A 57671-nucleotide genomic window follows, 5' to 3' on the forward strand; every position below is an offset into this window, starting at 1 on the left:
TGTCAATTTTAGTGGCGCAAGGGAAATCCTTTAAATAGATTTTAGTCCTATAATGCTAAACTTATGCCCGTCGTAAACATTTCGTACACCTTTAATAAGATTGTGTAATAGCAAGGTATGAACACGCGTAAACTCTGTATGATACGAAGACTTTTATAAATAAAGGATCATCTCATGCAAAAATCGTCAACGCTTCATAAATCTATCATTACCTTATTCAGTGTGGCCGCTATCAGCACGACTGCTATCGCAGTAGGACAAAACGCAGCGACACAAGTGAGCGTTAATGAATCGGTAGCCGCTGTACAAAGCAAAATCACGCTTGAGCAAGCCATCAATATTGCACAAAAAACAGTCAAAGGCGATGTAATTGGTGCTGAATTTGACCAGTATAACCGCTCAGCAAGTGGGGACTATGAGATAAAACTGGTTGCCAACGGCACTGAGTATGAAGTCAGTGTTGACGCCACTACAGGTCAAACCTCAAACAATAAGCAAGAAAAGATGGATAACGAAGATGTGGCTGGATATAACGCCATGAAAAAATCTGCTATCAGCTTAAGCCAAGCCATCAAAAAAGCGAACCAAGGCATTAATGGTACAGTTGTCGAAGCAGGATTTGACATCGATGATGGCAAATCTGTGTATCAAGTTGAGATTGTCAAAGGCGATCAAGTACACGAAGTAGCGATTGATAGTATGACGGGTAAAGTCGTTCGTAGCCAAGTCGAGATGGTCGACGATGATTAATCTTTGAGGTAAGTAACGAAGTAGCCGTCTTATCGTTCCTGCTTTAAGACGACTTAATAGCGCTAAACGATATTATCGTATCGTTTAGCTTTTTTTGACTCACAGTTACTTACTCATGGTTACTTAGATGTTATTAATAACTGAACTTACTGACACTCTTAACGCTGAGAAAATCGAATTATACGCCCGTCTTCTAGCACTAGCGTGCCTGTGGTGATGACAATAGTCACATCTTGTGCGTTACGAATGGCACGCATGACATTAATATCCTCGATACTGCTTTCTATGACCACCTTTCCTGACTGTTCAGGGGTGATAGGCGGCGTAAATGGCGTTTTTGGAATCACAAAGCGCTTGCCGATTTTTAATTTGGCGTCTTGCATGAGTAACTCTCCCTCAAAGCTTTCAATCGGCGATGTCCCGTGATTGGAGAGTACAAATTGCAGCTTGACTTGATTGAGACTGTCACTGTCGCTCGGCTTTACAGGGAGTAGGGCGACAGGGTAGCGTTCAGCGAGTGTTAATGTATTGGTATCTTTGATTACTGGGCTTTTCTTACCCGTTGGATTATTCGGGTGCAGTCGCTCGTATTCACGTTGCTGCGTGATGGCGTTTTTGATGGTCGTACGCGGCATAGCGCCTGACTCGTAGGCTTCGCTCAGCTTCATACGCAGCATATAGCGACTAAGCAGCTGCCGTTCTTCTTCGGGTAAGGCCTCAAACGTTTCGCCCAGTTTTTGTTGCCAACGGTCTGAATCTGTAGGGATGGTGGTTTCCTCTGGCGACTTTTTGAGCACATCGCAGGCAGTGAGCGCAGGCACTGTGGCAAACACCAATAATGCAGCAAAGATAGGAGCGTGGTCACGTCGAATAAAAGATAATAAAGTCATGATAGCCCTCCTGTGTGATGTGAATAACGTTTTGGTCTTATTTATATCCTACATCATTGTGAACATATATATTGGTTTTAGTGATTACTATAGCCTGTTTATCGGTGTTCTATACATAAGGCTTGTGGTAGGTTCTGTTACCTTTTGCAAAAAATACAAAGTAGCTCGCATAAAAAAAGACCAAATCCTTAACAGACTTGGTCTTTGTGGTCATGCTTTATAATGGCAAGTGTTATTCTGCTTCTTTATTGCCTTGTAGCTCGCAGAGCGGCTGTGAGGTGTGCTTATTGTGCGTGACCACAATGGCTTCGTCAATGATACGCTGACTGACGCCCTTTTTGCGTAATGTCTCAATAAACACTTCGTCGTGCGCTAGCGTATAGTCGGCGTGGTCGCGGTCTAGACCTTGACGGATATACAAACGAATCAAACCCTGAATGCGCTTAAAGCCAAGATCCTTAGACGTGGCTTCCAACAGCTCAATCATCTCTTCAGACAGACGAATACTAATAGAGCGCATTACCTTTTGAGGATGATCAGAAAACTTATTTTTTACGCGTATTGGTATCATAATAAACCATTATGTGTAATGAATGGGAACAAATGCTGCGAGAGCGTCGTATTATCGTGTTAATAATCAACATTTTAGACGCTCATTATAAACGAAATGTCAGGCCTGATGTGTAAGCAGCACCACAAATCATACAAAAAATGTCAACATTTCTCGTTTAATTTAATGACTGTTCATAAAGTACCAAAAAACAGACATAAAAAAACCTCCATCATTTTTCGATGGAGGTTTTTCATATATGGCTCCTCAACCTGGGCTCGAACCAGGGACACACGGATTAACAGTCCGATGCTCTACCAACTGAGCTATTGAGGAATAGCTGTTTATAACGTTAAGATAAATGCCATTTGGCGTTTGCTATCTCGTTATGTGGGGCGTATTGTAGCCAAGGGATTATAAAGTGTCAAGAAAAAATTTAAAAAATAAGGCATTTTTTATGATTTTATTTTTTGTCTTCTCAAAATGTCTTAAAAGTAATCATCATTAAGCGGCGCGCAGCAGCTTTTTGATAATGCTGCTCAAGCGCTTGGGTATAAAAAGACCAAGAGCAAAAGAAACCAAAAGTAGCCTGTAAAACAAATCTATTAGGCATAAAAAAACCCTCATCAAAGCGATGAGGGTCTTGGCATGTGCCATAATTGAATCTGGTGGAATTCAGGGGTTTGCCTAAATAGGCAAGAATTTGGCTCCTCAACCTGGGCTCGAACCAGGGACACACGGATTAACAGTCCGATGCTCTACCAACTGAGCTATTGAGGAATGACTGGGCTGCGATGCTTGTCGCCGCTAAGTGGGGCGTATAATAGCAAAGATAAAAAATACGTCAAGCATTTTTTATCACTTTTTTGCCAAAAATATTATTTTTTAGCAAAAAAGCCGTTGTTGCTCGCGTTCATGGCGCTAAATGGATAAAAAACGGGCAAAAATAATCACGTAAACGAACAAAAGGCGCTCATGTTCAGCGCCTTTTGTACTTACAAGTTTTACGTATCTCAACCGTAAAGCTTATTCTTCTTCAACGTCCAGTTCAGAGACGGCTTGTTCAATACGTTTTAGCGCTTCTTTTAGCGTGGCTTCATCCGTGGCGTATGAGATACGCATAAAGCCGCCCAAGCCAAAGGCATCGCCCGGTACGACCGCAACGCCGACCTTATCGAGTAGCCACTCGGCGAATGCGGTGCATGACTTTAGCCCTGCTGCACGGATTAGCGGCTTGATTTTTGGATAGACATAAAACGCGCCATCAGGACGCAAGCAGGTGATGCCTTTGATGCTGTTTAAGCCCTTGACCACAAGGTCACAGCGCTGCTCAAAAGCTTTAAGCATCGGCTCAAGGACGCTTTGATCACCTGAGATTGCCACCTCTGCCGCCACTTGGCTGATAGAGGTCGGGCATGAGGTGGACTGCGATTGTACTTTTTTCATTGCACCAATCAGCTTGGCAGGGCCACCCGCGTAGCCAATGCGCCAGCCTGTCATGGCATAGGCTTTTGACACGCCATTTAGGATGATGGCGCGCTCTTTTAGCTCAGGCGCAGCGTTTAGAATGTTATAAAACTTCTCGCCCGTCCAGCGGATATGCTCGTACATATCGTCTGAAGCAACATAGACGTGTGTGTTTTTCTTCAACACCTCAGCGATGGCTTTTAGCTCATCTAGGGTATAGATCATGCCCGTTGGGTTTGATGGGCTGTTCAACACCAGCAGTTTGGTCTTATCCGTAATGGCGTCTTCTAGCTGTTCGGCAGTGATTTTAAAGTTTTGCTCAGGCGGACATTCGACGATGACAGGCACGCCATCGGCAAGCTTGACCATATCAGGATAGCTGACCCAGTACGGGGCAGGGATAATCACTTCATCATCTTTATCAATCAAAGCTTGGGCAAGGTTAAAGAACGACTGCTTGCCACCGACCGAGACTAGGATTTCGTTGGGCTGATAGCTGATGTCATTGTCGTGCGCAAACTTATCAATAATCGCCTTTTTTAGCTCAGGCGTGCCATCGACAGCAGTGTATTTGGTAAAGCCGCTATTAATCGCCTCAATCGCTGCTTGTTTGATGTGCTCTGGGGTATCAAAATCAGGCTCACCCGCGCCCAGACCGATGATGTCTTTGCCCGCATCTTTAAGCTCTTTGGCTTTATTGGTGATGGCGAGCGTCGGTGAGGGTTTGATGTTATTCACGCGATTAGACAGTTGTAATTCGCTCATTATAAATCCTTGTTATAAGTGAATGAATGTGTGATAAATGGCTTTGACCTATCAGCCATAACTTGTGCTGTTTTATAAAAAGGGCGCATTCATAGTAACTTAGTTTGTTGCAGCATTAATAAAAACCCTGCTAACGGTTACAAAAAATGCCATGAGCGCCTGTGTGCTTGCGAAGTTACAACAGTCGTTTGTTTACAATAACTTATACTATCCAAAGGTTAATCAAGCCTTGTGCAAAGATAAGCAGAAAAATAATAAGAACAGATGCTAAGCATAACTCAAAGGTAAGTATTTAATAAAAATAACCGACCATTTATGGTTTGTCATCCTATCGATTGCTATAAAAATATAATAAGCCAACGCTATTCATAACCTATAAACATAACCTATAAAAAGGAAGTCCATTATGAGCGATGTCACCAAGAACACTGACGATAATCAACCCAACAAAAACCAGTCCAACAAAGACACATCTGATAAAAAACACGTATTAAAAGACAGCAGCCATATTCTGATTACAGGCGCGACTTCAGGCATCGGCAAGCAGTTAGCGACCGACTATCTCAAAGCGGGACACAACGTCTATGCGGTGGGACGTGATGAGGACGCGCTCGCCGAACTCGAAACCCTCGGCGCGACCAGCATCAACGTGGACCTGATGGATAGAGACAAGGTCAAAGCCGCTTTTGCGCCCATTGAGACCATTGACGTTGCCATCTGCGGCGCGGGGATGTGCGAGTATCTGGACATGCCTGATTTTGACAGTGAAGTCTTGATGAAAGTCATGTCCGTCAACATCGGCACACTGGCGCACGCTATTGATGCCGTGCTGCCTAAGCTGATTGCGTCCAAAGGTCGCCTTGTCGGTATCGGTTCAGCATCAGCGTACGTGCCCTTTGCCCGCGCCGAAGCCTACGGCAGCTCAAAGGCGGCGATTCATTACCTTATGAAAACCTTACAAATCAGCCTAGCCCCGCATGATGTGGCGGTCAGTTTAGTCGCCCCAGGTTTTGTCGAGACACCAATGACCAAACAAAACGACTTTCCTATGCCATTTTTGCAGACGCCTGAGCAAGCGAGCCGCGCCATTCGTGAGGGTATCGAGCACGGCGATGAGGTGATTGAATTCCCCAAAAAACTCACCTTGCCATTAAAAACTTTAGGCGCATTGCCTGACTTGGTCTGGCAACAAGTCAGCGAGAAAATAAATAGAAAAAAGAACGATAAATAAGCGGTTATAAAAACAAAAAAAGACACTAAAAGGGACTGCAAAATATGTCAAGGCCACGACCGAAAATAAAACCCATAAAAACGCTAAAAAAACTACTCAATAAAAACGCGCCTATTCAAAACGCGTTGATTCAAAACGCGTTGATTCAAAGCGCGGATAACACGGCAAAAAGCCCTGTTAGGCCGCGTCTTGCCATTATTGGTTCAGGCGTTTCGGGATTGACCTGCGCGCATTATCTGCAAGCCAACTATGACGTGACGGTTTTTGAAGCCAACGATTATATCGGCGGGCATGTAAATACCATTGATATCGCGCTACAAACGGGCAAAAAGGGCAAGGTTGAGACCAGCGCCATAGATACAGGTTTTATTGTGTTTAATGAGCGCACGTATCCTAATTTTTTGCGTTTACTGCACGACTTGGACGTGCCGTTTCAGGCGACGGATATGAGCTTTTCTGTGAAAAACAGCGCGCGCAACTTTGAATACAACGGACATACCATCAACACCTTGGTGTCGCAGCGCAAAAATATTTTGAGTCCGCAGTTTTGGCGTTTTATTAATAATATCGTGATGTTTAATAAGCATATCCGCGATTTGCGCGCAGAGTATGACGCAGCGCGGGCAGCGGGGCAGGACACAAGCGCGCTGTCTGCGCAGACGCTGGGCGATTACTTGGCGGGGCAGCGTTACGGCGCGCTATTTACTGATAACTATCTGTTGCCGATGGTGTCTGCCATTTGGTCAACCTCGATTAAAGACGTACAAGATTTTCCGCTGATATTTTTTGCGCAGTTTTTTGACAATCATGGGCTGCTCGACGTGGTCAATCGTCCGCAGTGGTTCACCATTAAAGGTGGCTCAAAGCAGTATGTGAATAAGTTGGTGACGCGCTTTATCAAAGCTGGCGGCACGATACGGGTCAATAGCCCTGTGCAACGCGTGCAGCGTAATCACGATGGCGTGCGTATCGAGTTTAAAGCGCTAAGTAACACAGATGGAAAAGTCGCGCGCGCGCAGATTGAGGACTTTAACGAGGTGATATTTGCCTGTCATGCAGATACCGCGCTGCGTCTATTGGCGGATGCCAAAGGTGATGAAAAAGAAGTGCTGGGACATTTCTACTTTACGCCCAATACGGCAGTGCTACATACCGATACCCGCGTGCTGCCCAACAAGCCTTTGGCATGGGCAAGCTGGAACTATCTGACCGACACGCCCGCCAAAGCGCCGAAGCGTAAAAACCCAGCCACGGACGAGCAAACCGTGCCCAGCAAGCCTGTCTTAACCTACCACATGAATATCTTGCAGCGCTTGACTAAGGCGCACAATTACTTGGTGACGCTCAACGAAGACATCGACGAGCAGCATGTGATTAAGCGCATTGACTACAGTCACCCTGTATATACGAACCAGATGGTCGCCGCGCAAGGGCAGTGGTCGCGCATATCAGGGCAGCAGCACACGCACTTTTGCGGCGCGTATTGGTTTAATGGCTTTCATGAAGATGGCGTGCGCAGTGCGCTGCGTGTCTGTCAGGCGTTGGGCGCGGATATTGATATCAAAGACAATGTCGATGCGCAGCACATTCCTGATGCGAAGCAAACGAGCACATCGTTTCGCTATCGAGATTTGCCCATTAAAGCCGATAAGAAGTCGCGCTCATTAATGCGCCGCCAGCTGCTGAGTGCCACCACCAATCAGGCATTAATCAAACAGATGGCGCAGATGACATCTGAGGCCGCAAGCTGCGCGCAAAAACGCAAAAAACCAAAGCGCGCTTGGTTAAAGCAGCAGCGCTCCACATCCTAACCATTACCTACATCCTAACGATTAACAATAAGAGAGATTTATGCCCCACGCATCACGCCCCGCTCATGCTCAAGCCGCTGGTGCATACCCGCATCAGCTGTTTGCGGGCAGTACGTGGCATCAGCGGTTTTTACCGCGCGCGCATCAGTTTCATTATGCGTATCGCTATTGGGGTGTGAGTGTCCGTGCGCTGGCGGCGGGCGAGTCGTTGCCCGAAGTTAAAAGCAAATGGGGCATTCCGCTGTTCTCAGCCACGCGCCGCGCCGTACAGCAATTTTGTCCCAGTGACTATATTTGTTTATCGGAGGAGGACGACCAATCCAGTAGCGAGACGAAGTCAAATGACAAGCAAACAGACTTTAAAGACAGTTATCAAGCAGGTTCTCGATCAGAACATCAAGCACTGTTGCTAAGACTGTGCAGCGCATTTGCCACCTACGCAGGCAGCGTGCCTGATGGCGACATTATGGCGCTGGTGGTGTACCGCAATCTGGGTATGTATTTTAGCCCTGTGAATTTTTATATTGGCTTTGATGCAGAGGGTGCGCCCAGTCATCTGCTGGCAGAAGTGTCCAATACCCCATGGAAAAAGCGCCATTACTACGGCTTTGTATTAACAGGGCAAGAAAGTGAGTTTTGTCATGGTAAAGATTTTCATGTCTCGCCCTTTAACCCGATTGATCAGCAGTATTGCTGGCAGGTCACGGTTCAGCAGCGCGAGCAAAACGAGATGGCGGGCTTATATACGCGCATTGTGATTGCCATTCATGACCAGCGCGGCGAGGTCATGCGCGCAGGCGTCAAGCTACAAGGACAAGCCATGACTGCTGATAATATCCAGCACAGCCTACGCAAAAACCCGCTGATGAATATGACTTCGCTACTGCGTATTTATTGGCACGCGCTCAAGCTCTACGCCATCAAGCGCGTGCCCTATGTGCAATACAACCAAACGCTAAAGGACAGCGCGCAACACTCAAAACCACAAACGGAAAAATAAAACCAAAAACACCTGATAATTAATAGACAACAAGGGATAAGGAAACCATCTATGCCAACCCGACCGACCGACCGTACGCCCAGCTCGACTTTTGAAAAAGCCACTGCCTGCATCAGTCAGACGGTCAGTAATACGGCGGTACTCAAGCCCATCAGTCAGGGGGTTAATTACGCCGCCAAGCAAGCGGTATTTCATGCGCTTAAAAACATTCGTTTTGGCAGCATTACCATTATCGAAAACTTTAAAAGGGGTAATGCAGATGAACGCAGCATTAAAGCAAAGCAAACCCATTATTTCGGGTTAGCGGCGACAGACCATAAAGGTAATGATAAGACCAAAGCAAACCAAAACAGTGACGCACCCAGTAGCTCTGAGGCGGGACACCATCGCCTTGATGTGACCTTGACCATTCACGATGATGACGTATACCGCCAGTTATTGCTCGGCGGCTCGATTGCCTTGGCAGACAGCTATATCGATGGCAAGTGGGATACCGATGATTTGACAGGGCTTATCCGTTTGGCGGCGCGCAATTTGGCAGTGATTAATTCGTTAGAGGCGCGTTTTGCAGGCATTACCAAAACTCTTGAAAAGGCAAAACATCAACTGCGCAATAATGACAAAGCCAATGCCAAGTCCAATATTTTGGCGCATTATGACTTGGGTAATGCCATGTATCAGACCTTTCTTGACCCGACCATGATGTATTCCTCGGCAGTGTATCCGAGCTTGGATAGCACGCTCGCTGAGGCACAGCAGCACAAATTGGCACTGATATGTGAGCGTCTGCAACTGACCGCAGACGATGAGGTGCTGGAGATTGGCACAGGGTGGGGCGGCTTTGCCATTTATGCCGCGACCCATTATGGCTGCCACGTGACCACGACCACCATTTCAGACGCCCAATATCAAGAAGCGGTGCGCCGCGTCGAAGCGGCGGGTTTGAGCGATAAGATTACGCTACTTCAAGAAGACTACCGCGAGCTGACAGGCACCTATGACAAGCTCGTCAGCATGGAGATGATTGAAGCGGTCGGGCATGAGTATTTGCCGACGTTTTTTGCCAAGTGTAATACGCTCTTAAAGCCAACAGGGCTGATGGTCTTACAAGCCATTACCTTTAATGATCAAAACTACGAGCGCTATTTGCAGTCGGTAGATTTTATCCAAACGCATATTTTCCCAGGCGGCTGCCTATTGTCTAATCAAGCGCTGACCACGCAGTTCGCCGAGCAGACCGATATGGTCATCAAGCAGCTGCACGACTACGGCTATGACTATGCCTATACCTTGCGTGATTGGCGCGCGGCATTTATGACAAAGCGTGATGAGATTATCGCACTCGGCTATGACGAGGCATTTATTCGTTTGTGGGAGTTTTACTTTTGCTACTGCGAGGGCGGTTTTTTAGAGCGTACCATCGGCGTGGTACAAGTGACGGCGGTAAAGCCGAAAAATACAGATACATGGGGTTTTTCTAATTTGCCAAGCAATGATAAGGCAAAAGCGGTCTAATGGGTCTGTGGAGGTGCGGCTTTATGATGAAACTGCACCTTCTATATCAATCACTTACGACTACGATTAACCGCAAAATGTATTTATGACAACTGCGCGGCACGTTTATCAAGAGCACCTGAATAACGGGTCACCGCGATGGCAACCAAACAGAGAATCGCGCCGATCCAAGCGGTGTCTTGTAGCGACATATTTTCAACGATAGCGCCGCCAGTGACTGAGCCAAGTGCAATACCGATATTAAAGGCAGCGATGTTCAGACCAGAGGCGACATCTACGGCATTGGGCGTGTATTTTTCGGCTTGTTTGACCACATAAATCTGTAGACCGGGCACGTTACCAAAGGCAAAAGCGCCCCAAACTAAGATGGTCAGTACAGCCGCTATCTTTGATTGCATGGTGAACGTAAACAGTAGTAAGACAAGGCTTAACACGCTAAATATGATGCTAAGGGCACTGACGGGGCCGCGTTTGTCGGCGAGCTTACCGCCCCAAATGTTACCCACTGCCACAGACACGCCATACACGAGCATAATGATTGCGACGGCGGAAGGTGCAAAGTGGGTTTGCTGCTCCAAGATAGGCGCAAGGTAGGTAAACGCCGTAAACGTACCGCCATAACCCAAAATGGTCATAAGATACACCAGTAGCAGCTGAGGTTTTACAAGCACTTGAAGCTGTTCTTTAAAGGTCGCGGGTAGGGATTGTTTCAGATTACTCGGGACCAACAAGGCACTGCCAATTAGAGCAATCAATCCCAGTAAAGAGACAATTAAAAAGGTGGCGCGCCAGCCAAAATGTTGCCCGACCCATGTGCCGAGCGGCACACCAGTCACTAAGGCGACGGTCAGACCCGTAAACATAATGGCAATCGCACTGGCTTCTTTTTCTTTACTGACAAGACTGGTCGCAATCATAGAGCCGATAGAGAAAAACACCCCATGTGCCAGACCCGTTAACAGGCGTGCCAGTATTAACGTGTTATAGCTTGGTGCTTTCCAAGCCAGTAAATTGCCGATGACAAACAGACCCATGAGGCTCATCAGTAAGGTTTTTCTGTTCCAGCGTCCAGTTAAGGCGGTAAGTACGGGCGCACCAATAGCGACACCCAGCGCATATAAACTGACGAGTAATCCTGCTGACGGTAAACTGACGCCCAAATCAGCGGCAATGGTGGGTACCAAACCAACGATAACAAATTCGGTTGTCCCGATTGCAAATGCGCTTAACGTAAGCGCCCATAAAGCAAGTGGCATAATGACATCCTGAGCTAAAAATAATGCGCACAGTGTGACGGATTGCCGCAGTGTGAAAAACAGCACAAATAACAAAATACTTTTGTTGTTTTTGTAGAGGTAGGTGTGATGACAGTACAAGCGAAGACCGAAGATATAGCGATGTTTTTGACCGTGGTCGATACAGGCAGTTTTACCAGCGCCGCCAATGTGCTCAATGAACAAGTGGCAAAAATTTCGCGTTCGGTGGCACGGCTGGAGCACACACTGCAATGCACGTTGTTAAACAGAACCACACGGCGCTTGGAGCTGACAGAAGAAGGACAGGTGTTTTTAACCTATGCACGTGAAGGGCTTAATACGTTACATACGGGTGAAGAGGCGCTGCGGTTACTAAAACAGGCGCCCAGCGGACACCTTAGAGTCGATGCTGCCAGTCCCTTTGTGCTTCATCAGCTGACGCCTATTGTCGGTGACTTTGTGCAGCAGTATCCGCACATCACGCTCGACTTGACATCGCATGACAACATTATTGATTTGCTTGAGTATAAGACGGATATTGCGATTCGGATTGGTAATTTAAAAGACTCGAACCTGCATGCCCGTCTGCTTGGGGAGAGTAAGCTGTATATGGTGGCAAGCCCTGAATACCTACATCGTCATGGTGAGGTTACGCATATTGATGATTTAGCCAATCATCAGTTATTGGGATTTAACGAGGCGGCCAAACTAAACCGCTGGCCAGTAGATATCGCGCATAAGCTGGACTTTCACATGACGGCGAGCAGTGGTGAGACATTACGGCAGCTTTGCTTGGCACATCAAGGCATTGCTTTATTATCGCACTTTATGGTGTATCAAGATTTGGATGCCAAGCGCTTGGTGACGCTGTTGCCAGAAGCGGTGGTCAGACCCAACGACAGTGAAGCAATACAAGCGGTCTATTACAAAAACAGTGCCATATCATCGCGCATTTCTGCGTTTTTAGACTTTATTCAGCCGAGGTTAAGACTATAAGTTCTATGTACTTTTTATCCTAAAAGGAGAACATCATGGGTTACGTATTTATTTATCTTGCAGCGGTAGTGATATTTTTGGCGGTAGACGCCGTTTGGCTGACCACCATGAAAGGCGCGTTTTATGAATCGCGTATTGGTCATTTATTGGCGGACGAGCCAAACATGTTCGCTGCAGGCGCGTTTTATATGTTTTACGTTCTGGCGCTGTGTATTTTGATTTTGTACCCGCAGATTAAAGCGGGCAGCTCGGTCGGCTACATTTTCTTATTGGGCGGTTTGATTGGTCTGATGGCATACGGCACGTATGACTTTACTAATTTGGCGCTGTACAAGGGCTTTACCTTGGATACTGCGCTCGTTGATTTTGCGTGGGGCGGCATATTAACAGGCTCAGTCAGTGCCATTGTCGCGTGGATGGCGTATCGTTTTTATTGGTTGGCATAGTTTGCTTAAAATAGCTTACTTAAAAATAATGGCATGCCAATAAGGGCGTGTCCCTAATTCAAGCGTTTATGACTAAATGGGCTAAAAATGGCTAAATCTTTGGCAAACGGTGTCAAACAGCTGGCCAATATCTTGATATTACCTGCGCTATTTTCCTTGTTTGCCTTCGATTTATCTCATTTTTATCACCATTTTTAAAATAGGGACACGCCCAAGTCATTTAAAAATTATGATAAAAATAAGACAAATCCTCGACACAACATTGGGTATGCCTTATTAAAATAAAGCCATATATTCGCGATTGCTTTAGGGCGCTGCTACTTATGCTCAATAAGTGACAGTGTTCAAGCGTTTGAGATTGCGCTACACTAAAGTATGTAATAATGAATTATGTATATTCGTTATTTCTTATATTGATAATTATTGATAAGGAATATCATGGCACAGACAAACACGTCTTCTACTGCAAAAAAAGCCCCAGTCAACCATGAGCTATACATGTCTGTACTGATGACACCAGACATGGCGAACTTTACAGGCAATGTTCATGGCGGTGACTTATTAAAAATGCTCGACCAAGTGGCCTACGCGTGCGCGAGTCGTTATAGCGGCAGCTACGTGGTGACCCTATCAGTTGATCAAGTGATGTTCCGCGAGCCAATTCATGTGGGCGAGCTTGTGACCTTTGCGGCCAGTGTCAACTATGTGGGCAAGACTTCAATGGAAGTGGGCATTCGTGTTGAGGCCGAAAACGTGCAAGAGCGTACCATTCGCCATACCAACAGCTGCTACTTTACGATGGTCGCCGTGGACAGTGATGGCAAACCGACCTCTGTGCCGCCGTTAAAACTTGAAAACCCATTACAAAAATGCCGCTTTGATGCCGCACTTGAGCGTAAACGTTTGCACATGCAAGAAGCGCGTCGTCCAAGCTGTGACATTGATAGCATATCTACCACTACCAATCCATCATAACGATAATTACGGATTGGTTTAGATGCCGTATATTTGCTTTAAATACGGCCTTTTTGCTTCATTGTTGAGATTATTATGAGTCTAAAGCCTTCCGTCGCCAATGCACCAAAGCATATTCAAACCAGTGACACGGTGTCCAAGCGTAATACACCTCCTGAGCATGAGCCAGAAGAAAAATCTGGTCATTCAGGGTCACTCATTACCGTTTTGATTGCGGTTGGCGCAAACCTGCTAATCGCCATCGCTAAATCTGTCGCCGCATTTATGACAGGCTCGGCGTCGATGATTGCTGAAGCCGCGCATTCGTGGGCAGATACAGGCAATGGCACGCTACTTATCATCGCTGAAAAAAAGGCAATCAAGCCTGCCGATACCAGTCATCCGCTCGGATATGGTAAAGAGTCTTATGTATGGTCGATGATAGCGGCCTTCGGCGTGTTTACCGCTGGCGCGATTGTGTCGATTTATACAGGCATTAAAGAGTGGAACGCGCCAGAGGGTGAGACCAACTACACCATCGGTTTTATTATTCTTGCCGTCGCTTTCGTGCTTGAGGGGTTCTCACTGGTGCAGGCGTACCGTCAAAGCAAAAAACATGGCGAGGCAATGAATGTCAGTGCGCTTGGCTATGTGGTCGATACCTCAAACCCAACCTTACGCGGGGTATTTTTTGAGGACTTGGCAGCGGTCATTGGTCTTGTTATTGCTGCCGCCGCGATGGGTATGCATGCCTATACGGGGCAGGCCTGGTGGGATGCACTTGGCTCTATTATTGTCGGTATCTTGCTGGGTGTGGTGGCGATATTCTTAATCAGTCGCAACCGTGATTTTTTGGTCGGTCTTAAGGTCAATCAGCGCATCCACGATTATGTATTGAGTGAGCTGTACGCGCACCCTGACGTGGATAGCGTTTCTTACTTGCACCTTGAATGGGTTGGGCCAAAGAAAATCTATATGGTGGCAGCAGTGGATATTGCAGGCAATCAAAAAGAAGACAGCCTCACGCAAAAGTTTGAAAATATCGAAAACAAATTTCGCGCGCTGCCCTTATTCCAAGAGGCCATCTTAACCTTATCTGCACCGCACGCTGAGCCGCTGACTTATAACAAAACACCTGCTGATATCAGCGATTATAAATAATATAGCGCTCATATTGGTCTTGCTGAACTGCACTTTTAGTTGTTCAGCACTCAATCATTTAGCACATTATTGCTGCCCATAAAAAAAGGCTTTAGAAAATTCTAAAGCCTTTTGTCAAACACCATTCGTCATTAAGACGTGTACATGTCTTATTTTTTCTGTGGCGCGTTAGCACCGATAAACCATGCATCTTTATCGACGATACGACTGGCTTCGGTGAATAGGTCAGCGGTGTCTTCATCACCTGCTTCGCCCGCAGTGTCGATAGCTTCACGCAATACGTTGGCTACTTTTTTGTAGCGCTTAGTCAGCTCAACCACGTGGTCTTCAACATTGGTGATGTCGGTTGGGTAGTCGTCTAACACGGAATCTTTGGCAACGCGACTTGCCAAACCGTTTGGCTCGCCGCCTAGAATGACAATACGCTCAGCGATCATGTCTGATACGTCGCGGATACGCTCAGCAGTTTCGTCTAGCAGTTGGTGTACACCAATAAAGCCTACGCCTTGTAGGTTCCAGTGGCACTGTTTGCCATCAAGGGTAAGGTCAATCACGTTGGCTAGGTTTGCATTTAGTAGTTTTACCATTTCTTGTGCGGTGCTGTCGTCGATACCACTTGCGAAACGTTCTCTCATAATGTTCTCCAGATATTAAAATTGTTTTTAGTTATTAATACATAATGCCAGCACTTACTGTTATCGCGCTTTGTCGTATGTCTGAGATGACCATAGCTAATATTTATAACAAAACGCCCAAAGGCGCTACGGATGAATAACGGTGCCACCCTATCAATACTAACTATGATTAACTCGTGGGCCAATTGGCTCATAAGCGATAAAGCGTTTGCTGGCTGTCCTTAGCAATCAAGTACCGATGATAGCAGGTTCGACAGCGTAAGAAACCCCCAAGGGTTAGGTGTTGTTATGTGCTCGTGTAACCATACTGTTAACCGTGAAAAGCTTTGTAAAATTGACGCGATTCATTCAGGTAATTTGCGTCTGTGCGGTCAATTGCATTTATGATAAGACGAATAAATTGTAGATGGACGACAGCATAAAAGCATCGTATTTAAAATAAGAAATTAAAGTCCTATACAGTGTAAAAGGTGACTAAAAAACAGCGCCCAACGCTTTAAAATCAAGGCATTGCCCCCATATTGTCATAAACTCAAAAAAGAAGAAAACGACTATGCGCCAACCCGAACCCAGATCATCACGACAACGCAAACAGCTCTCAAGTCAGCTGCAAAGTGAAGCAGAAATCACAGGCGTTAATGCCTCAGGCACGCAGATATCGAGCCGCGCCTTTGAAATGGTCACCGACTTTGAGCCTGCTGGCGACCAGCCTAAAGCCATCGAAAAATTGGTCAAGGGTGTCAATGCCAATATGGATGAGCAGCTTTTGCTTGGCGTTACAGGCTCAGGCAAGACCTATACCATGGCAAAGGTCATTAGCGAATGCCAACGTCCAACCATCATTATGGCGCATAATAAGACGCTCGCCGCGCAGCTGTATGGCGAGTTTAAAGCGTTTTTTCCCAATAACGCGGTCGAATATTTTGTCAGTTATTACGATTATTATCAGCCCGAAGCCTATGTGGCAGCGAGCGATACCTTTATTGAAAAAGACAGCGCGATTAATGACCATATTGACCAGATGCGTCTTTCCGCCACACGTGCGTTACTTGAGCGCCGCGATGCCATCATTATCGCTTCAGTATCGTGCATTTATGGTTTGGGCGACCCTGAAAGCTATCTAAAAATGCTGCTCCATATCGTGGTCGGTGACCGCGTTGACCGCACCGCGATGATTAAGCGTCTGGTTGAGCTGCAATACACGCGCAACGAGTTGGACTTTGAGCGCGGCACGTATCGTCTGCGCGGTGAGGTGCTGGATATTTATCCTGCCGAATCGGAAGAACTGGCAGTACGTGTGCAGCTGTTCGATGACGAGGTTGAAAAAATCACATGGTTCGACCCGTTAACAGGCAAAACCATGCGTAGCGTGCCGCGTATTACCATTTATCCCAAGTCGCACTATGTGACCCCGCGCGAAAAGTTGGAAGCGGCGAGCAAAACCATCCGCGCAGAATTGGACGAGCGCTTGGAGTACTTTCGCGAGCATGACAAGCTGATTGAGGCGCAGCGTATCAAAGAGCGCACCCAGTACGATCTTGAGATGATTCAGCAGCTCGGCTACTGTAACGGCATCGAAAACTACTCGCAGCACTTATCAGGACGTCCCTCAGGCGAAGCGCCGCCGACCTTGTTTGATTATATTCCCGAAGACGCGTTGCTGTTTATTGACGAGTCACACGTGACCGTTCCGCAAGTGGGCGCGATGTATAAGGGTGACCGCTCGCGTAAAGAAAACTTGGTCAATTATGGTTTCCGCTTGCCCAGCGCGATGAACAACCGCCCGATGAAGTTTGAAGAGTGGGAGCGCATTAAGCCAAAGACGATTTATGTCAGCGCCACGCCCGCGCAATACGAGCTGGAGCACAGCGAACAAGTGGTCGAGCAGGTGGTGCGTCCGACAGGTTTGATTGACCCTGAGATTGAGATTCGTCCTGTATTGACGCAGGTCGATGACGTGCTCTCTGAAATCATCACCCGCCGCGAAAAAGACGAGCGCGTGTTGATTACTACATTGACCAAGCGCATGGCAGAGGATTTGACAGGCTATCTCAAAGAATACGACGTCAAGGTGGCCTATTTGCACTCGGACATCGACACTGTCGAGCGTATGCAAATCATCCACGAGCTGCGTACAGGCGTGCACGATGTACTGGTCGGTATCAACCTTTTGCGTGAGGGCTTGGATATGCCTGAGGTGTCTTTGGTCGCAATATTTGATGCCGATAAAGAGGGCTTTTTGCGCTCGGAGCGCTCGCTGATTCAGACCATCGGACGTGCGGCACGTCACTTACATGGTAAGGCAATACTGTACGCCGACAAGATGACGCCGAGTATGCAAAAGGCGATTGACGAGACCGACCGCCGCCGCGAAAAGCAAATCGCCTTTAACGAAGCGCATGGCATCACGCCAAAAGGCGCACGCCGTAGCATCACCGATAAGATTGATACGGGTGAATCGGTCGATGCCAATGACAATCAGGCAATCCCTGTGAAGAGCGACTTACCTGATGTGGATATCAGCATCTTACGCAGTCCTGATTTGCTCGCCAAAGAAATCAAGCGCCTAGAAAAAGAAATGCAGCAGTTCTCACGCGACTTGAAGTTTGAAGAAGCCGCCAAGACACGTGATAAGGTATTGCAGCTTAAGGCATATTTGGTGTAATCAGCAATAAAGACGATAAATTTAAACGAGCAGGTCGACTTTGAGTTGGCCTGCTTTTTTTATTTTTTTACCAACAGCACACTTAGCTTTACATATCGCCCATTCACAAATGCGTATTATTTTATAAAATAAAACAAAGCATCCATGAGCCGCTTGTTTTACGGAATACCATAAGAATAAACTTAGGATAATAATTATGTTTGATGTCAAATCCTTATTACAAAGAGGGGTAGAAAGAGAGTTAACCAACGTCGATGACTACATTTTCATGCCTGAGAATATTGAAATAGAGACTGAAGGCGGTGGACAGTTAAACTGTGTACTCAACAGCGATGGCCGCGTAGATATTTTTTATAGTAGAGGCGGGGTAACCGATGTGCGCTCAGCGCCGCGCAAGCATCCGTTAACAGCATTTGAGTATGAGCTACATCATGGTGTGTATGATGATGTGATTGAGGAGCTGATCAAGGAAGTGGATAAGACACTTGATAGCCGCTCTCGGTATTTTAATAGTAAAGTGCTGCCCATGGGCGCAGCGATAACGGCTGAACCTTTTGTGGTTAATAAATAGAAAGTCAGCACGTAGTACTTTGTTTTTTAATAAAAAGCGGACATACCAAAAAGGGTGCGTCCGCTTTTTTGTGCGGATTTGGCGGCGTTAATTGACCAAGCTGCCATAGCAGGTTTGAATGCTATTTACGACCACTTTGGTCACCAGCTGGTTGCGATATTGCGGGTCAACTGCCGCATTGGCCATATCGACGAGCGAGACTTGCTTGGGCGCCTGCTCACTGACGCAGCCACAAATGCGACTTTGTAAGGCTTCTTCTTGTTGCGTCGTCATACCGACGCTGGCAATTTGCCAAAGTTGCTGGTTTTGTAGGGTAGCGCGGCATTGATTGTCAACAGCGGTTTTAAAGATACTCATGCCGATATCGGCGGCAGTGCCCGTGGGCGTGGTGTTACCTGTAGATGTGGTATTCGTGGTTGCAGCACAGCCAGTGAGCGCAACAGCAGTGATCAAGGTCATTGGGTATAGGATTTTTTTTAGCATAATTGCCTCGTTATCGTTTAAAACAGTAGTCAAGTGGACAGCACGGTGGTGCGCTTAGGGCTATTAAGCCGCGTAAATGCGCAAAAACATAGTCATCCACCGTATTATAATGAGAATCAATTTCGCTTGACTGCCAGACCATTTCGGTCATACCATCAGCGGTGGTATATAAATATACCCTATTACCTTATGGAATATTGAATGGTTATGTAGCGTTGTAATGACAGCGCTAGGACAAGGATAAGTCTTTGCACGAATAGATAGGGTTTCCTTGTTCGTATCAAACAGTAAAGGAACGCCATGAGCAACATCACTCGTTTACCTCCGTTAAACTCACTGCGTGTATTCAATGCCGTGATGACCTACGGCAGCTTTCGTAAAGCCTCCAGCAAATTATTGGTCTCTCCGCAGGCTGTCAGTCAGCAGGTACAGCTGTTAGAAGACAGTCTGCAAGTATCCTTATTTACCCGCAAAGGTCGTGTGATTGAGCCGACCGAGCAAGCCAAAATCCTCTCATATTTTGTCCAATCTGGGTTTGATGAGTTTTCTGAAGGGGTGCGCCGTGTGGAACGCGCCAAAGAAAACAACCGCATTAATATCAATGTCACGCCCTATTTTGCCTCACATTTTCTTATGCCGCGCTTATACGCCTTTCGCAATCAAGTTAAAGAGGTCGATATCCGTCTGACCACGATGGTGCGTGTGCGCGATTTTAATACGGACGATATTGATGTGGCGATTCAGTGGGGGTTTGATGAAGGCTCGGACTGGGTCGTCGATGGCATCCGTGGTTGGAACAAGTATGAACCAAAGCTGCTACTACGTGACCCTAAAATCCTATGCTGCACGCCAAAGATTGCCGAGAGTATTCAGACGCCTGCGGACTTGTTAACACAAACACTGCTGTGCCCAGGCCTTAGCAAAAACTTATGGAAAAAAGTCATGCACTATCTGGGTACAGAGCTGCCCATGGACATCATCAGTGAGGTTGAATTTCATGATGCTGAGACGCTATACCACGCGACGATGGCAGGTATGGGCGTCGGGCTGGTGTCGCGCCCTGATGCGTTGATTGCCATCAAGGCGGGCAAGCTGGTTGCGCCGCTAGGCTTTGAGGCACTCACCGATATGGACGAAGGCGATATTCCAGGATTTTATTTATTAGCACCACAATCGCGTGCGCGCGTTGAATGTGTCGATGCCTTTTGCGAATGGATATTGTCAGAGCATTGGCAGCGTAATGATGAGCTCTTGCCCTCGCTGACCTAAGCTAAGCGATTTATCTCGTTTTTATCATTATTTTAAAATGAAGATACGCCTTAATATGTATGCGGTTAAATGCAAAAAAACCAGCCTTATCAATGGCTGGTTTTTGAATGACTCTATGTGTTTGTTTATACGTTTTTACCATGTTGTTTGGTTTGGATGTCTTTAGCAAGTTTGTAGCATTCGTTGATATGATCAACCGCGATTTTTTTGAAAATCATATAGCCCATAGTAGCGGCGACCATCTGACCACCGAGCGGCACAAATTTGGTAACCTGCTTGGCAACAATGCGTCCACCAAAACCCTGCACGGTCTTTTTCACGATACCGCGAGTCGCCATCAAGCCTGCAAAATCTACAGCGCGGTCTTTGACCTCTTTCCAATGAACATTGCGTGTTTCTAAATCCACAGCTGCCGCACGGTCTTCGAGCAGACCAAAGCGTGCGCTAATCTCAGGCAATAGCTGGGTCAATAGGCCAGCATCAACCGCCACATCAAAAAACGGTACAGGCACGACGGCCACGCCTGCCGATACCTTAGCGCGGCGCTTGACCATTTTGATGCACTCTTTGCGTACTTTATCCAAATCTAAGCTTGGGTCGATGGTTTCTGGTAATTTTTCTAATGCAGGCGTGGTATTCATAATTTATATTCCTATTAAAAATAATAATTAAACGTGTGATTCACCAACTGAACCGGGCAATCAAAAAGGCACGTCTATAATTTTTGCAAATGGCACGTCGCAAACCAAAAGGTACTTGGTGGTTCGTAATTGGTGTCTCGTAATAGTTATCGTCAATCACCAAAGCGACAATCGTGACATTTGTGCTTAACAGTTGTCATTTTATGGGTTCTAGATACAGATACAATCCCCGCTTTGTATCAAAATACGAAAAACAGCGTTTTCTGTGCACAGTTTTTGTAAAAAGGGGTAACGTCGCTATTTAGATATAGGGAAAATCTAAAAATATTGAGCATAAGCAGTTAAAAATGAGACCCGAACGTATTGTGACAAGGCGCAAAATTCCATTGTGAGCCGCTATAAAAGCCAGTAAAATACGCAGATGCTAAATTTAACCCCGCGATACCCGACCTCAAGCGCTACCGCGCTGCCCCCCGATTTACAGCCCCTTGCGGCTGAATCTCCTACCTTAGCGCGTTTATTTGCCGCACGCGGCATCACCCAGTTGGATGAGCTGGACACGCACATTGCCAATCTCTTGCCCGCTGATGGACTCTACGGCGTGGATACTGCTGCTCAGCTCTTAGACCAAGCGATTGACGCAGGCGAGCGTATCCTTATCGTTGGCGACTTTGACTGTGATGGTGCGACCAGTACCGCACTGATGATGCGCGCGCTTACGGCGATGGGTGCGAATGTGGACTTTGTCGTCCCTGACCGCTTTAAATATGGTTATGGCTTAACCCCAGAAATCGTTGATTTGGGTATTGAGACCTATCAGCCCCAGTGGATTGTGACGGTGGATAATGGTATATCGAGCCATGAAGGTGTGGCGCGTGCCAAAGCCGCTGGCGTATCGGTGATTATTACCGACCATCATTTGACCACCAAACCTGTGCCGCCAGCCAAAGCGGTGGTCAATCCCAACCAGCACGCGTGCGACTTTGCCAGTAAATCTTTGGTCGGCGTTGGCGTGGCGTTTTATGTGCTGGGACGCTTAGCCAAGCTGCGCCGTGAGGCCGACAAACCAAGCATACAAGTCAGTCAGTATCTGGACTTGGTGGCACTCGGTACGGTCGCCGATGTGGGTGTTTTGGATAAAAACAACCGCATCTTGGTGCACTATGGTCTTGCGGCGATTCGGCAAAAGCGCTGCTCGGTCGGCATTTTGGCACTGCTTGCGCAAGCAGGGCGCGATGCGGCGAGCATCACTGCGCAGGACTTTGGCTTTGTACTCGGCCCACGTATCAATGCCGCAGGACGTATGGACAATATGCGTATCGGTATCGAGTGCTTGCTCGCGGATGACTGGGCTGAGGCAGAGCGTTTGGCGCAGCAGTTAGAGCAATTAAACCGAGAGCGCCGTGCTGTTGAAGGCGAGATGCGTGCGCAAGCAGACGGGATTGTCCAAAATCTTGACGACGATGATCAATTAGTGGATACGGCTCGCGGCATCGTGTTGTATCAGCCGCACTGGCATCAAGGGGTGATTGGTATTGTCGCGGGGCGTTTAAAAGAGCGCTATTACCGCCCGTGCATCGTCTTTGCGCCTGCGGACACAGACAAGACCGAACCTGAGGACATGATTAAAGGCTCGGCGCGTTCTATCGCGGGCGTGCATATTCGTGATGCCATTGAGCAAGTAGCAGAGCGTTATCCGACGCTGATTAGCCACTTTGGCGGGCATGCGATGGCAGCAGGTCTGACCTTAAAAGCGGGTAATCTATCTGCGTTTCAAGATGCGTTTAATGAAGTGCTTTGTGACTTTGAGACGTCCTTATTTACCCCGCAAGTGATGACCGATGGGGAATTACAAGCGATGGATTTTAGCCTGCATTTCGCTGATGTCTTAAAACACGCTGCTATCTGGGGACATGGTTTTGTGCCGCCTATTTTTGATGGTGTGTTTGAGGTCGCGCAAGCGAAGATATTAAAAGACAAGCATCTCAAATTGTCTTTGCGTTATCCTGACGTGCAGTATCCGATTGAGGCAATTTACTTTAATTTTGATACCGATAAATGGGATTACCGCGCTACCAAAGTGCACGTGCTTTTTGAGCTGGATATTAATGAGTGGCAAGGCAAACAGAGCCTACAGCTGATGGTGCGTGATTTGGCGGTTGTGGCGATGGATTAATGTTGTAGTAACGATAAAAGTGCTTTAATACAAAAAGGTCTGAGCCGCAATGCGATTCAGACCTTTTTATGGGGCTTATTTTAATTGTTTTTTGGCTTTTCTATCAATCAGGCTGATATCAGGAAACTGCCAGTCATACAAAATAGCAAAGGTGCGGATGATAAAAATGGTTGTCATGGTGATGATTTCATTGACCCAAGCGGTCATGCCAATCGCACCGAGCGCAAAGTAAACGCCACCACCAATGAGCGCGGCAGTGATATAAATTTCTTGCTGCAACACCAGCGGAATCTCATTACAAATCATATCGCGGATGATACCACCGACGATAATGGTGATGACCCCAAGCAACAAGGACACAGGAATATTTGCGCCCATACTTTGTGAGACTTTGATACCAATTAAGGTAAAGACCGCAAGTCCCAACGTATCGAACCATTTGAGCAGCGCATCGACGTGTTTGGCTTGCGGGTTACAAAAAATCTGAAAGCCTAAGGATGAAATGGTAATGAGCAGCAAATAGTTCATATCCACCAGCCAAAACAGCGGATTGCGATTTAAAATCACATCACGCACCGTGCCGCCGCCGATAGCGGTCAGCATCGCCACCAGAATACAGCCGAACACATCAAAGTTTTTGTGCTTGGCAAGAATCGTCCCCGACACGCTACAAGCAAAAATCCCTAGCATATCGAGCCAAAACATAAACGACGTCGGCTCAAAAGTGGTGACGATATCAGGCGTCAGCACCACAGGCAGTCCCGTCAGTGGGTTAATTGGCACTTGATGGTCAGTCGCCACCAAGGAGGCTGCGGACCACGATATATTCATGGGTTTATCAAATAGCGCCAGCGAACAGGTATTAAAAAAAGCGTATACGTGCATCAAAAACGTCTGAATCATGAGCGGTCACGTTATCTGATTGCTTATTTGACTAAGCGAATGGAAGGAAGATGCCAATCAAAGCGGAGCGCAAGCATACGCACCGAAAAGATGACGCCAAGCATGATAAACTCATTGACACCTGCATCCACGCCAAAATGAGCGAGCAGCAAGTAGGTGACAGAGCCTGCGACGCTGGCGGTGATATAAATCTCTTGCTGGAGTACCAAGGGTATCTCATTACAAATAATATCACGCAACAAGCCGCCAATAATTGCCGTCCACACGCCCATCATTACCGCAATAACAGGCGAGACGTCTTGTGCCAATGCCACCTTAAACCCAATCACACTAAAGGCCGCCAGTCCAATGGCATCAAAAAAGTTTAATGCGTTATCTATTTTGTGATACAAATGAAAAAACATCTGCGTCAGCACCGAGGTGATGGTGATGACAATCACATAATTCAAATCAATCATCCAAAATAAAGGATGTCTGTCTAATGCCATATCACGTAGCGTCCCGCCACCGATAGCATTGACCATAGAGATTAAAATACAGCCTGAAATATCAAAGCCTTTATGCTGCGCCAGCAGTGTCCCTGCAACGGCGCACGCAATGATGCCAATCATATCCAAAAAATACAACAGCGTCGCAGGGGATACCAGCTCATCTGCCATGTAACGACTCCTTATGGCGGGGCAACAAGATAACTTTTCAGGCAAAAAATAATCGCGCAATCAGCTTGCGCGATGAATAATAAAGTATGGTCATAAGCTGATATCAAGTTATTGATAATGGATGATTTTATCAAAATAATAAGTCAGCGATAAGACAAGCGCGTCGTTGTTTTAGCCATCTTTAGCAAATAAAATCAAACCAATAATAATCAGCGCAATGCCAAACAAACCCAAGGCCGAGGGCAGAGGACTGCCAAGCAAAATCATGCCGCCAATCAGCGCAAAAATAATTTCGCTGGCTTGGGTGGCATCCACACCTGCCACTTCGCTGGAAGTTGTTGCGTGCTCACGGGCATATAAAAAAATACTGGTCGCGGCCACCCCTGAGAATAGCGCCACCAAAAAGGTATTCATGATCTGACTGAATTGTGGCAATTCAGGATGCACAATCAGACCGAGCACCAACCAAAACGGCAAACTGCCCAGCGTCATCAGCCAAACCTTGTTAAAGGCATCGGTCAAAAGCTGCGTCTCAATCACAGGAATACGCGCAATCCACGCCGACAACATGCCGCCATGTGTGTCTGTCGGTGCTGGTGGGCTTACCGTTTGCGCCTGTTCATTGTGAGGCGTTTCGTGCATATCTAAAGCCGCCTGCGCTAATAAGGCATGCTGCTCTTGCTCAGCGGCGTTTTTCTTGGCATTAAAAGACGCCTGCCATACCAGCTGATTGCCAATCGGATAGCTGAACGCCGCAATTAAGGCGGGCAGTGCGCCATACAGCAACAAGTCAGACAATGCCACGTCATCCGTGCCGCCATGTAAGCCCTCGCTGATGTTCGCCAGCAATACGCCAAAAAACACGAACAGCGCATAAAATATAAATTTTTTATCAAAGCGTTGCCCAAAGGCGAGCAGTACCAGTAAGCTACTAACGACGGTGAACATAAAGGTCGCTGCCACCACCCAGCCGCTCACGTGGTCGGCCGCGTAGCAAATACCCGTATAAAACACCCCAAAACCAATGCTGCCTGTCAGACACCAAAAGCGCCAATGCGCACAAAAAACATTAAACAGCTCGCTAATGCGTGCCGTGCCTGAGCGTATGCCAATCATCAACGTTAATAATAACAGCATAAATACATAGCGTAGGCTGGCTGACCAAAACCAATGTCCGCCCGCGCTACTCATCAGCTCATTGAGCACAAAGGTTGAGCTGAAAAACGCCCCTGAGAGCAGCCCTAATAAAATCAGCCTAATCATCTAACAACGTCCTTATTGTTCTTTTATTTTTATGAGCGCGTTTTTTAGGGCGTGTTGAACATTCGACCATGGCACTGACAGCGACTATTTTTTAGACGATTTGAGGTTAAAAATAATAAGTTTAGTCACTCTAAGCGTTTATTTTTAACGATGAAGCGGCAAAAAAGAGTCCTGTCCCCTGCTTTTATCGTTGGGGCTGATGCTAAAATTGCCCCATACTGCGTTGCAAATCTCGTTAAGGCATCTGCATTATCGTCACTTTGCGCCTTGTCTGGAACAATTTTAGCGATCAGCAGTGCCTATTTGCGAATGTTCAACACGCTCTATTTGCCTTTGGCATCTGCCCAAATGATTTTGTGCAGCTGCAATTGAAAGCGCACAGGCAGCGCATCGGTCAATATCCATTCTGCTAAGTCTTGCGCCAGCATGGGTACATCAGGGCTGCTATCGTCGTCTGCAACATTAAACATGGGCGAGAACCACACCGTGCCCACGCGTTCATCAAGCGCGTATCTGCGTAATTGCTCAACCGACCAGTCGTAATCGGCGCGATTCATAATCACGAATTTTAATTGGTCATGAGGGGTTAAATAGTCTAGGTTTGACCAAAGGTTTTTGTCCGCTTCACCTGAGCTTGGGGTTTTGATGTCCATCACTTTGCTGACCGCACTTGGTACATCCGCAACCGACAACGCGCCTGCGGTCTCAAGCGAAATCTCATAGTCTTTAGCGAGCAGCATCTTCATTAGAGCAATGGCATTGGGCTGCGCGAGTGGCTCGCCACCTGTTAGGCAAATGCGCTTGCACGGATAGCTGGCAACTGTAGTCATAATCTCATCAAGCGACTGCCGCTCACCGCCGACAAAGGCATATTCGGTATCGCAATACACGCAGCGCAGTGGGCAGCCTGTCAGACGAATAAAAATGGTCGGCAGCCCTGAGGTCAACGCCTCGCCTTGCAAGGAATAAAAAATCTCAGTCACACGTAGGCCTGCCGATGGGTCAGTCACAGCGATGCTGCTGTTGCGTAAAGGGTGGTCACTCATAATAGGTCTGTCTTAAAAGGTTGGCTGCGCTGTATTTATCAAGCGGGCAAAACGTGCCATAAATACAGGGTAATCAACAAAAAGGAACGTCTCAGACACGTCTTGATGCGTGCTAAAACTAAACTAGAAAATCGCAAAGATTGCGGCACAAAATTATAACGTATATCAGGCACATAGACTGTAAAAAAAGACGCTGAAGTCAGCCTCAGCGTCTTTTTTTTGCACTTAGTCTTGTCAGCAGTAACATAAGCACTTAGCGAATCGTTACTGCCATTAGCCCAATCGGCTTTTCATCAAAGCCTAGTCTAAGCGTAGCAGTTCGTTTACTGCAGTTTTGGCGCGGGTTTGTGCGTCCACTTTTTTCACAATGATGGCAGCGTATAGGCTGTGTGTGCCGTCTTCTGAAGGCAAGCTGCCTGGGACAACAACAGAGCCTGCTGGCACACGGCCACGATGAATCTCTCCTGTCTCACGGTCATAGATGCGCGTTGATTGACCGATGTATACGCCCATAGAGATGACCGAACCTTCTTCAACGATAACGCCTTCAACGATTTCAGAGCGCGCACCGATAAAGCAGTTGTCTTCGATGATGGTTGGGTTGGCTTGTAGTGGCTCTAGTACGCCGCCGATGCCCACGCCGCCTGATAGGTGGACGTTTTTACCAATTTGTGCGCATGAGCCAACAGTCGCCCACGTGTCTACCATCGCGCCTTGGTCAACGAATGCGCCGATGTTCACATAGGATGGCATCAGTACCGCGCCAGCGGCAACGAATGAACCTTTACGCGCAACCGCAGGTGGCACAACACGGACGCCTGCCGCTTTAAAGTCTGCTTCTGACCAGTCGGCAAATTTGGTGGGCACTTTGTCATAAAATTGTACGTGCTCGCCCGCTGGCATTGCGTAGTTGTCGTTTAGGCGGAATGACAATAGAACGGCTTTTTTCGCCCACTGATTGACGACCCATTCACCGTCTTTTTTCTCAGCGACGCGCAGGCTGCCATTGTCTAGCTGCTCAAGTACTGCGTTAATCGCATCGCGCACGTCTTGTGGCATGGTGCTTGGGCTGTAGTCGTTGCGGTTTTCAAAGGCTTCTTCGATGATTTGTTGTAGTGACATAACATATCCTAAATCAGAATAAAAACGGATGGCTGGGACGTGCCCTAGCGCATGGTTTAAAAATACGCAAAGATTGTAACATACCCATGAAATACATGGGTATCAAAGCATGGTTTATAACTATCACTCAGGCAGTTATTGTTATTTATTGAGCTATTTTTGGGATATTAAAGCCGTATAAGTAGCCGTCTCACTGATTACTTACGCTTGCGGCTACGCGCTTGCATCCAGCGCAAAATGTCGCGGTAAACATTCATAGACTGACGCTCGTTCAATGGCTCGTGACGCATATTGGGATACAGACGCGTATCGACATGGGTGAATCTTTGCTCACGTAAGCGTTTGACCACACGGCGCACACCAGCGCCCATATCGCCAACAGGGTCATTCTCACCACTGACAAACAGCATAGGAAAGTCTTTATCAATGGTCATTGCCCAGTTTTTATTGAGTCCTGCTTTCATCAGAGCAAATAGCGTCAAAAAACCATTGTTAGTAAAGTTAAAGCCCGTTAATGGGTCGTCTTCGTAAGCTTCGATATTGTCCGTATCTTCGCTGAGCCAGGCGTATTTAGACTCATTGGTTGACGCGCCCAGCTTTTGATTAAAGCGCTGGTTCATATAATCAGCAAAGGTTGCGTTTGATTTTTTGGGGGCAGCTTTCGCCAGCATCGCATTGACGGGTAGCATGACATTAACGAGTGGATTCAAATCCGCTGTGCCCATCAAAATCGCGCCTGAAAAGTCCTGCGCGTGGTGTTTTAGCACCGTACGCACGATAAATGACCCCATCGAATGCCCCATAATAAAATGCGGCGCGTCAGGATAACGGGTCTTTAAGGCGTCTGCCATGATAATCACGTCTTTGAGCAAGGCTTGTACAGGATGCGCCTCGTCGAAAAAGCCAAATTCTGCCTCACTTTTGACCGTCTGCCCATGCCCAAGCTGATCATAAGTCACGACAGCGATACCATTATCCGCCAAAAACTGCGCAAATTTATCATAACGACCGCTGTGCTCACACATGCCATGCACGATAAGTAAGGTCGCTTTGACCTCAGACTCAGGCGTAAAAAACGTATGGTGTAAATAATGGCTTTGGTTGGACGAGGTGATTTGCTCTTGATGATTCATGCGCGTAGCAGTCCTTGAATTATAGCTATAATAAGATAAACGACAAAAAAATTAATAACAAAAAATGATGCTCTATTATATAGGGGTGTTGATGGATTGTATAAACCCTTTGATTATGGCAGTCGTTATGATTTCTTGGTCAAAAAGTGAAAAATCAGAGCCATACGATGTATTAACTGTCTATCATCAACGGTGATAAAAAAACAGAAAGTTAGGAGAAAAAGTAAGTGTAGTAGCCTAAGTTATACAGTCAGGCATTTATTTATACCAAAAATTACTATAGTATAACTTTAGTGTAAAGGACTATCACGCTGAGTTTGCTGATACCCAATAGGCCACTTGTGGCTTGAAAGGTATTAACTGGCAGCACCGAACGACACGCTTTTGGTCTATATTATTGAATTATTTTCAAGGAAGAAATCATGCAAAAAATGTCAAAAACCTCATTGCTACTTTCAGCCCTACTTGGCGCAACCTTAACCCTAAGCGCCTGCTCCTCACCAAGCTCAGAAAACAGTGAAAGCACCACAGCAGACAGCAGTGCCACTGATGAAAACAAGCTAGATACCAAGTTTTTGACCATCGCGACAGGCGGTGCGTCTGGCCCCTATAATATCATCGGTACGTCACTTGCTGAGGTTTACAGCAAAACCTTTGGCGTTAACTCAAAAACGCAAACCACAGGTGCGTCTGTTGAAAACGTCAATCTATTGACGCAGGGTAAAGTTGACATGGCAATGGCGCTGAGCGACGTGGTCACCGATGCGATCGAGGGCAAAAACAACTTCGATAAGCCGATTGACAATATCCAACAGATCGCCGTCATGTATCCTAACGTGGTACAAATCGTGACCACCAAAGGCACTGGCATTAAAAATATCGAAGACCTACGCGGCAAACGTATCGCCGTTGGTGACCAAGGCTCAGGTACAGAAGTAAATGCGCGTACTTTGCTTGAAGGTTTTGGTATTACTTATAATGACGTCAAAGTTGATTATCTAGGTTTTGCTGAAGCGGCCGATGGTATGAAAGCGGGCAAAATCGAAGCGGCCTTCTTTAGTAGTGGTCTACCAAACTCATCACTAATGGAGCTGGAGCAGGGCGTCGACTTACAGCTTGTCAGCATTGACCAAAACAAGCTTAAAGAAATTATCGCCAGCAAGCCTTATTTCAACACTTTCGAAATCCCAGCAGGTACTTATGGCAACGACGCGGCAATTCCAACCGCTGCTATCATGAACGCACTATTGGTCAGCTCAGATCTGTCTGAAGAAGACGGTTATAAACTCACCAAGACTTTGTTTGAGAGCCTAGATACGCTAAAAACCGCGCACCAAGCGGCCAACGACATCAGTCTAGAGACAGCGCGTGATGGCATGGTTGCACCTATCCACCCTGGCGCGAAAAAGTACTATGATGAACAAGCTGGCAAATAAAAGGCTTTGGCTGTTTGCTTGCGCAATACTTATTGTTTTACTGTTGTGTTTGACCCTATGGAACGCTGCAACGCGTCAACCCGTTACTGAGGTTCGCGTTGCTGGTATTGATGGCGCGAGCGACAGCGTTTGTTATTTTAATGCGCCTAGTTTTGAGCTGCGCTGGATACATTCGGTGGAAAAACAATGGTGGGAGGAGCAGTACCAACGTCAAGAAGATGGGCTGCTACTGACCACCACTTATTTTGAAGCCTTCGGTGCTGGCACACCATCTACTGAGCCGCTCGCCTCTGTACAAAAGGCAGGCTATTTGGGTTACCAAATCAATGAAAAACTGCCTAAGCTCAACTGGGTAGTATCCAGACTGACCAAAGGTGAGATTGATTATGGTGGTCATCAGTTTCTTATCCATGAGTGGGTGCCAGACTATTCTGAAGTTGTGATTATGCCTAAGGCGTATCATTTTATTGATAGATTTACAAAGGACTTGTGTCATGAACTCCCAAGTGACGGATCACAATAAAGATTTACCTCTACATGCCAATACAGATTCTGACGCTAATGTGGACGCTGAACTTGAGGCGCAAGCCCATAATACCGCTATATTAGAAAAGTACGACCGAGAATCCATCACGCGGAATATTACCCAAGGCCCTGTAAAATATATAATTGCTGGGCTGTGTATTCTGTATTCCATTTTTCATTTATATATTACCTTTAACCCCATGCCTGCGCTGTTGCAGCGGGCGGTACACGTGGGTGTTGGTTTTGCCTTAATCTTCTTAATCTTTCCTGCCAGTAAAAAGAGTAGCCGCAAAAAAGTGGCTTGGTATGACTGGATTTGGTTTGTCCTATCCTTATCAGGTATGGGTTATTTGATTTATGAGTATCAAGATATTGTGACCTCGCGCGGCGGCATCGCCAATACCATGGATGTCATCTTTTCGATGCTTACGGTGGTTTGTGTACTTGAGGGCAGTCGCCGTATTACAGGATGGATTTTGCCAATATTGGCGGGGATATTTTTGGCGTACCCTTTTGTCAGTCACATGGACTTTATGCCTGATAGATTACTGACGCGCCCTTATGATATGGGCGATATTTTTGGGCAATTATTCCTAAAAACCGAAGGTCTGTACTCGGTCGCCATCGGTGCATCGGTGACGTTTATCTTCTTGTTCATTCTATTTGGGGCATTTTTGGCGCGCTCAGGAATGGGACAGCTGTTTAACGACTTAGCACTGGCGCTGGCAGGTCACAAAAAAGGCGGCCCTGCCAAAGTCGCGGTTATCTCCAGTGGCTTTATGGGCAGTATCAACGGCTCTGCGTTATCCAACGTCGTTAGTACGGGCGCGTTTACCATTCCCTTAATGAAAAAGGTCGGCTATCACAAAGACTTTGCGGGTGCGGTTGAAGCCAGTGCGTCTGTGGGCGGGCAGATTTTGCCGCCGATTATGGGTGCGAGTGCCTTTATCATGGCGGAGACGACGGGCTTGCCTTATAGCACGATTGCGCTTGCTGCGTTATTGCCAGCCATTTTGTATTATCTTGGCGTCATCGCGCAGGTGCACTTCCGCGCTGGCCGTCGCGACCTTAAGGGCATTGCTAAAGAAAGCTTGCCTGCGGTAAAAGAAGTCCTAAAAGCACGCGGTCACATGCTACTGCCGATTGTCTTTTTGATTTTCTTACTCATTCGCAATGTGCCTGTCGGTTATGCTGCTGCGTATACGATTGGTTTTACTATCGTAATTAGTATGCTGCGTAAAGAGACGCGCATGAGTTTTAAAGACATTTTGGGTGCATTTGAAGATGGCGCGCGCCAATCGCTTGCGGTGATGGCGGCGTGTGCGGTGGTCGGTGTGATTATCGGTGTGGTCAGTTTGACCAGCTTTGGTACGGTGATGACCTCATCTATCGTGACCTTGGGTGCAGGCTCGCTGCTGCTTACCTTAATACTCACCATGCTGGCCTCTATGGTACTGGGTATGGGGTTGCCGTCGATTCCTGCCTATATCATTACCGCAACCATGGCAGCACCCGCGCTGGCAGGTTTTGACATTCCGATTTTAGCGGCGCACATGTTTGTCTTTTACTTTGGTATTTTCGCCAATATCACGCCGCCTGTGTGTCTTGCAGCCTTTGCGGGGGCGGGTATCTCTGGTGGCGATCCGATGAAGACAGGGTTCTTGTCGCTTAAGCTGGCACTGGCGGGCTTTATTGTGCCATTTATGTTTATCTATAACCCCACGATGCTGATGATTGACCCGACAGGGCTTGCAGTCACCGCAAAAGACTTCCCGTTGCCACCGATTGTCGACATTATCACAGTTGTCGTAACCTCAATACTGGGCGTGATTGCCTTAAGCTCAGCGCTTGAGGGGTACTTTAAAGGGGAGATGAACGTCATTACGCGTATCGTCTTAGCTGTCGGTGCTTTATTGCTGATTTATCCCGAAATCACGACAGGTATCGTAGGGGCATTTATCGTCTTGGCTATTGCGGTTTGGAATGTGCGTAGCAGTAGAGTGCCTGTAGTGGCGCAGCACAGTTAAGTACATTGATAAGCATAAGAAAAGGGAGCAGTGTTAATGAGTGCTCCCTTTTTTATAAGACGATTACAAGTCGATAAACTTAACCGACTAGCAGCCTAATTTGCCTTCGGCTTCTAACGCTTTTTTACTTCGTATCGGTGCTGGACACTCTTCACCGTAATATTGGCGGTCAGCGAAATAGCTTGAGCGTACCATTGGCCCTGCCCAAACATTAAAGAAGCCAATCTTTTTACCGTAGTCCATATAGCGCTGAAATTCGTCAGGGTGGACATAGCGGTCTACAGGCGCGTGGTTTTTGCTTGGCTGTAGATACTGACCAATAGTAATCATATCCACATCGTGGGCTTTTAAGTCATCGAGTAGCGCGTAGACCTCTTCTTCAGTCTCGCCTAGGCCGACCATAAAGCCGCACTTAGTCGCGATGTCAGGACGGCGCGCTTTGTACAGTTTTAACAAGTCAAGTGAGTGCTGATAGTCCGAGCCTGGGCGGAATGCTTTATAAAGGCGGGGCACGGTTTCGATATTGTGGTTAAACACATCAGGCGCGGTTTCTGAGAGTAAATCAAGCGCGATGTCCATACGACCACGAAAGTCAGGCACGAGGATTTCAATCAAGCAGTTGGGGCTAAGCGCTTTTGACTCTTGGATGACTTCAACGAAATGACCTGCACCGCCGTCTTTTAAATCATCACGGTCAACGGAGGTGATGACAGCATATTTAAGCTGCAAGCCTAAAATGGTCTCCGCAGTATGACGCGGCTCGTCAGCGTCGAGCTTGTTTGGGCGACCGTGTGCCACATCACAAAATGGACAGCGGCGGGTACAAATATCACCCATGATCATAAAGGTTGCTGTACCGTCACCAAAGCACTGCGGCAAGTTAGGGCAGGCGGCCTCTTCACAGACGGTATAGAGCTTTTGCTGACGCAAGGTCTTTTTGATGCGCTCGACTTCGGCAGGCGATGACATTTTGACACGAATCCAGTCAGGTTTTTTCTTCGCCTCAACGGTCGGAATAATCTTAATTGGGATACGGGCAACTTTATCGTAGCCGCGCAGCTTTTCACCTTGAACGGCTTTTTTGGGTTTTGGCTGGCTGGCGGGGACGTGTGTTTGTACAGCTGTTGAGCTCATAAACGAATCCTAAACCCTTATAACAAAACGGGTTTTATTTATTTTGTAATGACAAGACATCGGGTGTTTAATCTGGCGATTATAACAAAATGAATCTTATTTTTCATCTTCTATCGAAAGGCGGTACGTGGTGTCGTCTTTGTTTATTTTGAATTGCATCAATAGCCATTAGAAGATAATAACGCAGGATGCGATTCATTCTTGATTATAGACAATAACAATAGCGATATTTCTCTACTAAATATTGGCTATGCCTCAAGCTTTGTCCTTTGGTCATTAACATTATTACCGTTTTGGGCTATATTGTGCGCAACCTTTTGCCGAGCCATAGGCTTTATTGTCTATCCCCGCTCGGTGTCGCCCATCGGAATAAGGAAGATTATTGTGTTAGAAGCTTATCGTAAGCATGTCGAAGAGCGTGCCGCACAAGGAACTGTGCCTCTACCATTAAATGAACATCAAGTCGCTGAACTGACTGAACTACTAAAAAATCCACCTGAAGGCGAAAGCGAGTTTCTATTAGAGCTGTTGACCCAGCGCGTACCTGCGGGCGTTGACCAAGCTGCGTATGTAAAAGCGGCATTTTTGGCTGCCATCGTTAAAGGTGAAGCCGAATCCCCCCTTATTAGCCGTGAACAAGCGGTTGAGATTCTAGGCACCATGCAAGGCGGCTATAACGTCCAGCCATTGGTCGCCGCGCTCGATGATGAAGCGCTAGCCCCACACGCTGCTGAAGCATTAAAAAAGACCTTGCTCATTTTTGATGCGTTCCACGACGTGGCAGAAAAAGCCGAAGCAGGCAACGATACCGCAAAATCAGTCATCGAATCTTGGGCCAACGCAGAATGGTTCTTAAGCCGCCCTGAAGTGCCTAAGAAAACCACTTATACCACGTTCAAAGTCACTGGCGAGACCAATACTGATGATTTGTCTCCAGCGCAGGACGCGTGGAGCCGCCCTGATATCCCGCTACATGCGTTAGCGATGCACAAAAACTCACGTGATGGCATCACTGCGGACGAAGAGGGCGTGCGCGGCCCAATGAAGCAAATCGAAGCCCTAAAAGAAAAAGGCTATCCGCTTGCGTATGTGGGTGACGTGGTTGGTACAGGCTCAAGCCGTAAGTCTGCGACCAACTCAGTGCTATGGCTGATGGGTGAAGACATTCCAAACGTACCAAACAAACGCGCTGGTGGCCTGGTGCTGGGTAACAACATCGCACCAATTTTCTTCAACACCATGGAAGATTCTGGCGCATTGCCTATCGAAAAAGTTGCGGTTGATAAGCTAGACATGGGTGATGTGTTCGACATCTATCCACATGATGGCAAAATCACTAAGCACGACTCTGATGAAGTGATTTCTGAATTTAAGCTAAGCTCGCCCACGCTATTGGACGAAGTCCGCGCTGGTGGCCGTATCCCGCTCATCGTCGGTCGTGGTCTGACCAACCGTGCGCGTGAATACATGGGTCTTGGTCATTCAGATGTGTTTGCAAAGCCAGAAGAGCCAGCAGATACAGGTAAAGGCTACACCTTAGCACAAAAAATGGTTGGCAAAGCCTGCGGTCTAGACGGCGTACGTCCTGGCATGTACTGCGAACCAAAAATGACCACCGTCGGCTCGCAGGATACCACAGGTCCGATGACCCGTGATGAGCTAAAAGATTTGGCCTGTTTGGGTTTCCAAGCAGATCTTGTGATGCAGTCATTCTGTCACACAGCGGCGTATCCAAAGCCTGTTGACGTTGAGACGCAGCACACCTTGCCTGACTTTATCATGAACCGTGGTGGCGTAAGCTTGCGCCCAGGCGACGGTATCATTCACTCATGGCTAAACCGTATGCTCCTGCCTGATACCGTTGGTACAGGTGGCGACTCGCATACTCGCTTCCCAATGGGTATCTCATTCCCAGCAGGTTCTGGTTTGGTCGCGTTCGCTGCGGCGACAGGTGTTATGCCACTGGATATGCCTGAGTCGGTACGTGTGCGTTTCGTTGGTGAGCGTCAGCCTGGTATCACCTTGCGTGACCTTGTACATGCGATTCCTTACCAAGCCATCAAAGAAGGCTACCTAACCGTTGATAAGAAAGGCAAAATCAACGAATTTAACGGTCGTATTCTTGAGATCGAAGGTCTAGAAGACCTAACGGCTGAGCAAGCGTTTGAGCTATCTGATGCCTCAGCTGAGCGTAGTGCTGCTGGTTGTACCATCACGCTATCTGAAGAATCGGTGACGGAGTATCTAAACTCAAACATCACCCTGCTTAAATGGATGATCTCTGAAGGCTATGGCGACGCGCGTACCATCAGCCGCCGTATCGAGCAAATGCAAGACTGGCTGGCAAACCCAAGCCTGATGCGTGCTGATGCAGACGCTGAATACGCCATCGACATGACCATCGACATGAGCGAGATCAAAGAGCCAATACTATGCTGCCCGAACGATCCAGACGATGCGAAAACTTTGGCTGACGTCGCAGGCGACACCATCGATGAAGTATTTATCGGCTCGTGCATGACCAACATCGGTCACTTCCGCGCGGCAGGTAAATTGCTACAAGACGTCCCAGCGGGTAGCCTGAAGACGCGTCTATGGATCGCACCACCAACTAAGATGGATGCACGCCAGTTGATGGAAGAGGGTTACTACAACGTGTACGCACAAGCTGGCGCTCGTACTGAGATGCCAGGCTGCTCACTCTGTATGGGTAACCAAGCACGTATCGCACCGAAGTCTACTGCGGTATCGACGTCTACTCGTAACTTCCCGAACCGTCTTGGTCAAGGCGCCAACGTTTATCTCGCGTCAGCTGAGCTTGCGGCCGTCGCTGCGGTACTGGGCAAACTGCCAACCAATGATGAATATCAGCAGTACGCAGGCATGCTAAACAGCATGGGCGATGAAGTGTATCAATACATGAACTTCGACCGTATGAAAGAATACACCAGCGAAGCGGACAAGATTAACGTCGCACAGTTGGCGTAAGCGCTATCTAAACTAACTACTGGTTAAAATAAGCAAACCCCGTATCGAAAGATGCGGGGTTTTTGCTGTATTTGTGAATGACCATAGCCAGTCGTTACGCACGCTGACTTCTCTCACCATTTTCTATATAATAGACAGACATGCAGGCGGAAACCGTGGCACTGCATTTTCTCTTTTTTATCTCTCGGGACGGGCCGATACTTTATTGGGCGCTTTTTAACAAGTGCTTTGGAGTCTTGGTTAATGATGTTATCTCCATTAAAACGTCGCATCGTGTATGTCATCACCTTTGAAATCATTGCCATTGCCTTATCTACCCTGATATTGATGAAGCTCAGTCATGGCGATGCTTCAGCGTCTTTATTGCTGGCCATCATTGTGTCATTGGCAGCGGTCATTTGGAACTTTTTATACAATATGGCTTTTGAGGCGTGGGAGCGTCGCAAACAGCAAATCCAGCGAACATTATGGACGCGCAGCATACATGCCATTGGCTTTGAAGGTGGCTTGGTGGTTATCTGCTTGCCGCTGTATATGATTTGGTATGATGTTGGCTTGGCACAAGCCTTTATGATGGAAGTGGCGCTATTGCTGTTCTTTTTGGTGTACACTTTCGTGTTTACGCTGATTTTTGACAAGATATTTCCGTTGTCTTATCAGCACAAACCACGTTCTACCTACTCATAGGGGCGTGTTAGAGATTACAAAAAGCCTGTATCATAACGATATGGGTTTTTTTATGTCCACGATTTACTGTGTTCAAAATTTTTTACATGATATGGACGTTGCCGCCTACTAAAAACTAAACGCTTGGGCTATGCTAAGTAGTCGTTTAGATAGTTAAGAAAATTTATATAATAAACACGTAGCGCAGTAAATAACGGACAGCGGAAGGTCACAGAACAAAATCATACGGCTTATTACTGCGTGGTAATGACTTTTTACTGATAAAGATAAAGGATGCGTTATGCCATACATTACCGTAAATGGTGCCAATCTCTACTTTGAGGACAGTGCACCTGACGATACGACCAAGCCCATATTGATGTTTGCGCATGGACTGCTTTGGAGCACGCGCATGTATGACAAACAAGTGGCGTATTTTCGTGACACCTTTCGCTGCATTGCCTTTGACTTTCGGGGTCAGGGCAAATCTGAGATTACCAAAGATGGCTACGACATGGAGACGCTGACCGAAGATACCATCGCTCTGATGGATGCATTACATATTAAGCAGTGTCATTTTGTGGGTCTGTCGATGGGCGGTTTTGTTGCGCAGCGTATTGCCATTTTTCATCCCAAACGCTTATCCTCTCTTATATTGCTTGAGACCACCGCCGATCCTGAAGACCCCACCCACATTGTCAATTATCAGCGCTTAATCAATGCCGTGCGCTGGCTTGGTGTAAAGCGGGTGAGCAGAAAAATTCTGCCTGTTTTATTTAGTGAGAGCTATTTAAAAGACCGCACACGTAAAGAAGAATGCCAATGGTGGCTTAAGCAAATCCAAGGCAATCATAAGGTGGGCGTGATTAAAGCGGCGCAAGGGGCGATCAAACGTAAAGGCATTTATGGGCAACTGGGCAAAGTGCAAACACCCACGCTGATTGTCGTGGGTGATGAGGACAATGCCATTCCGTATAAAAACTCTGAGCGTATGCATTTTGCCATTGCAGGCTCAAAGCTCGCTATCATCCATAAAGCGGGGCACACAGTGACGGTAGAAGCGCCTGATCAGGTGAACAAGCTGCTCCGCCATTTTTTAGAATATTGTGTCAAAGTGCCCACTTAAGCGCTTTTATTATTAGCAATAGCAGGCGGTGTGCGGAAGCATCACTTTTTCCACTTAATAGGCTTGCGGCGCACTATAATCATCGAGCGTACCAAAGACTTTGGCGCGCTCAATAATCTCGAACGCCCATGCGCGATGCGTGGCAGGCTCAAGCATGGTGTCATTAAACTTAAACACCGCTTTGGCTTCACTGTCCAAAATGGCTTTGGCTTCATCAAGCGTACTCATGGGTACGGCAAAGGCTTGATGTACAAAGGCAATCTGCGTTGGGTGAATGACTGTCTTGCCCACCAATCCCAAGCTAACATCCTGCGTCAACTCCTGCATAAACAGCGTTGGCTTGTCCAAATACTCAAATACAGGCGCGGTTAAATAAAAACCATGCGGCACAAAGCAGCCGAGCAGTCCGTATATCAATGTGCCAATCGGCGTCTGATACATAATACTGTCTTTTGGGCGGCGCAGACGCAAGGTCGCTAGCAAGTCATTACCGCCAATACGCAGCGCAAAAATAGGCTGGCTGAAGGCTTCTTTAAAAGCAATCGCTAGGTTTTGATTGTGCTCGGCATCAAATAGAGCAGCGGTTTCAAGCGTTGGCATAAGTAGCTGCTTTGATGGCAGATTTTGGCAAGCAATACGCCAATCAGACAGCCGTGACATATCGACTTTGGGCAAAACAAAGCCATCGACCAAGCCGATATGACGATGCTCAGCCAGTGTTTGTAGCATCGCAGGGTGGCGCGGACGCACAAAGACCAAGGGTCGGCTGCTAATGACACCATTGACCTCATGATATTCTGCCCATGTTGCTAATAGCTCTGAGAGCTGTGCCAGCGCATAGGGGACGTCTGCTTGTGACACAGCATCTTCTAAGCAAATAATAATGCTGTTGATGCTGGTCAGTTTTTTACGGGTAATTACTTGCCAAATATCCCCACGTGTCGCAGGCATGTATAGACTTGCCCCCAGCTGATAGGGGTGATGCGCCTCGGCACGAATGATGTCATGACGCTCGGTCACATGATGAAGATAGGACTGTGGATGACTAAAAGTCGAAAAAGAAAGCTCTGACATCATAGACGGTGGACTCGTAGGTCAATAAAACAAAAAAATACTATCGCTCGCTCTATGTTACTCAGTAGCACGAGCCTTGATAATCGTGATGGCTTGATACGGCAAAATATCTGTACCCGCGATATGCATGCTGATGTTTTTCTCAATACATAAATACCGCAGTAGCTTGGTATCAGGATGCTCGGCGCTCGCCAGCAGCACTTGCTCAGGGTCACGGCGCAAGATAGCACGCGTCGCCTCAGCGATGGTCGGCTTGATGCGATTCAGATTGTCAATCTGCTGCTCGGTCGCAATGGCGTTGACAATCGCGGCAGTGCTGTAGCGCGGCCGCTGATATGTGGGCAGTACGTGCAAGGCCTCACTTGATGCTGGCCGTAGCGCATCGACATGCTCAATGAAAGCAAGGCTATGGTCATGCGCCATCAGATTATCATACATTACCGCACGGTGTAGGCCAGTTTCGGGCGCGGTATATAAACTGCGCGATACCAGCCCTGATACCGTGCTGTTGAGCAGTCCTGAAGGTATCAGCCAATCATCATCGCTTGCGGACAGCCACGCCACACCTGCAGGGTCAGCTAAGGTTAATAACGGCACAACGCCCGCGCCTTGATGAAAAATTGCGGCAAAATGTGGGTGCGTGTCTGTATTATACGGCGCAAGACTGCGTGCCAGCTCGCCATAAATCGCGCCTTTGCCTGTCCAGCCATCGACGAATACGAGCTTGCTGCCTTGATGTTGCGCTAAGATTTGCGCCAACGCATTCGCGTCCAAACCACGGTCGCGGATGATGCTCATGCCGTAATGAATACTGGGCAAAGCATAATCTGCGCTAGCGTCACTGAGTGCCCGTTGCAGCAGCACGCCAACGGGCAAACCTGCACGCACCAAGCTGATTAAAATGAGCGGCGTCTGCGCGTTAGCCTCAGCGGCAAAAAGATGATGCAAGGTATGCGCCAGATGGGCAATATCGGTTGCCATGCGCTCGCCGCCAGCCGCCAGCGCTTCTTGGTACAACGCCTCATGCGCCGCGCTTGGGGCGTCTTCTAAAGTCAGCATGTCTGAATAATGGCGCTGCCCGCTTTGGATTAAGGCTTCTTTTTCATCGACAGGCACATCATTGACGGCGTCTTTATCAACGATATCCAGCAGCAGCGTCACGTCCATCTCAGGATAGCTGCCTGAGCCGTAGCCAGATAATGGCAGCGATGGGGTAGCGGATGGGGCAGTCGTCATGGCAAACACTCGTAAAGTCGGGGTAAAATTAATGCGTTACTATTTAGTGCGTCAATGTGCCAATGACGCGGTAATATGCTCATGTAGCTGCCCACGGCTGGGCGTGCCATACCAGTCAAGACATTGTAAAAAAGGCACATCCGCCAAGCTGTCACCAAAGCCAAAGCTCGGGCGGCGCGCATCGAAATGATGGTCTAATAAAAACGTGACTGCGTGCTTTTTATGCACCGCGTGCGGCAAAATAGCCAAGTTATTGGCATTTACATGGACATAAAAATCTTGGGCAAAGTTATCTATCTGCTGTGGCAAGGTTTGTGCCAATGTCTCTAACGCCGCATGGTCTTTGTCAGGATGCTTGATAGAAATATAAATCGCCAGTGTCTTATCATTAAAACTATCACGGTGTACACGTACACGCAGCGTGGGTTGTACTCTTTGCAAATGCGTTTGGATTGTACAGAGGGTATCCTGTAGCGCTGCTAGCATACTGTGCATGTGCGTAGCCCACGTGCTCAGTGGCGTATGCTCAGGCGTCATAATCACCGCGCCATGCGTCAGCACCTGCCAGCTATCAAAGGGCAATTTCACGCGCTGAATCTCGCTGATATCCCGCGCTGTCACTACCACCAGCTCGGTGCTGTGCAGTAGCCAATTAAAAAATGCTGCTTGCCTTGCGCTCATAAAGCTGAGCGGCTCGCCCTCGCGGTTGACCGAAGCGCACACCAAATCATCAGTGGTGGTGGTTGGAATGTCCCACGCCTTAATCTTACGCATGGTTTGAAACAAAGTATCATCTAAATCCATCAGCGCATAGGGCTTGATAATCGTCGCATCAGGGGTAAAAAATGACGTCATAGCGCCGTGATTCCTTATCATTATTTATCCGCAATTTGCGCAGCGGGACTCACCACCAGAACATTGTCTAAACCAGCCCACAGCGCATCGACACTATCGAGCGGCGTCTCGATACATAGGACAATCAAGTCCCATGCCTTAGGGTCGACGTTGTACACAAAGTTGGTCATGCCAAGACCATAATTGTCCTGAAACGAGAGCATACACTCAATCGCGCCGCCGAGTGCAATGGGCGAGCGCGTGAGGGCGGAGAACTTAACGTCATTTTCGGGCGCTTGCTTGCTCAGCCATTCTGCCAATAAAAACGGTAACCACACAAACTCATTACTGCCCAACACCAACACACGCTCAGGCAATTTGGCACTATTAAACGATGTATTTCCAATATACTCGGCAAATCGTGTCTGAAACGCTGCCAAATACGCCTGAAACCCAGCGCGGCTGTCATAGGTTGGCAAGCGTCCCCAAATACCCGTCGGCAATAGCGGCTGACTGCCTGCATCAGTGGTATCTACGCTCGGCATGGTGATGGCGGGCGGGTTGGGCGCATCTTGCCATTGCCATGCGCCTGACAATAGATGATGGCGATGAAAGGCAATGCCCGCAAGCTTATCCGCCAATACTTCATCCATTGTCGCCTGTCCCAGCGACCAATCGACCAACGTGGTTAAATGGACTTGCGCTAACTGCTCAAGCCCAGCTACGCGCAGTGCATTGACCACATTGATGCAGGTGTTGCCTGTTGAGGCTTCGTCATCGATCATAATCAAGGTCTTGCTGGCAAGGAGCTGCTTTTGCACCTCTGAGTCATTGCTTTGGTACAGCAAATGGCGGCTGGCGTGACTGTGGTCTTCACTAAAGGTGGTAAGCAAGGTCGCGTCCGCCTGCGCGTGGCGGGTTGAGTTTAATAACAAGGCATTGGGATAGCGGGTTTGTAGGGCGCTGTGTACGCCAGCAGACAAGCCCACAGCCGTCTCCGCCATACCGACGACCACAATTGGCTCGGGCAGATTGTCAGGAATCGCGTCTGCCAAATCGGTAAAGCTGCGGCGCATGGTACTGGGCGCAACAGGGATATGCCGCCCTAAAACCTTAGAGACGAATAAAAACGCGCGCTTTGGGTTGATACGCTGGGCAAAACCGAGCAAATCACTGAGCTGATATGGCGTGCTCGTTGTGCCTACAGGCTCGCAAATACGGTAGGACAGCTGTAATGTCCCACGTGGTAAGGTGACTTGGTGCTGGGTGGGGATGTTGTCTGTAGCGTGATGACTCATTAGTAGTGAGGGTCTCATAAAAAGTTATAAAAAATGTATTATGCTTTGATAAGGCGAACATAGAGCGTTGAATCGACCGTTTTGGTTTCAAACAGACCCACCGCCTTGACAATATCAATCAATTTATTGTAGCCATAATCGCTCGGACAAAATGCTGGATAGTAGTCTTTAACACGTTTGCCGACCACGCCAAAATTCACCCAGCGCTGGTCATCATAATGAGGCTGACTGGCTACCGCACGACGTAAGCTGTTTAGTAGCTTGGTGTCACACCTTAGTTGCTGCGCTCGCCATGGTGTAGAGGGCAGTGTACTGCTGGCTTGTTTTTGCTGCTGTGTTGGCGCTAGCACAGCTGCGCTATCTTTTAACCGCATACACAGTGTGTTATCCACCATTTGTACATCATATAAGCCAATGGCACGAATCAAATCCGATGACTTGGCATAGCCGTATTTTTCGAGCTTCACATTTTTGTGATGCTGTTTTATTTGACTGATGATATAAGATAAGTGTGACCAGTTACCCTTGGCTTGCGGGTTCTCTTTTAATAGCTTGTTCAGCAATCCGATGAGATGCGTTTGGGTTTGTAATTCTGAGCTGCTCCAACGCTTTTGGCTGACTTGTTCTATCGGCTTGGGCTTTGATAAGGTCGTTGGCACAGCGACTTTGCTTGCTGTTTGGTTGACCACCGTTTGAACAGTGGGCAGTATTTCGGTAGCAGGCGCCGCAGGGTTCATCAAAGTCTCAAGATAATAAAAGCTATCGCACGCTTGTACAAACGCAGGCACGGTGCTTTGCTTGCCAAAGCCCAAAACTGCTGCGCCCTGTTTGCGGATACGCAGTGCTAAGGCAGTAAAATCGCTGTCGCTCGATATCAAACAAAACGCATCGTAGCTGCCATCATGCAGCATATCCATAGCTTCAATCACCATGCCGATATCGGTCGTATTTTTACCTTTGACATAGGCAAAATGCTGCATCGGCTCGATAGCGTGCGTGAGTAGCGCCGCTTGCCATCCGCGAATGTGCTCATCACGCCAATCGCCGTATATTTTTTTACAGGCGATGTGTCCGAGCGTCGCAATCTTTTTCAAAACAGGGGCAATACACTGCGCTGAGGTATTATCAGCATCAATGAGTACCGCAATGTTTCGAAACGTAGATGACATCACTGTCCTTAAGTTTTGAGCGTTCAGTTTTAAGTATGGTTGCGTGGCGCAAAAGGTCAGTGCACAAAAGGCTTATATCTGCACACTCATCATAATTGGGCGCACTTGGCAGGGGGTGATAGCCGCTTGCGCCATCTCCAGCGTGGGCTTGTCCATCAGTCCCAGCCAATAGCCAAAGCCCACTTGCGTCAAGTCTAGGCCACTATGCGTGGTGTAGCCGATACCGCCAGAGGGGCGACTGTTAATCTCCAGCACATGATGGCGACCCGCGTCATCCGCCTTGGTTTGTACGCTCACAATACCATCACAGCCAAACTCATTAATCAATGGCTGAACGACCGCCATCACGGATTCATCATAGCCAACGTGCTGGATTTTGCCCGTCTTATGACGCGTGATTGCCGCCAGCACCTTGCCTGCCTCACAGACCATATCAATAGAGTACTCTTGCCCGTTTAAGTGCGGCATCAGCAGCATCGGAATGGGGCGCTCCTGTACCATGGCGCTGTTTTGATAGGCGTTAATAAATTGCTCGGTAGTGATTTTTTTATTGTCCGTATGATATAGATGCTCAAAGCTGTCCCAACGCTCAGGGGGCGCACGCGCATTGTCCAAACGCCAAAACCCTTGCGCAAAAATCCCCACGATTGGCTTGACACATAGCGGCTGGTGACCGTGCTTTTCTAATAAATTTTTCAGCTCGTTGATATTGTCAAAGCGCCAGCCGTCGGCCACAGGAATGCCCGCCGTCTGACAGCGCTGGGTAAAGGCAAATTTATCATCAATAGCTGCCAAGTCCTTTACAGACAATGCCCCTGTGAGCAGACGAATACCTGCTGCTTCAAAAGTAGCACGCTCGGCCTCGTACTCATCGCCATTGCGCCCTGTTAGCAGTACTTTGACATTGTGTGCACGGGCTTTATCCAGCACGAATTGCCACCGCGGCGTGTCGTCGGTCGGCTCATAATAGACGGTATCTGCGAACTCAAAAATCTCAGGACGTTCGCTACGGTGCGAGGCGATAATCTCAAAGTCTGCGGCCGTTTGCGTCTTTAGTCGTTGTAAGCTGTGCAGCATATCGCGCTGGCTAGACTGTCCTTCAGCGAGCCAAACGGCAGGTCGTGTTGTCATAGCAGCAGAATCATCCATAAAATGATCATCCATTGATTATAAAAAATTGAGCACAAGTGTTTTGTAGGCACGATAGTAGCAGCTTGCCCAAGTGCCCGCAATCATTAAGATAGAGAGAGAACTGCGAAGTACGCAGCGCGTACATTTTATCGTCAATACGCGCGCTCAGTGACCTTATTGTATGAATAAGTAGCAATAATTTTGCGGTATTTGTCTTGCACCCTGATGGCGATATCGTTATGTTTATAACACGCTTTTTTTACTCAATAACGATTATTTGATAACCACAGGAACCCACCATGAGCCAAACCTTGATTGCAGGGGCAAACGCACCGTTACCGACCGACAATATCAGCGTACGCATCATGAGCAATGCACCGATTGATTGCGCCGCTTACCGCCTTGCGGCAACAGGACAAGTGCGCGGGGATGGCGACATGATTTTTTATGGGCAAACGCGCAGCGATGATGGCAGCGTTTCGTTTCGTGGTCATGACAGCGATGGTTTTTTTGATATCAATTTGCCCGCGCAGCCTGCTGCAATTGAAAAAATTGCCTTAGCCTTTTCAAACGACAAGCCCTTATCACACATTGGCGATGTTGATATTCAAGTGTTTGTAGGCAATCAACAGCTGCTTACTGCCACGTTGCCTGCGGCAGGACGGGATGAAAAAGCCATCATTTTAGCCGAGTGCTACCGCCGTCAAGGGGCGTGGAAATTTCGCTTTATCGCCCAAGGGTTTAACGGCGGACTCAAGCCATTGTCCGAGCACTTTGGGGTTGAGATTGCCGATGACGCGCCCAGCCAAGCCGCTCAAAACCAAAACAGTGCGCCCACACCGCCGCCAATACCGAGCGCTGCGCCAAGTAGTGTGAATCTTAATAAAATTAGCCTAACCAAGTCGCAATCGAGCATTAACCTAAAAAAACGTGACAACTTTGGCAAAATCGCAGTCAACCTCAACTGGAATCAGCAGGGCGATACGGGTAATCAAAACAGCAGCCCTGCGCCCAAAAGAGGCCTGCTCTCTGACTTATTCAGTCAGCATCAGAGTAAAGGGCAAAATATTGATTTGGATGTCGGTGCAATGGTACATCTGGCTAATGGCGAAAAAACGTTGATTCAGGCACTTGGCGACCGTTTTGGGCAGTTAAACGCGCCGCCGTATGTGTGTTTGCGTGCCGATGACCGTACAGGACAAAACAAAACGGGCGAATGGCTGGACATTAACGGGGCAGAGTGGGCGAATATTAAAGAAGTGTTTATTTTTGCCTTTATTTATCAAGGTGTGCCCAACTGGGCAAAAACCGATGGCGTGGTGACCATTGACGTACCTGAGCAGCCACCGATTGAGACGCGCTTGACCGAAGGCGCGGGCAACATGCCCATGTGCGCCATTGCCCGCTTGGTTAACCAAAACGGCAGCATCAATGTCGAGCGTATCAATCGCTATTTTTCAGGGCACCAAGAGATGGATAAGGCGTTTGGCTGGGGCTTTCAGTGGAAGCGCGGCAGAAAATAACGCGTGATTGCTCTACATTACTCTTATTAAGCATAAGAAAAGCCCGCTGTCTTAGCGGGCTTTTTGGTGATGACCTAATTTAAAATAAGGCGATTAAGCGTGCGGTGTGACCGCAGGCATCAAATCATGGAACGTGCGCCCCTTTGCGGTTTCGCCGATGGCGTGCATTTTCCATTCGTTATTATGACGATAGACTTTTGCCATAATCATCGCCGTGTGACTGCCTTGCGCCGATAGGTTGTAGCGAGCCACCTCTTGATTGTTATTGGCATTGACCAAGCGGCAAAATGCATTGGCAACGCTGTCAAAGGTCTGACCCGTAAAGCTGTTGACGGTAAACACCAGCGACGTCACATTGGCAGGTACGCGTGACAAATCAACATTAATCACTTCGTCATCACCGTCACCATCGCCAGTACGGTTGTCGCCTGTGTGGGTGATGCTGCCGTCGTTGGAATTCAGCTGCCCAAACCAAATGGTGTCAACCACTTGTTTACTTGCATCAAACATGATGCATGAGGCGTCCAAATCAATAGATTTACCGCCACCGCCACCAAAAAGCTTGCCCAAAAAGCCGCCGCCTTGTTTGTCTGATGCGCCTGCCACGTCCCAACCCAGTCCGAGTTTGACTTTGGTTAGGTCGCCGCCTGCTTCTTTACTTAACGAAATTTTTTGTCCTTTTTGCAAACTGACTGCCATGATGTCTGTCCTTATAATACATAGTTATTGTTTAGAAATAGTGCGCTATAGTACTTGGTTTAAAAAGCCGCCATTACCGCCGCGTCCGCCTGAGCTGCTGCCCAAGATGCTTTGTAACCAGCCTTGATAGCTGTCGCGGTTGCGTGAGCAGATGATGACTTTACCTTTGCCTGAAAAATTCAGTACCATGCCTTCGCCGCTGGTGACAGAATTGATGATATTGCCCATAAAGCCTTTTTTCTTACTGGTCGAGACTGCCAAGCGATAATCAAGGTTTGAGTCCCAGCAGACGACGTGACCATTGTCAATAATCACGTCTTTATCAGGCGTCACCTCAATCTCAAACAGTGAGCCAAAGCCTGATACCACAAGCTGTCCCTTACCTTGGGTTTGCATCACCACAAAGCCGCCAGTATCACCGAATACCGCCCCGCCAAGATTTCGCTGGATATTGGCATTGACCTGTACGCCTTGTTGCGCGGCGACAAACGCACCGTCACTTAGCGTATATTGCTGCGCGCCGACCTCAATGATTTGCATGTCACCATCTAAAGTCGGGGCGAGTAGACAATCGCCTTCGCCATGTACCGCTTCAATCTCTTGTTGAAATAGTGATTCGTCATTGGCAAAACGGCGCATCAAGGATTGCATGATACCGCCTTGCAGCTTGCCTTTTAGCTCAAGGTTCGATTCCATCATCACCATCGCATTGGCTTCGCAATAAATCGAATCGCCACGCTGTAGGTTACAATGCAAAAAAGGCTCAATCGTGCCAATCAAGCTAAATGTCGCCGCCATAACTACGCCATCCTTATATCAAGTTCAATCATCAGCAAAATAAATAATAAAGCAAGGTATTACTACTATACGCCATACAAAAAAAGAGGTGCAGAACCGCAGTCATTTTAGGCAAATGCCAATAATGCTGAACCGTCCATGCACCTCTGTATCAGACAATATACGCATAAAAAATCGTATATTTATCTAAAGCGTATCGGTAGGATTACACATTCACGCCATAAGAAGCCGCTAATGGACCTAGACCGCCGTTAAAGCCTTGACCAACAGCGCGGAATTTCCAATCGCCATTGTGGCGATACAACTCACCAAAAATCATTGCGGTCTCGGTGCTGCTGTCTTCTGATAGGTCATAGCGGGCGATTTCGCTGTTGCCATTGTCATTGACGATACGGATATACGCGTCGCTAACTTGACCGAAGTTTTGGTTGCGGCTTTGGCCTTCATAGATGATGGCGCAGATAGCGACTTTGTTCACATCCGCAGGCACGCTCGCTAGGTTGACTTTAATTTGTTCATCATCGCCGTCGCCTTCGCCAGTACGGTTGTCGCCTGTGTGCTCGACTGCGCCGTTGTCAGATTTTAGATTGTTAAAAAAGATAAAGTCTTGGTCATTACGCACTTTGCCTGCATCGTTTAGCAAAAAGCCAATTGCGTCCAAATCAAAGTCTTGACCGTCGGTGGCACGTGGGTCCCAACCCAAACCAACAGTGATATTGGTTAAGCCTGGGGCTTCTTTTGATAGGTTGACGTTGCCGCCTTTGGTTAAGCTGATAGCCATGGTTGTATCCTTAATCGTTATTGAATGGTGGACAAAGGACTGTGTCTCTTGCCCAAAAACACAAAATCGTACAATCTTACACCGCATGCATTCCTTTTTAGCTGTCCAATAGCCATTTGGTAAAAGGTATCACTTCGGTGACGCTTTACTATACTAAGCAGGGCGAGGGGACGCAAGGCGAATTTTGTCCTGTTACGCATTACTTATATTGCGATGAAAAGGCGATAGATTCGGGCGCTTTTTAGTTACCAAATACTGACCAGCCTGTCTCTTGGACGAACATCTCAAGCGCCATAGAGCCAAGCTTTGAGTTGCCGACATGGTCAAGACCAGGCGACCATACGGCAATGGCGCCTTTACCTGGTGCAACGGTCAAAATCCCGCCGCCGACCCCACTTTTGCCAGGTAGTCCGACACGATAGGCAAACTCACCTGAGCCGTCATAATGCCCGCACATCATCATTAAGGAGTTAATGCGTCGTGAACGCTGGGCATTAATCACGCGCACCCCTGTGTGATTGTTGACACCATTAGAGACCAAAAACAGCCCCGCACGTGCCAACTGACGGCAGCTCATGGCAATAGAGCATTGGTGAAAGTACGTGCCCAATACCTTGTCTACATCGTGCTTGAGACGACCAAAGGATTTCATAAAATGGGCAAGCGAGGCATTGCGGTCTTTGTGCGCCATCTCTGAGGCGGCGACCTTGTGGTCAAAGCTGATGGTATCGTCATCGGCGATAAAGCGTACAAATTGCAAAATCTCACCCAATACCGCTTTTGGCTCATGTCCCATCATGATGGCGTCCACCACCGCAATCGCACCAGCGTTGATAAACGGATTGCGCGGGCGACCTGATTCGTGCTCGAGCATCATAATCGAGTTAAATGGGTCACCTGATGGCTCGCGGCCCACGTGCGTCCATAGGGCATCACCCAACTTGCCAAGGCCAATGGTTAAGGTAAATACCTTAGAGATACTTTGAATCGAAAACAGCGTATCGGCATCGCCTGCAGCATACATTTTGCCATCGGGGGTGGCAACTGCGATACCAAACTGATTGGGGTCAATGTGCGCAAGCTGCGGGATATAGTTGGCGACCTTACCACGTTCGGTCTCTTTTGCCATTTGCTTGGCAATATCATCAAGAATCTGTTGCATAGTCATATCACTCATGATGTTACTAGGACGCAAAAAGGCAGCGCCGATACAGCGCCTGTGCCCTAATGATTGATTGCGAGTGATTGTAACCGAATATGGACGTAAGGGCAGCAAAATCCCAAAAACGCGCATAAAAAAACAAGCCATCACGATTGTAATGGCTTGCTATAAATGATGTTACGTAATCTGCCTTACTCTTTAAGCAGTGCAGCTTCTTTTTTGCGGTGCTTGAGCGAGCCCCATAGTGCTAAGCCAATAAAGGCAATACCAATCAGACCAGTAATCAGCTCAGGGACGTGGAATTTGACCGACAGCAGCATGATGATAGCAAGTGCGCCAATAGCGTAGTGCGCGCCGTGCTCAAGGTAAATAAACTCGTCCAGCGTGCCTTTGTCCACCAAAAAGATGGTCATTGAACGTACGAACATCGCACCAATCGCCAGACCCAACATGATGATAATCACGTCATTGGTAATGGCAAACGCGCCAATCACACCATCAAAACTGAACGACGCATCTAAGATTTCTAGGTATAAGAAACCAATGATACCGCCTTTCATAATCGCGCTGGTCGCCGCGCCCGCATTACCAGATTCTTCGGCTTCTAGTTCTTCTTCAAGGTCGCCTTCCAGCATACCTGACACCACTTGCACACCAAGGTAGACCAAAATACCCCAAACGCCCGCAATAAGTACGGCGCTTGCTTGCTCCGTAGCCGCCTGTGAGACTGCAATCATCAATACAATCAGCGCCACAAACACGCTCATGGCATCGACCTTGCCCAGCTTAGCAAGGCGGCTTTCTAACCACTCAAACCAATGCACGTCTTTGTCATCAAAAACAAAGTTTAAGAACACCAGCAGCAAGAAAATACCACCAAATGCCGAAATCTCCGCATGGTGCGCCATCAGTTTGGCAGAATATTCAGTCGGCTCATACAGCGCCAGATTGATAACTTCCATCATGCCCATGTCGGCAGTGACGGCAACGATGACAATCGGGAAGACCAAACGCATACCAAAGACGGCGATTAAAATACCGACGGTTAAGAAAATCATTTTCCAAAAATGATCCCAGTGCTTGAGCACCGAGGCGTTGACGACCGCGTTATCAAAGGACAGTGAGATTTCCATCACTGCCAAAATTGCGGTAATCGACAGCGCTGAAATCAGCCCACCAATGCCGCCGTGTGAATATCCCCACCATGACGCCACAATCAGGGCAATCGCGGTAAAGATAAAGTCTAAATAAAAATGCCTCATGACATATCCTATAAGATGGTGTAAAACGAGAGAGAGTCAGACTCAGACCCGCGCACTGTCAAATTTAGCTGCGTTATTAAGCGCTTACAAATCAGCAGTGGGTATAGCAGATGAGCAGTAGTGAACACAATTAAAGCGTGCATCAACACGCTTTAACCGTTAAAACAATACACCTATAATGGGGGCGTTTGTGCCAAATAACATGAGCAACGATAATCTTGATAGAACGTCGTTTGACACTAAATGCTCAGTCATTTTTTAAGCATTAAATATCTACGCCATATTGATGACACATGGCTTGTAAGCCGCCTGAATACCCTTGACCCACGGCGCGGAATTTCCACTCGCCATTGTGACGATACACTTCACCAAAGACCATCGCGGTCTCGACCGAGTAGTCTTCTGCCAAATCAAAGCGTACCACTTCCGTACCTGTTTCTTCATTGACCACACGGATAAAGGCGTTCGCCACTTGACCAAAGTTTTGGTTACGTGCTGCCGCTTCGTGAATGGTCACGGTGACCACGATTTTGTCCACATCGCTGGGCACTTGGGTCAGATTGACCTTGATGACTTCATCATCACCATCGCCTTCGCCTGTGCGATTATCGCCTGTATGCTCAACCGCGCCATTGTCAGATTTTAATTGATTATAAAAAATAAAATCATGGTCGCCGCGCACCTTGCCTGCATTGCTCAGCAAAAACACGCTGGCATCAAGGTCAAACTCCGCACCCGAGGTTGCGCGCTCATCCCAGCCCAAGCCGACCAGCAGTTTGGTTAGATTAGGGTCGGTCTTGGTTAGTGAGAGGTTGCCGCCTTTGTTTAATGATAAAGCCATAATTGAACCTTTGTTATTAGAATGAATGTTAGCGTCAGTGTTGAGGCACTGCGATATTATTATAGAAAACTATAAAAATGACCCAATCACACAATGATTAGGTCACCATCCTTTGTAACATATATGACTTTGATGTACCAAACAATGTACTTTTTGCAACGCGCTTTTTTATAACAAAAGGTTTCGCAAGACATGCCCTAGGCTTTGTGACGCAGCTCAAAGCTCTGGTGAATCGGTTTTTTAATATTAAAATCAAAACCAATGGTTTTTGGTGTGATATCAATCACGTCATAACGCTGGCGCAAGCGCTCATCCAACTCAAAGCGGGTAAAGTTGTTCGAGAAGAACAGCACGCCGTCTGAGCTGAGGCGGTTCATCGCACGGTTAATCAGCGCTGCATGGTCGCGCTGCACATCAAAGGTGCCTTGGAACTTTTTCGAGTTAGAAAAGGTCGGCGGGTCAATAAAAATCACATCGTATTGCTCGGTGTTGTTTTTAATCCATTCAAACGTATCGGCGGCGATAAATTGATAGTGACGGCGCTCGATATCAATACCGTTTAACACAAAGTTTTGCTTGCCCCAATCGAGGTAGTTTTGTGACAAATCGACGCTGGTGACGTGACTTGCGCCCGCCAATGCCGCATGGATACTGGCGGTACAGGTATAGGCGAATAGGTTCAGCACGCGCTGATTGGCACTTGCCGCCTTGATGCGCGCGCGCATATTACGGTGGTCAATAAACAGACCTGTGTCTAAATAATCGGTAAAGTTAACATAAAAATAGGCATTGTCTTCTTTTACCACATGGAACTTGCCTTTTTTGTCCGCCTGTCCTTGTTTGCTGTATTGCTCATTGCCCGATTGGCGCGCACGGGTCTTGATAAAGACTTGCTCACGGTTGACGCCGAGCACTTCACGGATGCCAAGGAGCGCAAGGTTAAAGCGTTTTTTGGCAGTCTCAGGCGGGATGCTCTTTGGTGGCGCATACTCTTGCACGTGGACATAGTCGCCATAGATATCGACCGCGACTTTAAAGTCAGGCAAGTCGGCATCGTAGATGCGCAGATTGGTCACGCCAGATTTCATTGCTTGTTTTTTGAGACGTTGCAGATTTTTTTGCAAGCGATTGATAAAGTCTTGTGCCTCTTCGCTCTCAATCTCACGCTTTTCAAAGCGCTCAATCAGCGGAATATTTTGGCGCATCTGTAGCGCCCCGTGGCGGAAATAGACCACAATCGCGCCGTTATGGCAGCGCAGGGTTTGAGGCTCGGTAATCGGCAAAATGTCCGCTTGCTCAACGTGCGCGGCAAGGATGCCCAGCATCGGCGTGATGCCGCTGCCTGTAAAGCTGTCTTGTAGTTGTAGCGCCAGCGCTTGATATAACGGCTTAATCATCGCTTCATCGCCCAGACGCTCACCGTATGGTGGGTTAGTCATAATCAGCGGACGTTTGATGTTGCCTGCCGTGACCAATGGGCGCAGCTGACGGCTCAACTGCACAAGGGCGCGATTCTCAAGCGTGATGTGCGGTACGACATCGTGCAGACCTGCAGCAAGCAGGTTCTTTTGCGTGGCGATAATCGCGCCGATATCGGCATCAAAGCCCAGCACATTTGGTAGCGATTCAGGGTGTTCTTGCACTTTAGCGAGCGCCGTTTCAAAGCGGGTTTGCGCGTCTTCGACCAAACTGTCCCACAGCTCGGCATCGTGATGCTGCCAGGTATAAAAACCAAACTGGCGCGCCGCCTTATCAATACCCACCGCGTAGTCGCAGTGCATAAGCAAAGCTTCAATCAAAAACGTGCCCGAACCGCACATTGGGTCAACCAGCGTGTCGTAATGCGGCGTGCCGTCGGCGTTCTTTTTGTGCCAGCCTGCGCTATAGAGCAGGGCAGCGGCAAGGTTTTCTTTTAGCGGCGCTTCGGTCATCGCCACGCGGTAGCCACGGCGGTGCAAACTGGTGCCTGACAAGTCCAAATACAGCTCGGCTTGCTTGTCATTGACGGTCGCAAAAATTGCAAAGTCAGGATTGCGGCTATCGACATTGGGGCGGCTACCGCTGGCTTCATTAAAGGTATCGGCGATGGCGTCTTTGATACGCAGCATGGCAAACTGCTGATTGACCGCCACGCGCTTATCGACCGACAGACGGATGGCAAAGGTTTCTTCAACCGAAAATTGCTCCAGCCATTCGACCGATTTTGCCAAGCCGTACAGCTGCTCGGCGACGTCATATTCTTTATTGATATTGCGGCGTTTAATGGGCATCAATACCCGCGAGGCGACACGCGACCATAGGCAAATGGTGTACAAGTCACGCAGGCTGGCAGTGACCGCGAGGCGACCAGTGCTTTTAATCTCGCTACTGATGCCAAAGCTGACAAGCTCGGTCTGTAATGGTAGCTCCAAGCCATCGGCACAAGTGATGATAAGCTCAAAAGAAGAAGAGGGCGTGCGGGGGTCTGTCATACAAATACCTGTGCCAATCGGGGCAATAATGCGGGGAGAAAATAAAAGCGAATTTTAGCACAATTTGGTTGGATTTGCCTGAGCTTAGGCGCAGACCGATGATGATAGCGCGCACGCGGCTACTGACCAAGACTGGCAACAAAATACAAAGAAAAAGTAAGTTAAAAATAATGCCAAAAAATATTGGCGCGGGCTAAAGCGACGGTTAAGGCTTGTCTAAATTTGGCGCATTGTCAGTGTTGTTAGGACGACTTTTGCGGACGACTTCTGTCGTGGTGGCAAAGGGCTTGGTCTCAATCGGATAATCCACGTCTTTTGGCATCAATAGGCGCATGTGCGGATAAGGGATAGAAATGCCCGCCGCCTCAAAACCATTTTTGATGTCTTCATACAGCCCTTCTTTAATCTTCGGCATACGTGATACCGCCGTAGGCTTGACCCAAAAGCGCACGATAAAATACACGCCGTATTCACCAATCTCGGCAATAGTCGCCGAAGTTTCGGGGCGGGTAAGCACCGCTTCGGTGTCTTTTAACGTATTTAAAATCACCTCGCGCGCGGCGGACACATCGGCCTCAAAGGCAATCCGTACGCGAATATCAAAGCGCACAAAATTTTTGGCAGTTAAGTTAATCACCTCGGAGGAGGCAACGTTAGAATTGGGGATAATCACTGTGATGTTGTCACGGGTCAAAATATGCGTGGTACGCAAAGAAATCAGCACCACGCGCCCCTCGCGATTATTGATGTTAATCCAGTCGCCCACCTGAAACGACTGCTCCAGCAAAATGGTAATGCCCGCGATAAAGTTGGCAAGGGTGGATTGCGCTGCAAAGCCGACTGCCAAACCGACAATTCCCAAACCTGCGACCAGTGAGACAATATCAAAGCCAAACTGCGCCATCACGCTGGCAAGTCCTAAGACTAAGATAAGCACGGAGAGAATGTTTTTTAACAGCTGCTCGATAGAAGCGCTCAGTCCGTAATGTTGCAGCACACGATGGATAATATGCCCTGAAGACGTCCACAGCACATAATAAATCCCTGCCCAAATGCTCGCTTTGGCGGTCGCTTTGATGGTGGCGGGTTCGATATTGATTTGACTCATGACCGCAATTAGACTGGCGACAATCCACACATAACGCAAAAATGAGCGGGCAATCTTGGCGCGGCGGTCGTTAAAGTGTAGGCGCTGATGATTGTGCTTGATGATGTAAATGGCGAGCCAGTAGATAAAACCGAGTACCGCCAGCAAAATCAGAATTTTAATGCCCGTGCTGGCAAGCTCAACAGCGTGCCTTTGCCAATCGCGGGAGTCTTCTTCTAATGAGCCGCCAATCGCAAGGTACAAGCTGGTATGCAAGTCTTGAATGATTTCTTGAAAAAAATCGGTGATACCTGCCATTGGCTTCCCTGTTTGTGTGTGACTGATGATGTGTGGTGTGCTAAATGGTTCAAGGTGACACGTTTAGGGCGCATCCTTACGCCCTAGTATATACCTATCTGTTCACCGTTGTGCCATTAGGTTTGATGCGGGATAGACATTTGTGCTTGTGCGTGACGCAAGGCGCTGCGTAGCCCCTCCAAAATGGTCGGATGATAAAAGGGCGACTCCAGCAATGCCTTGATGCTCATCTCGTGCGTAACCGCTATCGCAAGGATATGCGCGATATATTCGGCATCGGGCGCTACCATGCACGCGCCCAAAACTTTATCCGTTTTAGCACAGGCGTAGATGTGCAGCATACCGCAGTTCACGTCCATAATGCGGCTGCGTCCTTGGTTGGCAAAGCTGACTTTACCAATCACATATTTAAGATTCTGTTCTTCAATCTCAGGCAGCGCCATGCCGACAGTCGCGATTTGCGGTTCACAAAATACGATAGATAACGGAATGGACGGTGGGCGTAAATGGCTTTGTGAGTCATCGAGACATACCGCGTGCCCCGCGCTAAAGCCTTCATCGCTCGCCACATGTAATAATGGCAAATTAGCATTGGCGTCACCGACTATATAGACATTTAAATCGCCAATGCGCCCTGTATTTTTGTCCAAATTTTGCGGGCGGTTCTTATCATCCAGCGTGACGCCCAGATTGGTCACACCAAGGTTGTCTAAGTCATTACGGCGAC

49 protein-coding genes and 2 tRNA genes (1 of these 51 running past the window's edge) are annotated in these 57671 nt (G+C 47.9%); 20 read left to right on the forward strand and 31 right to left on the reverse strand.

Annotated features, from left to right (window positions below; all coding sequences use genetic code 11):
- Positions 1–174 precede the first annotated feature (174 nt).
- Positions 175–750 carry a PepSY domain-containing protein gene (locus JIE71_RS09620; protein ID WP_199508500.1) on the forward strand — a complete coding sequence of 192 codons (576 nt, stop codon included), beginning with the start codon at positions 175–177 and terminating at the stop codon, positions 748–750.
- A 158-nt stretch (positions 751–908) separates the two neighbouring features.
- Here the strand turns inward: JIE71_RS09620 and JIE71_RS09625 are convergent, their stop codons facing one another.
- The 5 genes from JIE71_RS09625 to JIE71_RS09645 form a co-directional block, all read right to left on the reverse strand.
- The gene (locus tag JIE71_RS09625; RefSeq protein WP_199508501.1) at positions 909–1640 is read right to left on the reverse strand and encodes a hypothetical protein; all 732 of its coding nucleotides are present in this window, start codon (positions 1638–1640) and stop codon (positions 909–911) included.
- Positions 1641–1872: 232 nt separating this feature from the next.
- The gene (locus tag JIE71_RS09630; RefSeq protein ID WP_199508502.1) at positions 1873–2211 is read right to left on the reverse strand and encodes a CopG family transcriptional regulator; all 339 of its coding nucleotides are present in this window, start codon (positions 2209–2211) and stop codon (positions 1873–1875) included.
- A 239-nt stretch (positions 2212–2450) separates the two neighbouring features.
- Positions 2451–2526, reverse strand: a tRNA-Asn gene (locus JIE71_RS09635).
- Positions 2527–2894: 368 nt separating this feature from the next.
- Positions 2895–2970, reverse strand: a tRNA-Asn gene (locus JIE71_RS09640).
- Between the two features lie 246 nt (positions 2971–3216).
- On the reverse strand, positions 3217–4422 hold the full coding sequence (locus tag JIE71_RS09645) for a pyridoxal phosphate-dependent aminotransferase (RefSeq protein ID WP_199508503.1): 1206 nt from the start codon (positions 4420–4422) through the stop codon (positions 3217–3219).
- Between the two features lie 406 nt (positions 4423–4828).
- Here JIE71_RS09645 and JIE71_RS09650 point away from each other — a divergent pair, with 406 nt between their 5' ends.
- From JIE71_RS09650 to JIE71_RS09665, 4 genes are read left to right on the forward strand one after another with little or no spacing between them, the layout of a single operon-like run.
- Positions 4829–5653, forward strand: a complete 825-nt coding sequence (locus tag JIE71_RS09650; protein WP_199508504.1) for an SDR family NAD(P)-dependent oxidoreductase — start codon at positions 4829–4831, stop codon at positions 5651–5653.
- Between the two features lie 44 nt (positions 5654–5697).
- Complete coding sequence (locus tag JIE71_RS09655; RefSeq protein WP_199508505.1) at positions 5698–7464, forward strand: NAD(P)/FAD-dependent oxidoreductase; 1767 nt, start codon at positions 5698–5700, stop codon at positions 7462–7464.
- A gap of 40 nt (positions 7465–7504) precedes the next feature.
- Positions 7505–8464, forward strand: coding sequence for a DUF1365 domain-containing protein (locus tag JIE71_RS09660; protein ID WP_199508506.1), 960 nt, complete (start codon positions 7505–7507; stop codon positions 8462–8464).
- A 51-nt stretch (positions 8465–8515) separates the two neighbouring features.
- Positions 8516–9979 carry an SAM-dependent methyltransferase gene (locus JIE71_RS09665; protein WP_199508507.1) on the forward strand — a complete coding sequence of 488 codons (1464 nt, stop codon included), beginning with the start codon at positions 8516–8518 and terminating at the stop codon, positions 9977–9979.
- Positions 9980–10062: 83 nt separating this feature from the next.
- Here the strand turns inward: JIE71_RS09665 and JIE71_RS09670 are convergent, their stop codons facing one another.
- Positions 10063–11235 carry an MFS transporter gene (locus JIE71_RS09670; protein ID WP_199508508.1) on the reverse strand — a complete coding sequence of 391 codons (1173 nt, stop codon included), beginning with the start codon at positions 11233–11235 and terminating at the stop codon, positions 10063–10065.
- A 108-nt stretch (positions 11236–11343) separates the two neighbouring features.
- Here JIE71_RS09670 and JIE71_RS09675 point away from each other — a divergent pair, with 108 nt between their 5' ends.
- The 4 genes from JIE71_RS09675 to JIE71_RS09690 all read left to right on the forward strand — a co-directional run bounded on the left by JIE71_RS09675 (position 11344) and on the right by JIE71_RS09690 (position 14792).
- On the forward strand, positions 11344–12231 hold the full coding sequence (locus JIE71_RS09675) for a LysR substrate-binding domain-containing protein (RefSeq protein WP_199508509.1): 888 nt from the start codon (positions 11344–11346) through the stop codon (positions 12229–12231).
- Between the two features lie 35 nt (positions 12232–12266).
- Positions 12267–12677 (forward strand): DUF2177 family protein, encoded by a 411-nt coding sequence (locus JIE71_RS09680; protein ID WP_199508510.1) that lies wholly within the window; start codon positions 12267–12269, stop codon positions 12675–12677.
- 438 nt (positions 12678–13115) lie between these two features.
- Positions 13116–13652 (forward strand): acyl-CoA thioesterase, encoded by a 537-nt coding sequence (locus tag JIE71_RS09685; RefSeq protein WP_199508511.1) that lies wholly within the window; start codon positions 13116–13118, stop codon positions 13650–13652.
- Positions 13653–13727: 75 nt separating this feature from the next.
- Complete coding sequence (locus JIE71_RS09690) at positions 13728–14792, forward strand: cation diffusion facilitator family transporter (RefSeq protein ID WP_199508512.1); 1065 nt, start codon at positions 13728–13730, stop codon at positions 14790–14792.
- Between the two features lie 149 nt (positions 14793–14941).
- On the opposite strand, the gene dps is transcribed toward JIE71_RS09690, so the two are convergent.
- Positions 14942–15427, reverse strand: a complete 486-nt coding sequence (dps, locus tag JIE71_RS09695; protein ID WP_199508513.1) for a DNA starvation/stationary phase protection protein Dps — start codon at positions 15425–15427, stop codon at positions 14942–14944.
- A gap of 553 nt (positions 15428–15980) precedes the next feature.
- Between dps and uvrB the strand changes: the two genes are divergently transcribed.
- Both uvrB and JIE71_RS09705 read left to right on the forward strand, forming a co-directional pair.
- Positions 15981–18092, forward strand: coding sequence for an excinuclease ABC subunit UvrB (gene uvrB, locus JIE71_RS09700; protein WP_199508514.1), 2112 nt, complete (start codon positions 15981–15983; stop codon positions 18090–18092).
- A gap of 196 nt (positions 18093–18288) precedes the next feature.
- On the forward strand, positions 18289–18663 hold the full coding sequence (locus tag JIE71_RS09705) for a hypothetical protein (protein WP_199508515.1): 375 nt from the start codon (positions 18289–18291) through the stop codon (positions 18661–18663).
- Between the two features lie 87 nt (positions 18664–18750).
- Here the strand turns inward: JIE71_RS09705 and JIE71_RS09710 are convergent, their stop codons facing one another.
- Complete coding sequence (locus tag JIE71_RS09710; RefSeq protein ID WP_199508516.1) at positions 18751–19146, reverse strand: hypothetical protein; 396 nt, start codon at positions 19144–19146, stop codon at positions 18751–18753.
- A gap of 300 nt (positions 19147–19446) precedes the next feature.
- Here JIE71_RS09710 and JIE71_RS09715 point away from each other — a divergent pair, with 300 nt between their 5' ends.
- A complete protein-coding gene (locus tag JIE71_RS09715) occupies positions 19447–20415 on the forward strand; it encodes a LysR substrate-binding domain-containing protein (protein ID WP_199508517.1) in 969 nt (322 codons plus the stop codon).
- Between the two features lie 125 nt (positions 20416–20540).
- Here JIE71_RS09715 and JIE71_RS09720 read toward each other — a convergent pair whose 3' ends face one another.
- Positions 20541–21056 (reverse strand): hypothetical protein, encoded by a 516-nt coding sequence (locus JIE71_RS09720; RefSeq protein WP_199508518.1) that lies wholly within the window; start codon positions 21054–21056, stop codon positions 20541–20543.
- A 421-nt stretch (positions 21057–21477) separates the two neighbouring features.
- On the opposite strand from JIE71_RS09720, the gene recJ reads away from it, so the two are divergent.
- A complete protein-coding gene (gene recJ, locus JIE71_RS09725; protein ID WP_199508519.1) occupies positions 21478–23232 on the forward strand; it encodes a single-stranded-DNA-specific exonuclease RecJ in 1755 nt (584 codons plus the stop codon).
- 75 nt (positions 23233–23307) lie between these two features.
- On the opposite strand, the gene JIE71_RS09730 is transcribed toward recJ, so the two are convergent.
- The 6 genes from JIE71_RS09730 to JIE71_RS09755 form a co-directional block, all read right to left on the reverse strand.
- Positions 23308–24063: a trimeric intracellular cation channel family protein gene (locus tag JIE71_RS09730; protein WP_323126929.1), complete on the reverse strand. Its 756-nt coding sequence runs from the start codon at positions 24061–24063 to the stop codon at positions 23308–23310.
- A 95-nt stretch (positions 24064–24158) separates the two neighbouring features.
- Complete coding sequence (locus JIE71_RS09735; protein WP_199508520.1) at positions 24159–24794, reverse strand: trimeric intracellular cation channel family protein; 636 nt, start codon at positions 24792–24794, stop codon at positions 24159–24161.
- Between the two features lie 171 nt (positions 24795–24965).
- Positions 24966–26057 (reverse strand): multidrug resistance efflux transporter family protein, encoded by a 1092-nt coding sequence (locus tag JIE71_RS09740; RefSeq protein WP_199508521.1) that lies wholly within the window; start codon positions 26055–26057, stop codon positions 24966–24968.
- A 323-nt stretch (positions 26058–26380) separates the two neighbouring features.
- Positions 26381–27103 (reverse strand): 7-carboxy-7-deazaguanine synthase QueE, encoded by a 723-nt coding sequence (gene queE, locus JIE71_RS09745; protein WP_199508522.1) that lies wholly within the window; start codon positions 27101–27103, stop codon positions 26381–26383.
- 300 nt (positions 27104–27403) lie between these two features.
- A complete protein-coding gene (dapD, locus tag JIE71_RS09750; RefSeq protein ID WP_199508523.1) occupies positions 27404–28225 on the reverse strand; it encodes a 2,3,4,5-tetrahydropyridine-2,6-dicarboxylate N-succinyltransferase in 822 nt (273 codons plus the stop codon).
- Between the two features lie 197 nt (positions 28226–28422).
- Positions 28423–29358: an alpha/beta fold hydrolase gene (locus JIE71_RS09755; RefSeq protein ID WP_199508524.1), complete on the reverse strand. Its 936-nt coding sequence runs from the start codon at positions 29356–29358 to the stop codon at positions 28423–28425.
- 422 nt (positions 29359–29780) lie between these two features.
- Here JIE71_RS09755 and JIE71_RS09760 point away from each other — a divergent pair, with 422 nt between their 5' ends.
- The 3 genes from JIE71_RS09760 to JIE71_RS09770 are packed head-to-tail and all read left to right on the forward strand — an operon-like array spanning position 29781 to position 33346.
- Entirely contained in the window at positions 29781–30794 is a 1014-nt protein-coding gene (locus JIE71_RS09760; protein WP_199508525.1) for a TAXI family TRAP transporter solute-binding subunit, read from the forward strand.
- 49 nt (positions 30795–30843) lie between these two features.
- The gene (locus JIE71_RS09765) at positions 30844–31317 is read left to right on the forward strand and encodes a DUF1850 domain-containing protein (RefSeq protein ID WP_228284631.1); all 474 of its coding nucleotides are present in this window, start codon (positions 30844–30846) and stop codon (positions 31315–31317) included.
- Positions 31289–33346, forward strand: a complete 2058-nt coding sequence (locus JIE71_RS09770) for a TRAP transporter permease (RefSeq protein ID WP_199508527.1) — start codon at positions 31289–31291, stop codon at positions 33344–33346. The genes JIE71_RS09765 and JIE71_RS09770 overlap by 29 nt, the downstream gene beginning before the upstream one ends.
- Positions 33347–33433: 87 nt before the next feature.
- Here JIE71_RS09770 and lipA read toward each other — a convergent pair whose 3' ends face one another.
- Complete coding sequence (gene lipA, locus JIE71_RS09775) at positions 33434–34480, reverse strand: lipoyl synthase (RefSeq protein ID WP_199508528.1); 1047 nt, start codon at positions 34478–34480, stop codon at positions 33434–33436.
- A 384-nt stretch (positions 34481–34864) separates the two neighbouring features.
- On the opposite strand from lipA, the gene acnB reads away from it, so the two are divergent.
- The 3 genes from acnB (at position 34865) to JIE71_RS09790 (ending at position 39260) form a co-directional block, all read left to right on the forward strand.
- Entirely contained in the window at positions 34865–37468 is a 2604-nt protein-coding gene (gene acnB, locus JIE71_RS09780; RefSeq protein ID WP_199508529.1) for a bifunctional aconitate hydratase 2/2-methylisocitrate dehydratase, read from the forward strand.
- Between the two features lie 243 nt (positions 37469–37711).
- Entirely contained in the window at positions 37712–38155 is a 444-nt protein-coding gene (locus tag JIE71_RS09785; RefSeq protein WP_228284632.1) for a PACE efflux transporter, read from the forward strand.
- Positions 38156–38435: 280 nt separating this feature from the next.
- Positions 38436–39260, forward strand: coding sequence for an alpha/beta fold hydrolase (locus tag JIE71_RS09790; RefSeq protein ID WP_199508530.1), 825 nt, complete (start codon positions 38436–38438; stop codon positions 39258–39260).
- 54 nt (positions 39261–39314) lie between these two features.
- Here the strand turns inward: JIE71_RS09790 and JIE71_RS09795 are convergent, their stop codons facing one another.
- From JIE71_RS09795 to JIE71_RS09820, 6 genes are all read right to left on the reverse strand, one after another.
- The gene (locus JIE71_RS09795) at positions 39315–40337 is read right to left on the reverse strand and encodes an HpcH/HpaI aldolase/citrate lyase family protein (RefSeq protein ID WP_228284633.1); all 1023 of its coding nucleotides are present in this window, start codon (positions 40335–40337) and stop codon (positions 39315–39317) included.
- Between the two features lie 54 nt (positions 40338–40391).
- Positions 40392–41570: a cysteine protease StiP domain-containing protein gene (locus JIE71_RS09800; protein WP_199508531.1), complete on the reverse strand. Its 1179-nt coding sequence runs from the start codon at positions 41568–41570 to the stop codon at positions 40392–40394.
- Between the two features lie 51 nt (positions 41571–41621).
- Complete coding sequence (locus JIE71_RS09805; protein ID WP_199508532.1) at positions 41622–42425, reverse strand: HAD hydrolase family protein; 804 nt, start codon at positions 42423–42425, stop codon at positions 41622–41624.
- A 20-nt stretch (positions 42426–42445) separates the two neighbouring features.
- Positions 42446–43702, reverse strand: a complete 1257-nt coding sequence (locus JIE71_RS09810) for a phosphoribosyltransferase domain-containing protein (protein WP_199508533.1) — start codon at positions 43700–43702, stop codon at positions 42446–42448.
- 38 nt (positions 43703–43740) lie between these two features.
- Positions 43741–44871 carry an NYN domain-containing protein gene (locus JIE71_RS09815; protein ID WP_199508534.1) on the reverse strand — a complete coding sequence of 377 codons (1131 nt, stop codon included), beginning with the start codon at positions 44869–44871 and terminating at the stop codon, positions 43741–43743.
- 72 nt (positions 44872–44943) lie between these two features.
- Complete coding sequence (locus tag JIE71_RS09820; RefSeq protein WP_199508535.1) at positions 44944–46020, reverse strand: ATP-grasp domain-containing protein; 1077 nt, start codon at positions 46018–46020, stop codon at positions 44944–44946.
- 281 nt (positions 46021–46301) lie between these two features.
- Between JIE71_RS09820 and JIE71_RS09825 the strand changes: the two genes are divergently transcribed.
- A complete protein-coding gene (locus JIE71_RS09825) occupies positions 46302–47525 on the forward strand; it encodes a TerD family protein (protein ID WP_199508536.1) in 1224 nt (407 codons plus the stop codon).
- Between the two features lie 93 nt (positions 47526–47618).
- On the opposite strand, the gene JIE71_RS09830 is transcribed toward JIE71_RS09825, so the two are convergent.
- From JIE71_RS09830 to JIE71_RS09870, 9 genes are all read right to left on the reverse strand, one after another.
- The gene (locus tag JIE71_RS09830) at positions 47619–48224 is read right to left on the reverse strand and encodes a TerD family protein (protein WP_199508537.1); all 606 of its coding nucleotides are present in this window, start codon (positions 48222–48224) and stop codon (positions 47619–47621) included.
- A 45-nt stretch (positions 48225–48269) separates the two neighbouring features.
- Positions 48270–49022, reverse strand: coding sequence for a TIGR00266 family protein (locus JIE71_RS09835; protein ID WP_199508538.1), 753 nt, complete (start codon positions 49020–49022; stop codon positions 48270–48272).
- Between the two features lie 205 nt (positions 49023–49227).
- Complete coding sequence (locus JIE71_RS09840) at positions 49228–49803, reverse strand: TerD family protein (RefSeq protein WP_199508539.1); 576 nt, start codon at positions 49801–49803, stop codon at positions 49228–49230.
- A gap of 241 nt (positions 49804–50044) precedes the next feature.
- Complete coding sequence (locus JIE71_RS09845; RefSeq protein WP_199508540.1) at positions 50045–50965, reverse strand: glutaminase; 921 nt, start codon at positions 50963–50965, stop codon at positions 50045–50047.
- Between the two features lie 191 nt (positions 50966–51156).
- Positions 51157–52227: a DUF475 domain-containing protein gene (locus tag JIE71_RS09850; protein ID WP_199508541.1), complete on the reverse strand. Its 1071-nt coding sequence runs from the start codon at positions 52225–52227 to the stop codon at positions 51157–51159.
- Positions 52228–52492: 265 nt separating this feature from the next.
- A complete protein-coding gene (locus tag JIE71_RS09855) occupies positions 52493–53068 on the reverse strand; it encodes a TerD family protein (RefSeq protein WP_199508542.1) in 576 nt (191 codons plus the stop codon).
- 197 nt (positions 53069–53265) lie between these two features.
- Positions 53266–55539 carry a bifunctional 23S rRNA (guanine(2069)-N(7))-methyltransferase RlmK/23S rRNA (guanine(2445)-N(2))-methyltransferase RlmL gene (gene rlmKL / locus JIE71_RS09860; RefSeq protein WP_199508543.1) on the reverse strand — a complete coding sequence of 758 codons (2274 nt, stop codon included), beginning with the start codon at positions 55537–55539 and terminating at the stop codon, positions 53266–53268.
- Positions 55540–55744: 205 nt separating this feature from the next.
- Positions 55745–56944, reverse strand: coding sequence for a mechanosensitive ion channel family protein (locus JIE71_RS09865; RefSeq protein WP_199508544.1), 1200 nt, complete (start codon positions 56942–56944; stop codon positions 55745–55747).
- A 116-nt stretch (positions 56945–57060) separates the two neighbouring features.
- Positions 57061–57671: the 3' end of a dihydrolipoyl dehydrogenase gene (locus JIE71_RS09870; RefSeq protein WP_199508545.1), read on the reverse strand. Its footprint extends 892 nt past the window's final position; only the last 611 of its 1503 coding nucleotides appear in the window; its start codon lies off the right edge, out of view — the gene reads right to left on this strand; the stop codon is at positions 57061–57063.

Source organism: Psychrobacter sp. bablab_jr014, assembly GCF_016464015.1.
GTDB lineage: Bacteria > Pseudomonadota > Gammaproteobacteria > Pseudomonadales > Moraxellaceae > Psychrobacter.

What these genes read in the sequence shown, in the direction of transcription:
- JIE71_RS09620 (WP_199508500.1), top strand. Translation starts at nt 175, where the DNA reads ATGCAAAAATCGTCAACGCTTCATAAATCTATCATTACCTTATTCAGT.
- JIE71_RS09625 (WP_199508501.1), bottom strand. Translation starts at nt 1,640, where the DNA reads ATGACTTTATTATCTTTTATTCGACGTGACCACGCTCCTATCTTTGCT.
- JIE71_RS09630 (WP_199508502.1), bottom strand. Translation starts at nt 2,211, where the DNA reads ATGATACCAATACGCGTAAAAAATAAGTTTTCTGATCATCCTCAAAAG.
- JIE71_RS09645 (WP_199508503.1), bottom strand. Translation starts at nt 4,422, where the DNA reads ATGAGCGAATTACAACTGTCTAATCGCGTGAATAACATCAAACCCTCA.
- JIE71_RS09650 (WP_199508504.1), top strand. Translation starts at nt 4,829, where the DNA reads ATGAGCGATGTCACCAAGAACACTGACGATAATCAACCCAACAAAAAC.
- JIE71_RS09655 (WP_199508505.1), top strand. Translation starts at nt 5,698, where the DNA reads ATGTCAAGGCCACGACCGAAAATAAAACCCATAAAAACGCTAAAAAAA.
- JIE71_RS09660 (WP_199508506.1), top strand. Translation starts at nt 7,505, where the DNA reads ATGCCCCACGCATCACGCCCCGCTCATGCTCAAGCCGCTGGTGCATAC.
- JIE71_RS09665 (WP_199508507.1), top strand. Translation starts at nt 8,516, where the DNA reads ATGCCAACCCGACCGACCGACCGTACGCCCAGCTCGACTTTTGAAAAA.
- JIE71_RS09670 (WP_199508508.1), bottom strand. Translation starts at nt 11,235, where the DNA reads ATGCCACTTGCTTTATGGGCGCTTACGTTAAGCGCATTTGCAATCGGG.
- JIE71_RS09675 (WP_199508509.1), top strand. Translation starts at nt 11,344, where the DNA reads ATGACAGTACAAGCGAAGACCGAAGATATAGCGATGTTTTTGACCGTG.
- JIE71_RS09680 (WP_199508510.1), top strand. Translation starts at nt 12,267, where the DNA reads ATGGGTTACGTATTTATTTATCTTGCAGCGGTAGTGATATTTTTGGCG.
- JIE71_RS09685 (WP_199508511.1), top strand. Translation starts at nt 13,116, where the DNA reads ATGGCACAGACAAACACGTCTTCTACTGCAAAAAAAGCCCCAGTCAAC.
- JIE71_RS09690 (WP_199508512.1), top strand. Translation starts at nt 13,728, where the DNA reads ATGAGTCTAAAGCCTTCCGTCGCCAATGCACCAAAGCATATTCAAACC.
- dps (WP_199508513.1), bottom strand. Translation starts at nt 15,427, where the DNA reads ATGAGAGAACGTTTCGCAAGTGGTATCGACGACAGCACCGCACAAGAA.
- uvrB (WP_199508514.1), top strand. Translation starts at nt 15,981, where the DNA reads ATGCGCCAACCCGAACCCAGATCATCACGACAACGCAAACAGCTCTCA.
- JIE71_RS09705 (WP_199508515.1), top strand. Translation starts at nt 18,289, where the DNA reads ATGTTTGATGTCAAATCCTTATTACAAAGAGGGGTAGAAAGAGAGTTA.
- JIE71_RS09710 (WP_199508516.1), bottom strand. Translation starts at nt 19,146, where the DNA reads ATGCTAAAAAAAATCCTATACCCAATGACCTTGATCACTGCTGTTGCG.
- JIE71_RS09715 (WP_199508517.1), top strand. Translation starts at nt 19,447, where the DNA reads ATGAGCAACATCACTCGTTTACCTCCGTTAAACTCACTGCGTGTATTC.
- JIE71_RS09720 (WP_199508518.1), bottom strand. Translation starts at nt 21,056, where the DNA reads ATGAATACCACGCCTGCATTAGAAAAATTACCAGAAACCATCGACCCA.
- recJ (WP_199508519.1), top strand. Translation starts at nt 21,478, where the DNA reads ATGCTAAATTTAACCCCGCGATACCCGACCTCAAGCGCTACCGCGCTG.
- JIE71_RS09730 (WP_323126929.1), bottom strand. Translation starts at nt 24,063, where the DNA reads ATGAATATATCGTGGTCCGCAGCCTCCTTGGTGGCGACTGACCATCAA.
- JIE71_RS09735 (WP_199508520.1), bottom strand. Translation starts at nt 24,794, where the DNA reads ATGGCAGATGAGCTGGTATCCCCTGCGACGCTGTTGTATTTTTTGGAT.
- JIE71_RS09740 (WP_199508521.1), bottom strand. Translation starts at nt 26,057, where the DNA reads ATGATTAGGCTGATTTTATTAGGGCTGCTCTCAGGGGCGTTTTTCAGC.
- queE (WP_199508522.1), bottom strand. Translation starts at nt 27,103, where the DNA reads ATGAGTGACCACCCTTTACGCAACAGCAGCATCGCTGTGACTGACCCA.
- dapD (WP_199508523.1), bottom strand. Translation starts at nt 28,225, where the DNA reads ATGTCACTACAACAAATCATCGAAGAAGCCTTTGAAAACCGCAACGAC.
- JIE71_RS09755 (WP_199508524.1), bottom strand. Translation starts at nt 29,358, where the DNA reads ATGAATCATCAAGAGCAAATCACCTCGTCCAACCAAAGCCATTATTTA.
- JIE71_RS09760 (WP_199508525.1), top strand. Translation starts at nt 29,781, where the DNA reads ATGCAAAAAATGTCAAAAACCTCATTGCTACTTTCAGCCCTACTTGGC.
- JIE71_RS09770 (WP_199508527.1), top strand. Translation starts at nt 31,289, where the DNA reads ATGAACTCCCAAGTGACGGATCACAATAAAGATTTACCTCTACATGCC.
- lipA (WP_199508528.1), bottom strand. Translation starts at nt 34,480, where the DNA reads ATGAGCTCAACAGCTGTACAAACACACGTCCCCGCCAGCCAGCCAAAA.
- JIE71_RS09785 (WP_228284632.1), top strand. Translation starts at nt 37,712, where the DNA reads ATGATGTTATCTCCATTAAAACGTCGCATCGTGTATGTCATCACCTTT.
- JIE71_RS09790 (WP_199508530.1), top strand. Translation starts at nt 38,436, where the DNA reads ATGCCATACATTACCGTAAATGGTGCCAATCTCTACTTTGAGGACAGT.
- JIE71_RS09795 (WP_228284633.1), bottom strand. Translation starts at nt 40,337, where the DNA reads ATGATGTCAGAGCTTTCTTTTTCGACTTTTAGTCATCCACAGTCCTAT.
- JIE71_RS09800 (WP_199508531.1), bottom strand. Translation starts at nt 41,570, where the DNA reads ATGACGACTGCCCCATCCGCTACCCCATCGCTGCCATTATCTGGCTAC.
- JIE71_RS09805 (WP_199508532.1), bottom strand. Translation starts at nt 42,425, where the DNA reads ATGACGTCATTTTTTACCCCTGATGCGACGATTATCAAGCCCTATGCG.
- JIE71_RS09810 (WP_199508533.1), bottom strand. Translation starts at nt 43,702, where the DNA reads ATGAGTCATCACGCTACAGACAACATCCCCACCCAGCACCAAGTCACC.
- JIE71_RS09815 (WP_199508534.1), bottom strand. Translation starts at nt 44,871, where the DNA reads ATGTCATCTACGTTTCGAAACATTGCGGTACTCATTGATGCTGATAAT.
- JIE71_RS09820 (WP_199508535.1), bottom strand. Translation starts at nt 46,020, where the DNA reads ATGGATGATTCTGCTGCTATGACAACACGACCTGCCGTTTGGCTCGCT.
- JIE71_RS09825 (WP_199508536.1), top strand. Translation starts at nt 46,302, where the DNA reads ATGAGCCAAACCTTGATTGCAGGGGCAAACGCACCGTTACCGACCGAC.
- JIE71_RS09830 (WP_199508537.1), bottom strand. Translation starts at nt 48,224, where the DNA reads ATGGCAGTCAGTTTGCAAAAAGGACAAAAAATTTCGTTAAGTAAAGAA.
- JIE71_RS09835 (WP_199508538.1), bottom strand. Translation starts at nt 49,022, where the DNA reads ATGGCGGCGACATTTAGCTTGATTGGCACGATTGAGCCTTTTTTGCAT.
- JIE71_RS09840 (WP_199508539.1), bottom strand. Translation starts at nt 49,803, where the DNA reads ATGGCTATCAGCTTAACCAAAGGCGGCAACGTCAACCTATCAAAAGAA.
- JIE71_RS09845 (WP_199508540.1), bottom strand. Translation starts at nt 50,965, where the DNA reads ATGCAACAGATTCTTGATGATATTGCCAAGCAAATGGCAAAAGAGACC.
- JIE71_RS09850 (WP_199508541.1), bottom strand. Translation starts at nt 52,227, where the DNA reads ATGAGGCATTTTTATTTAGACTTTATCTTTACCGCGATTGCCCTGATT.
- JIE71_RS09855 (WP_199508542.1), bottom strand. Translation starts at nt 53,068, where the DNA reads ATGGCTTTATCATTAAACAAAGGCGGCAACCTCTCACTAACCAAGACC.
- rlmKL (WP_199508543.1), bottom strand. Translation starts at nt 55,539, where the DNA reads ATGACAGACCCCCGCACGCCCTCTTCTTCTTTTGAGCTTATCATCACT.
- JIE71_RS09865 (WP_199508544.1), bottom strand. Translation starts at nt 56,944, where the DNA reads ATGGCAGGTATCACCGATTTTTTTCAAGAAATCATTCAAGACTTGCAT.